Origin of the sequence: Bacteroides sp. AF32-8BH (assembly GCF_003435205.1) — a bacterium.
Classification (GTDB): domain Bacteria; phylum Bacteroidota; class Bacteroidia; order Bacteroidales; family Bacteroidaceae; genus Bacteroides; species Bacteroides ovatus.
In genome coordinates this window covers 1-57,671 of sequence record NZ_QVLZ01000041.1, presented here as the reverse complement: position 1 = coordinate 57,671, position 57,671 = coordinate 1, and the positions used below count along the sequence as shown (strand labels likewise).

Here is a 57,671-nt window from a genome sequence, read left to right as displayed (position 1 = left end):
AATGGAAAGCAGTAGCCAATTTAGGATTGCCTTCTCCACGCTCGATGGCCACCAGCGTATTGATGCCCACGCCCGCCAGTTCGGAGAAGTTCCAGCTGATTGACCTTCAAACTCTTCCTGCACTCTTTAATCATCTTTCCTAGCTCTTTCATATTCACAACACATTGTGATTTTAGTCAGTTTTCATCCTAGTTCAAAGAAAAAAACAGCCGATAAAGCAACTATAATCATTGTATTCATATAGATTAACATCATATATTCAAGTTAATCTATATATTTACATGGATTATTTGTATATTTGCAAAAAAGGAACAACCATGTGGAATGAAATGAGCAATCCAGCTGTGCTGATGAGAATCGGCCAGCGCATCAAAGAGACACGTATCAGGCAGCATATCACGCAGGAAGAACTGGCAACGGCTTCCGGTGTAAGCCCCTTGACCGTTGCGAACATCGAGAAGGGCAAATCGGTATCGCTGCTGTTGTTCATCAGCGTACTCCGCTCGCTCGGCCTGCTGGAGAACCTGGAGCAACTGGTACCGGAAATCCGGGTCAGCCCGATAGAGCTCAAAAAACTGCAAGGAAAGAAACGCTACCGTGTACGCCATTTAAAACAAGATAACCATGAATGATTTGATAGTAGATGTAAAGCTATGGGGAGAAAGCGTAGGCTCTCTCTATTGGGAAAAGGAAAGCAATGCCGCCTTGTTCGACTATGAACGGAAGTTCATCCGCTCCGGTCTTGACATTTCTCCCATCATCATGCCCATCAGCCAGTACAGGAACACCCCCTACCGGTTCCTTGAAAACCGTACCGACTGTTTCAAGGGGTTGCCCGGCCTGTTTGCCGATTCACTGCCGGACACTTTCGGAAACCAGATCATCAATGAATGGTTTGCCAGCAAGGGATTGTCCGGAGAAGAGATTACCCCTTTAGACAGGCTTTGCTATGTAGGCAAACGTGGCATGGGCGCACTGGAGTTTGAGCCGTCCTCGCCAATCAACGGCATGAACGAATCATCAGTGCTCCATATCGAGGAACTGACTGAGCTTGCCAAATCCGTATTCACGGACAGAATGGCTTTTCAGGTCCAACTGCGCCAGGAAGGAAGAAACATTCTGGATATACTGAAAGTGGGAACATCTGCCGGAGGTGCCAAGCCCAAGGCCATCATCGCCTACAACGATATTACCGGAGAGGTACGCTCCGGACAGGTAAAAGCTCCTGAAGGATTCGGGTATTGGCTGTTGAAATTTGATGGCGGCAAATACAGCGAACACACGCAGATAACGGACAATCCACAAGGAATAGGAAATATCGAATATGCCTATCACCGGATGGCAAAAGCCTGCGGTATCGATATGATGGAATGCCGGTTACTTCAGGAAAAAGAGTCATATCACTTTATGACACGACGTTTTGACCGTATGGAAGACGGAGAGAAGATCCATGTACAGACATTGGCCGGGCTTGCCCACTATGACCGTGACCAACGCCATTCATACGAAGAGATATTCCGTATCATGCGGCAGATGAACCTCCCTTATCCAGAGCAGGAGGAACTATACCGAAGAATGGTGTTCAACGTCATGAGCCGGAACCATGACGACCATAGCAAGAACTTATCTTTCCTGATGGATAGACAAGGGAAGTGGAAACTGGCCCCAGCATACGACCTCTGCTACTCATACACACCGGGCGGCAAATGGACGAACCGCCACCAGCTGTCACTCAACGGCAAACAAGACAATTTCACGATGGAAGATCTGCAAAAGGTAGGTGAGAACATGGGTATCCGGAAACACAAACAGATTATCGAAGAGATACAGGAAACCGTATCGCATTGGCATGAGACTGCCAAGGATTGCGGGGTCAAGCCGGAACACGCCGATTTTATCGGAGAAAACCTGCTCTTGTTCGGCAAGCAACTGCATACGATCCATATGCCGGACATTGCCAACGAACAAGAGCAGGCTTTCATGAAGGCTATGCGAAATGATGACTTCAATACCATTCTGAAACTGAAGATGAGAGGATATCAGCCATCGGAGAACACACTGAAAAGCCTCCAGCCGGATGTATCCGCCACCACCTTCATCGCTGCCGCCAAAATCTTCCAAATGGAAGGGATGCTAAAAAGCCTTCAGGACATAAAACCCGCGCAAAGCCCGATTACAGGCGGCAATAAACGTAGCATGGAATTGGGGGATTAGCACACAAACTACATCGCGCACAATTCAATATAACAGTAAATATATTAATTGTTATATATCATATTTTGATTTAACAATTAATATATTTACCTTTGTAAAATGACAACGAATCACATCACCCAAGCCATGGCCAATCCGGAAATCATAGTGGAACTGGGCAGACGATTTAAGGAATACAGGCTAACCTATAGGCTCACCCAAAAAGAGGCTGCCGAGAAAGCCGGTGTCAGCCTTATCACCTTACGCCAGTTTGAGAACGGGAAGGCCTATAACATCAATATGGGCAACTTTCTTGCCCTGTTACGAGTAGTGGACTGTCTGGAACAGATGGATGATCTGATGCCGGAAATACCTGTTTCAGCCTATACAATGGAACGAATAATGAATAAAAAGCCGAAAAGGATAAGACATGGAAAATAATGTTGTGAGTGTTATGTTATGGGGAGAAGAAGTCGGAAAGCTCTATTGGGACGAAAGAAACAAAAGAGCCGTCTTCAACTATCATCCGGATTTCATCAAGAAAGGAGTGGAAATCGCCCCACTGACCGCTTCTGTCAAAGGACCGGCGGCAAAGGGTATGCCCATACTCGGAAACAAAGAAAAGACTTATCAAGGTCTCCCACCGTTTTTGGCAGATTCATTGCCTGATCGGTGGGGTAACATGGTCTTCGACCAATGGGCGGCACAAAACCATATCCCCAAGCGCAAACTCACACCGGTAGATAAACTGTCTTTCATCGGGAAACGGGGAATGGGAGCCTTTGAGTTCATCCCGGCCACTCCTGGATTGGAATCCTCTTCCACTCTCCAGATAGAGAGTTTATACCAACTGGCACGCCGTATCTTTGAGGAACGGGAGGAAATATCCGTGCAAGATGACGAAGCACTGCAACTGCAAAGTATCTATGAGATAGGTACATCAGCCGGAGGGCAGCACCCGAAAGCCATCATCGCCATCAATGAAACGACACATGATATACGTTCCGGCCAAGTCCCTTTACCGGAGGGCTATACCTACTACATATTGAAGTTTGCAGAAGGGGACGATTTTCCGTTCACGCAAATGGAAATGGTATATTATGAGATGGCAAAGGAAGCCGGGATTACGATGATGCCTTCCCGACTCATTCAAATTGAGGGAAAACATCACTTCCTGACGGAGCGTTACGATAGGATAAACGGAGAGAAGATACATACACAGACACTTGCTGCCATGAATCCGGATGCAACGAGCTATGAGGATTTGTTTGAAGTCTGCCGAAAACTGAACATCCCGGCAAGCGAACAGTCCGAACTCTACCGTAGGACGGTATTCAATATCATGGGCGGCAATGTGGATGACCACATCAAGAATTTCTCTTTCCTGATGGAAAGAAACGGCACATGGCACATCACCCCAGCCTACGACATGACATTCACCACCAATTTGGACGGTGCGGCATACGAAAACGCACACTCCATGAGCATTGCAGGAAAAGATAACGACATCACGGAAGATGACCTGATGCAATTTGCCAAACAGAACGGAATAAAGAATGCGAAAAGGATAATCGAAGAAGTCAGCCTTGCCATCAGCCATTTTTACGATTATGCCACCAATCATCAAATCGATGACTATTGGAAAGACCGCATCGAAGAGCATCTTTCCGGTTTGGTATCTCCGATCATAGGGAAAACCATGAAACACTACCTGCCCACCATTGTCGAACCCTACGAGACAGAGGATGGCTTTTTGGTATCAGAAATCAACATCATCGAAAACACCCGGCATGATTTCCGTATCGAGGCCTTCATAAACGGAAAGCGACAGAAATACATTGCCGGGCGTAAAAGCGATTTGGCTGCTGAAGTCATTGCCAAAGGCAGAAACAAGATGCCCGTTGAGAACAAGAAAGAACTTGTGGAACGGTTGTTACTGCCTTTAGCTAGAAGATAAAAACAGACGAATAGCGACACTATTACATTAATAAAAAGTCTGTTCTTGTTCGGCAAGCAACTGCATACGATCCAAATCCGGACATTGCCAACGAACAAGAGGAGGCTTTCATGAAGGCTATGCGAAATGATGACTTCAATACCATTCTGGAACTGAAGATGAGAGGATATCAGCCATCGGAGAACACACTGAAAAGCCTCCAGCCGGATATATCCTCCACCACCTTCATCGCTGCTGTCAAAATCTTCCAAATGGAAGGGGTACTAAAAAGCCTTCAGGACATAAAGTCTGCGCAAAGCCCGATTACAAGCGGTAATAAACGTAACATGGAGCAAACAAATTTACTATTCAATTTTCAGTTTTTTTCTATTTCTATACTACTGTACGCCATAAAATAACGAAGAAACTTATTCCTATATCAATTCATAATCAATAACATACAATTCACCAAGAATATTAGGGAATGCTACAGTATCATATATCACCTGCCCTACTCCATTAAAATTACCCGGAGATATTACAGATGCTACAACACCATGATAAGCTGTGGGAGAAAAAGAAAGATCTGCTAATCCATTTATCCCAATAACATTTTTCTGTACACCAGCATTATTAACATTACAAAAAATTGCATAATGAATAGTTTGATGTAAATTTACAGCAGCATTAGGAAGATGCACAAAATATAATATATCTCCATTATTACATTTAGCTAAATCATGATAGGTATTTATTTTTTGTATCATACTTTCTAAAGAAGCTCCAAAAGGATTAACTGAAATTCTTTTTCCTGTTGCCTGTTCTATAATTCCTCTAACTAAATTAGCACACCCTCCACCATTTGTAGGTAAATTAACATTCAAATTCTGAGTATTAGTAATAAATTGTGTAATCAATTGTCTATCATTTATACTTATAGCCATATATTATAACTCATGTTCTCCTACTCTCTCAAAGGCTTTTCGGAACCTGCCTATAAAAACTGTCTCTGTAAGCTTACCCCACAAATCTACCCTATAATCCCCAAACCGCTATCATCCCTTTTCTGAATGCCATGGAATTTTTTCCGAATACATAAGTTAGAAGATGAAAAAAGATTGTATTCAAAGTTTTTGGTTCTTTTTTGAAAAAAGAACCGCTGGCCAAAAATCCAACGGTTACTTTACTTTCGGAAAAATATGCAATGAAGTTTATAGGCCGAATGAGGAACGCAGCTTCTTCATGGCATTCTCCACATCAAAGAAAGACACATCCATAAGATCTTCTCCCCATGCTTCCGGAAAGTCAAGAATGGAACGTCCGTTATTAAGAACCGCATCACGGATGGCTTTCATCACATTCTGCCGAGTCGGTTCCAGCTTGAAGAAAAGGCAATGCCTGACTGCCATTGTAAGGGTATCATCATCTATAAAGAAACGGATGGTGACGGTCATGTGTACCTGCGTCCGTTTCTCCAGTTTCTTCTTTTTAGTTTCCAGTTTGGCCAACCGGGAAACATAGAATGAAGGGATATGTTTCCCGGATTCAACGCAAGTCTTCATCGCTTCATGTATTTCAGCGATGCCGTCACGTATATCCGTCAAGTCGGTGCAGTTGGATGCAACCGTATAAGCCGATAACTTTTTCATCTCAAAAGCCGTTTTTATATGGCAAAAGCCCTGTTTGTGAAACTTATAATATATGAATCTCCTTATCACCTACCTTCTCGTCCGATACGACCAATACCTCGTACTTCATCCTCTTGTAATTATAGACTACGGCAAGCGTATTAAAGCCACCGTTATCATACCGCCTGTCATAAACGGTATGTACATACTCATACATCGCATTCCCCATCATGAACTTTACGGAAACATCCGTAAAGTAAAATGCCACCGCATAAGCCAGCGTTTTCTTTTTATCAACCTTTTTTGTTTTCATAACCATTTGTCCTTTATTGTTTTCTGATAAAATATTCAATGGCCGAATGAACCAATATATAATGTGTGGGTGTCTGCCTGCACTGTTCCGCATAAGGATTATAGAACTGGAGAGCCAGCGCATGGTATAATTCCGGCAATTCCCGCTTGATTCTCGCCGTAAGCAGCCGATAGGAGCATTTTCTACCGTACTTCATCAGCTCACGCCATTTGTCCTGTGTTATTTCCGTGCAATTCGTCTCGTAAACCATAACTTCCGTTTTTAAGTTCAATATTCCGGTTGGAAAGCGGAAAGGGGTTGTTCCCTCTCCGTTTATTCTCTAATCAATTCAGGCAAGCTTTTACCGTTATACCGGTTTTCAGTCCTTTATCCAGCTGCACGGTCAACCCACGAACATTCACCTCTTGAATTTGAGAAAGAAGCACATAACCCCATTCCCATTCTTGAATATGGCAATAACCGAAAAAAAGCCAGTCACCGTCTTCCTGCTGTTCGGCTTCCGTTACCAACCATACCACCGAAGAAAAAGGAAGGAAAAACCTTGCGATGACTTCCGCATTAAGCCCCTGCCCCTCTTTTGAGTACAAAGGGTTGGCTTCAAACACATTCTTTAGTTGTTCCGTCACTGTAATCATATGTCACATTTTTAAAGGGTTAAACTTCTAATTTTATGCTTCAGCTAGATTTAAAGACCTTTTTTTAAAACCCCTTTCCGGGGTGCCCTTTTCTTTCTGCCGACTTTTTTTTGAGCTTTCATGCCCCATCTGAGTTTATGATCCTTTTTTTTACGGCACACAACAATAAGGAAGGAGGGATTAAGAAAAGTTTTGGACGACAAAAAATGTTAGGGACAGCGAAGCCGTCCGGCGTTATTTTTTTGGGGACAAAGGGGCGAAGACCGGAACTCTTTCGTATCCATCCACCGAAATAAATTTGCCGTTCAAAAACAAAGGATCTCAGACGGGGCTATGAAAAAACGTACATTAGGGGAGGCAGAAAACAAGGAAAAGGGCAGTACGGAAATAAAAGAAGAATAAAATCCAACATTATTCACATTGATATATAATAGCCAAGTATTTCGCCATATCAATATAAATCCAACTATAATCAAAATCAAACAGTTATCTAATTTATTGGTTATTAAACATATAATACGCCAAAACATTTATTTTGGAGAATATAATATTAATTAAACAAAAAAATGGCATCATTAAAAATAAAGTATCGACATTCCTCTATAGAAGGAAAAGCGGGAACATTGTTCTATCAAGTAATTCATAATCGTGTAGCAAGGCAGATAAATTCAGGATACAAGATTTATCCTGACGAGTGGGATATTTTCAATTCCCAAATAATCATACCAGCAAAGACAGGAGAAAACCGGCATCGGTATTTGGTTTCTTTAAAAAAATGTATTGAGGAAGACACCTCACGTCTAAAAGATATTATGATAAGATTTGAGAATCTTGGATACAAATATACGGCAGACGAAATCATTGAATATTATTCCGCTCCTCCTGTGAACGAGTACTTTGTGTCATTTTGTGAGAATCTCATTGAAGAATTGAGACAAATAGGTAAAATACGCACCACAGAAACTTATACCACTACGCTCAATAGCTTCAAGCGATTCATGAATTTCAGAAAGAAAGGCAGAGACATCCCTTTCGACAATATAGACTCCAACCTGATGATGGAATATGAACAATATCTAAAATCTAATGACATTTGTCCGAACAGTACTTCCTATTACATGAGAAACCTCAGAGCCATGTATAATCGTGCCGTAGAAAAAGAATTGGTTATACAGCGATATCCGTTTAAACATGTATATACGGGCATAGATAAAACTGTAAAACGGGCAGTTCCGGCCAAAATTATCCGACAGATACGCGATATGGATTTAAGTCACGACTCCTCTTTGGAATATGCAAGAGACCTATTTATGTTCAGTTTTTATACCCGAGGGATGTCATTTATAGACATGGCTTATCTAAAGAAAAGTAATTTGCAAAACGGTTTTTTATCATATCGCAGAAAAAAGACCAACCAACAGCTAGTAATCAAATGGGAAAAGCCCATGCAAGAAATCATAGATAAATACGATACCATAGGTTCTTCTTATCTATTGCCGATCATTCTCGACGCAAAAACGGATGAACGGAAACAATACAAGAATGCAGCCCAGCTGGTGAATTCAAAACTAAAGAAATTGGGAAAACAAATCGGCCTTCCTATTCCGCTGACGAGTTATGTGGCACGTCACGCCTGGGCTTCTATCGCCAGAAGCAAAAACATTCCGTTGGCTACCATCAGCGAAGCTATGGGACATGATTCAGAAAGCACTACACGGATTTATCTTGCATCGTTAGACACCTCCGTAGTGGATAAAGCGAACAGTATTATTTTAAATACACTTTAATTCACATTATAAAACAGTTTACGCCATAGGTTTCAGCATACGTGCCCAATCGGCCCGCTGTTATTCTATGGCAATTATTATTTTTATTTATCTGACAAAAAATAAGTTGGAATTATGTTATACAAATTGAAGTTTTCTTTCTGAGAGAAAGATTTGTAAATGCAAAAGTACAAAAGATAACACAAAAAACACTAAAAATCAGAAGAAAAATATTAGTCATACCATAAAAAATAAGAGGTATGATTAGAAAAAACTGATTATTTGTTGAGCAAATTGATTATACCAATCTTATAAATATTTGATATACATCAAAATACCAATCACCCCATTTCTCTCAGAAAGAGAAACACCGAAAATAGGAGAAATTTCCTATACGAATGCCATAGGAATATAATGAACAAGTATATACCCTATACTTTCAGTTGTATGACAAGATGGATTCAGAAAGGAAAAAGCCCCGTGAAAGTACAAAATTCTTGCTTGAAAAAGATTGAATAAATGACGGTTTTCTCCATAAGAGAAATGTTTTGAATATGCAAAGATACATAAATTATTGAACATAATAGCATAAAACAAAGAAAAACCTTAATAGCCACCTCGTTAAATGTCGTGGTTACATAACAAATGTTGAGTAAACTAGATTGTATTTACAGCGAATAATTCCTGTAAATCAATTATATATGTTAAATATTTATGTCCTCTATTTCTCTTATGGAGAAAAATAGGAATGCGGCAAGATAAAAGACGGCATGAATGGTTGATATGACAGCCAAAAAAGACATAAATTACTATAATACAGACCAATACATAAGTTGGGATGAACTATGGGTATATCTTGACCTGCCGTAATAACTAAAAAACACACGACGAATGAGTACTCCCATAACCACAAGGGAAGATCTAACTAGAATCCAATGGTTCGCCATGAGCGCTTATAAAAACGAGAAAAAGGCGGAAGAGATGCTCAAAGGCAAGGATGGTCTAGAGTATTTCATACCGAAACACTATGCCGTAAGGGTCTATCACGGAGTGAAATCCAAAAGGCTTGTACCAGTCATCCCGAATCTCGTCTTCGTGCATGCTTCCCGAAAACAGATCACGGATTTCAAAAAAAAATATAATTTCTTACAATTCATGATGTGGGAGAAAAGCACGGGACTGAAATATATCGTGGTGCCGGATAAGCAAATGGAGAGCTTTATCAAGATTGCCTCGCAGTATGAAGAAAACACTATTTATTATAAACCGGAAGAGATTGACATACGGAAAGGTACCCACATATGTATTTACGGTGGCAAGTTCAATGGAGTAAAGGGCGTATTCATGCGGGTGAAAGGAAAACGTCGCCGCCGGGTGGTTGTGATGCTTGAAGGGATTATGGGTATATCGGTAGAAGTTCATCCCGATTTGATTGAAGTCATCAATGATTCCGATTGTGACAAATTTTGAGAGATGACACAAAAAGGAGATGATGAAGTTCCCCTTCCTCGTGGCCTTACACAAATAAAATAATATTTGAATATATGTATTTTTGGATTGTAAATTGTTCACTGGCATTTTTGCTTTGTGTTCTCTGTGCGGGTATCGTCATTCCCCAGATTCTGCTAATCGCTTTCCGTAAGAAATTGTTCGACTTTCCCGATGAGCGGAAGGTACATCATTGTGCGGTGCCCCGATTGGGTGGTATCGCATTCAAGCCGGTAGTGTTTTTCACCATAGCCCTGTTGCTAGGAATCAATATGGTGCTGGGACATTCGGAGATATTGTCCGAAATCGGGAACGACGTGTGCTCTTTGGCTTTTGCTTTCTGCTCCATCATGGTACTATATCTGGTTGGCATGGCCGATGACCTGATCGGTATCCGTTATCGTGCCAAGTTTGTCATCCAGATTCTGTGCGGCGTGATGCTTATTGCCGGTGGGGTATATATCAACAACCTATACGGTGTTCTGGGCATCCATGCGGTGCCGTTATGGTTAGGATATCCCCTGACCATCCTGATCGTGGTCTTCATCATCAATGCCATCAACCTGATTGACGGCATTGACGGGCTGGCTTCCGGGCTATGCAGTATCGCCTGCCTATTTTATGGACTGACTTTCTTTATGCTCCATCAGTATGTTTATGCCATGCTGGCGTTTGCCACATTGGGAGTGTTGGTACCATTCTTCTATTACAATGTTTTCGGGAACGCCAAACACGGAAGGAAGATCTTCATGGGCGACACAGGCAGTTTGACCATCGGCATGATGCTCTGTTTCCTCAGTCTCAAACTGACCATGTGCGGACTAGACGATAATACAGGAAATGTACATCCGATGGTGCTGGCCTTCTCACCCTTGCTGGTTCCATGCTGTGACGTGGTCAGGGTTTACCTGCATCGGGTACGCAACGGAAAGAACCCGTTCCTGCCGGACAAGAACCATATCCACCATAAGCTGCTTGCTCTCGGAATAAAGCAGCGCAATACCATGATCATCATTGTTTCCGTGTCAACTATATTCATACTGCTCAATATTCTTCTGTCCCTTTATCTCAATGTGAACTGGATCGTTTTGGGTGATATATTGATATGGACTCTCGCCAACATCAGGCTGACAAAATCTATCGCACAACTTCAATCGGAACAGAAAACCAACAAATAAAAATCAATAAATATGAAAATCAGATACATTTTATCCTTATTAACCGTGGCCTTTCTATTGGGATCATGTGCCACACCGAAAGTCGCTTATTTCACGGACCTGAAACGGGGTACCGCAGAGCAAGTCTTGAACCCGCTGGAAATCCGGATACGTCCAGAAGACAAGATTTCCATACAGGTCAACAGCAAAGACCCCTTATTAATGAACCTTTTCAACCTTCCGATCATATCCCGACAGATTGGTACGACATCAGGTACATCCAATAGTCAGGGAATATCAGGATATACAATAAATAAGGATGGGGATATTGATTTTCCTGTGCTGGGACATATCCATGTGGCAGGAATGACACGCGCGGAGATCGCCTCGTATATAAAAGAGGAATTGGTTTCAAAGAATCTCGTGAAAGACCCCGTTGTTACAGTGGAGTTTATGAACCTGACCGTTTCAGTGTTGGGCGAGGTTGCCACCCCCGGACGTTTCAATATCGAAAAGGACAAGCTGACACTTTTGGAGGCCTTAAGCATGGCCGGGGACCTTACCGTCTATGGGAAACGGGAAAACGTGCTGGTACAACGGGAGGAAAACGGGAAAAAAACCCTGTATCAGGTCAACCTGAATTCGGGATATGACCTTTATGCCTCTCCTGTGTATTATTTGCAGCAGAACGATATCGTTTATGTGGAACCCAACTCAATGAAAGCACGGCAGGCGACCGTCAACGGCAATAACGTCCGCTCAGCCTCTTTCTGGATGTCATTGGCCTCGTTGCTGACGACCATTACCGTGTTGATTGTAAAATAATATAGAATCAGATATGATGACCGTAAATCAAAAGAATATAAAACCGGGGCAGCAGGATGATTTCCTGCGAATACAGGACCTGTTATACCTGTGCCTCGCAAGATGGAAGTGGTTCGTCTTGTCTTTAGCGGTAACGATCGGTGCCGCTACTGCCTATCTGTTACGCACTCCTGCCGTATATACACGTACCGCTTCGGTATTGATCAAAGAGGATTCCAAAGGCAAGTCGGTCTCCTCGGATTTGGAATCCTTCTCGGAGTTCGGGCTGTTTCAATCCGGTACAAATGTGAATAACGAACTCATCACCTTTCGATCACCGTCTTTAATGACCGAAGTGGTTAAACGGTTGCGTCTGGATATGAATTACTTCGTTCGGGGAAAATTCCACCGTCAGGTAGCCTATGGACTGACATTACCGGTGGATGTAACGATAAATGACTTGCCTGAGAATGAATCAGCCGGTTTTACGTTGGAAATACAGCCGGACGGTACGTTATACCTATCCGACTTTATACGTAACGGGACAGATCTTGAAGAAAAGGACGTAAAGGGAAGCTTGCTCGACTCCATCACTACGCCATTGGGAAAAATCATTATCCATACAACACCCAATTACGTGAAAGGCGAGGCATATACATTATATGTAGGCAAATCCAGTCTGTATAACGCCGTCAACTCCTGCTCGTCCAATCTGTCCGTTTCATTGAACAGCGAGAAAGCGTCAGTCATAGACTTGTCATTCAAGGATAACTCCACACAGCGGGCAGAAGATGTATTGAGCATGTTGATTTCCGTTTATAACGAGAATTGGGTGAAGGACAAAAACCAGATCGCTGTCAGCACCTCAATGTTCATCAACGAGCGTCTGGGCGTAATCGAACGGGAACTGGGAAATGTGGACGAGGATATCTCCTCTTACAAGTCAGAACATCTGTTGCCCGACGTGCAGGCGGCATCGAGTATGTATATGGCTCAAAGCAGTGCGGCCAACGCGCAGATCCTGTCCCTGAACAACCAGCTTTATATGACCCGTTACATCCGGAACTATTTAGCCAACGATGCCAACCGTACCCAACTGCTTCCGGCCAACTCCGGCATTGAAAGCGCCAATATTGAATCGCAGATTGCCGAATACAACAAGCAACTGTTGCAGCGCAACAGTCTGGTTGCGAACAGCAGCACGGAAAATCCGCTGGTCGTGGATATGGATCAGGCTCTGGCATCCATGCGTGGGGCGATAATCAGATCTATCGACAATCAGATAGTGACCTTGAATTCGCAGATAAAAAGTTTGCGGCAGACGGAGCAACAGACGACATCACGTATAGCGGCCAACCCAACACAGGCCAAGTACCTGCTTTCGGTGGAGCGCCAACAGAAGGTAAAGGAAGCTCTTTACCTATTCCTGTTGCAAAAGCGTGAAGAGAACGAACTCTCACAGGCGTTCACGGCTTATAATACCCGCATTGTTACCCCGCCACACGGCAGCATGTTGCCGACATCCCCTGTGCATAAAAATATCTTTATGGTCGCATTCGCTCTGGGGCTGCTCATTCCGATAGTCATTATCTTCATGCGCGAGAATATGAATACCCGTGTACGGGGAAGGAAAGACCTGGAAAACCTGACTATACCGTTCATCGGTGAAATTCCGCTGTTCACAAGAAAGAAAAAAGGGATATTAGGAAAGAAACCGCAGGAAGTCAAGGCCGTTATCGTCAAGGAGGGCAACCGTGACATCATCAACGAGGCATTCCGCGTATTGCGTACCAACCTGGAATTTATGACCGGCAAGGACAAGACTTCGAATGTCATCATCATGACCTCATTCAATCCGGGCAGCGGCAAATCGTTTCTGACCATGAACATCGCCGTGAGCCTTGCCATCAAAGGAAAAAAAGTGCTGGTAATCGACGGAGACCTGCGCCACGCCTCTGCATCATCCTATATCGACTCTCCTGACAAGGGATTGAGCGACTATCTGGGAGGTCGTATCGATAATCTGGATGAGATCATCGTACCCGATCCGAAACATAAATCTATGGATATACTACCCGTGGGAACGATTCCTCCTAACCCAACGGAATTATTGTTCGACGAGCGGTTAAAGCAGACAATCGATACTGTAAGGGAGCAATATGACTATGTGCTGATCGACTGTCCGCCCGTTGAACTGGTGGCCGACACGCAAATTATTGAGAAACTGGCCGACCGTACCGTTTTCGTAGTTCGTGCAGGATTACTTGAACGGAGTATGCTTGCTGAATTGGAGAAAATCTACGAGGAGAAAAAATACAAGAACATGTCCCTGATCTTGAACGGGACCGAGGGAAGTGGCGGTCGCTATGGATACCGTTATGGCTATCGATATGGTTATCACTACGGTTACGGCTCAGGATACCACTAAGGTTCCGACGGAAAACAGGGTGGGGATAAATGGATGATTATTAATTAAAAAAAATAAAATGTTTTATATAAAAATACTCGTATCATTGTGTGGCCATTCAGGAAACGTATATCGCTGAAAGATAGCGGTATATTCAAGAATTTTACCGACTGTCACTCGCACATTCTGCCGGGTGTGGACGACGGTGTGCAGACGATGGAAGAAGCATTGGAAATACTGCGCCTGTATGAAGAGTTGGGCATAAAATCCGTATGGCTTACACCGCATATCATGGAAGATATGCCCAACACCACACTGCACCTCCGGGAGCGTTACGCTGAACTTCAAGCCACCTATAGCGGTCCGATAAAACTGCATCTGGCCTCAGAGAACATGCTTGACAACCTCTTCGAGGAACGGTTGGAAAAGAACGATCTGCTGCCCTTGGGTGAAAGCGGTGACCATCTACTGGTGGAAACCTCCTACTTTAACCCTCCGATGGGATTGAACAACATTCTGCTCCGCATCAAGGCTAAAGGCTATTATCCCATTCTTGCCCATCCGGAACGGTATGTTTATATGGGTGAGTCGGATTATCAACAATTAAAAGACATGGGAGTGAAGTTTCAGTTCAATCTTCCGTCAATAGCGGGTATGTATGGCAACCGGATTAAGAAAAAAGCCATGCTGCTATTAAAAGAAAAGGCTATTACTCATATAGGAACGGACATTCACAATTACAATATATTTCAAAAGTTCATTTGTACGAGTATTACAAAAAATATACAAAACTGTTTAATTGATAGTCAGACTGTTATAGTTTAAATAGATTATAATTATCGGTTATTAAGACCTGTAGATTCTGTTTAACTTTTTCTCTCTAGGTGGATTTGCATAAAATACATACAAAAAAATCCAACAGGCTGGAATTCAATGGAAATTGTAACAATCGACTTGGAGCAGATACACACAATCTCTCTTTTATCCAAACCAGTCTTAAAATAAATCATTACACCCCTATCAAGCAATAGGCTTGCAACTTCAACATAAAACAACAATCCATATGTCATTAACAAAAGTTTTAGTTACTGGTGGAGCGGGATTCATCGGCTCCAATTTATGTGAGTATTTATTGGCTCACGACTATGATGTAATCTGTTTGGATAATTTTTCCACAGGTAAACCTGAAAACATTTTTCCATTTCTACAACGATATCCGAATAAGTTTAAACTTATCGTAGGAGATATACGGAATCTGAACGATTGTAAGAAAGCTGTAGAAAATGTAGATTACGTTATGCATGAAGGAGCATTAGGCTCAGTTCCACGTTCTATCAAAGATCCTATAACTACAAATGAAACTAATATATCGGGATTCTTAAATATGCTGACAGCCGCTCGCGATGCCAATGTAAAGCGTTTTATATATGCAGCAAGTTCTTCTACATATGGAGACAGTCAGTCTCTTCCCAAAGTAGAAGATGTGATTGGTAAACCGCTTTCGCCTTATGCCATAACAAAGTATGTAAACGAGCTTTACGCCGATGTGTTTGCCAAAACCTATGGAATGGAATGTATCGGCTTACGATATTTCAATGTTTTCGGTCGTCGTCAAGATCCATTCGGGGCATATGCTGCGGTGATTCCTTTGTTCGTTAAGAAATTCATGGCTCATGAGAGTCCTGTCATTAACGGAGATGGTGAATATAGCCGCGATTTTACTTATATAGACAATGTGATTCAAATGAACATGCTGGCTATGACCACGACAAATCCGAATGCAACCAACCAAGTATACAATACTGCTTTCGGAGAACGCACCACATTAAACCAGTTGGTCGGTTACTTGAAAGAATTTTTGAGTGAATTTGACCCCGAAATTGCCAACGTGAAAATAATTCATGGTCCCAACCGCTTGGGGGATATTCCCCATTCCTTGGCATGTATTGATAAAGCAAAATCCCTTTTAGGTTACAATCCTCAATACAGTATGCGTGACGGTTTGAAAGAGGCTGTCAAATGGTATTGGAAGAATATTTAAAGTAATAATAACAGATGAAATTATGAATGAAACTAAAATTTGCGTAATTGGTCTTGGTTACGTAGGGCTCCCTTTGGCTCGTCTTTTCTCGACAAAGTATAAAACGATAGGTTTTGACATGAACCAAGCTCGTGTGACTGCTTTGATGGCAGGTCATGATGCGACACTCGAAGTGTCAGATGAACTACTCCAATCTGCCCTTGCCAATGGTTTTAAGTGTACTGCCAATATAGAGGAAATCCGTGATTACAATTTTTATGTAGTTGCCGTTCCCACTCCGGTAGACAAAAACAACAATCCGGATTTGACTCCGCTTTACGGTGCCAGCACAACTGTTGGTAAGGTAATCTCCAAAGGGGATATTGTGGTGTATGAATCTACTGTTTATCCAGGTGTTACAGAAGACGAATGTATCCCGGTTGTGGAAAAAGTGTCCGGATTGAAATTTAATGAAGATTTCTTTGCTGGCTATAGCCCTGAACGTATAAATCCGGGAGATAAACTTCATACAGTAGAAAAAATCAAAAAGGTTACTTCCGGTTCTACGCCTGAAATAGGTAAGAAAGTAAATGAGGTATATGCTTCTGTAATTACCGCCGGTACACATCTCGCTCCTACGATGAAAGTAGCGGAAGCAGCCAAAGTAATAGAAAACTCACAGCGTGATATCAATATCGCATTTGTGAATGAGCTATCCAAGATATTTACTAAAATGGGCATTGATACACAGGATGTACTGGAAGCAGCTTCTACCAAATGGAATTTCCTGCCATTTAAGCCTGGGCTGGTTGGAGGCCATTGCATTGGAGTTGATCCGTATTATTTGGCTCAATGTGCACAACGTCACGGTTATAATCCTGAGATAATCTTAGCCGGTCGCCGAATGAACGACGGTATGGGGGAATATGTGGCCAACCAAGTTGCGAAATTGATGCTGAAGAAAGGAATACAGGTGCTCAACTCTCATATCCTCATATTAGGGTTTACTTTTAAAGAAAACTGTCCTGATGTGCGGAACACAAAGGTTATAGATATTTACAATGCTTTGCGAGAGTATAACGTACATATCACCGTATATGATCCTTGGGCCAATCCTGATATAGTTATGCGAGAATATGGAATCTCGGTAACGAACCAACATCCTTTGGATAAGAAATTCGATGCGGCAATTATAGCTGTAGCACACGAACAGTTTATAGGCTTTGATGTAAAAACGTTACTAAATGCTCAACACGTCATATTCGATGTTAAAGCTATCTTTGAAAAAAACGTTGTAGATGGTAGACTCTAATCGGATTGTCTCCTTTGACATATTGAAAGGGGGAGGAATTTTATTGGTCATCCTTGGTCATATACAAATCCCTTACATGTTGAAAACCGTTATTTACAGTTTTCACATGCCCCTTTTTTTTTGTGTGTCAGGCTGTTTCTTTCGTCCAATCAGTTTGAGAGAGTTTTTTGCAAAAAAGACCAGACAATTACTGATTCCTTGGGCCTTTTTTGCCTTTTTGTTGTTCGCATATTTGTTCGTTTTGAAACTTAACGAAACTCATAATTGGGCAAAAGCGATCTCGCTCCCTGTAACGAGTATGTTTGATGGTTTTCTCGGTGATGAAAACTCTTTTATTTTATTTCATGTAATTTGGTTTTTAATTTGTTTGTTCGAGGTTTCATTCGTTTATTTATTGATACATAAAATCACCCCTACAATAAAGCATTAACAATCAGCGCATTATGTATATTATTATATGGAGTAGGATATTGGTTAAATGCTAATAACATTGATTTGCCATATTTTATTGACACAACAATGTCTACCTTGATTTATTACCATCTTGGTTTTTGCTTCATGCGGAACAAATGGTACGGCATGAAGGTTTCACCGATATACTCATTATTCTTGCTTATTATCGCCATTGTTTTCATCGTTCTATTTCCCTCTTACGTTGACTTAAAATCAAACAATTTTCCATTGCATCTATTGTTGCTTTCAATGGTTTTTATTATGAATTTTTATTGGTTTATCAATTCATATTTTAATTCGAGAAAGCTGAAACTTATTCCATTGGATAAAATATTGATTTGGTGTGGAATTAACAGTTTGGCATTATTGGGGCTACATATATTATTTGTAGATACATTCTGGATCGTGCGCAATAAGTTACATCTTGTAAACTACAGTTGGACCATATTGGAATTTGCACTCATTGTTGCAATATGCTATTTTGCGACAACCTTAATAAAAAGATACATTCCGTCTGTATTAGGAAGATCATAAGCTTGCTATGAATAAGACATCGTCCGTAAATAATAAAAAAATATTCAAGAATACAGTGGCACTTTATGCACGTATGTTGCTGTCCATGATTGTATCACTATATACATCACGGATCGTGTTAAATGCACTTGGTGTAGATGATTATGGCATTTATGGACTTGTCGGCGGTATTGTTGTCCTATTTAGCTTTTTGAATGTAACGATGAGTGGAGCGACTTCACGCTTTCTTACAGTCGAACTTGCCAAAAATGACCCTCGACAACTCCAACAAACATTCAATACAGCCTTTATATTACATATAGGAATTGCAATTATAGTCTTGTTTTTGGCTGAAACGGTCGGACTTTGGCTGTTATTCGAAAAATTGAACATTCCAGATGAGAGAATGAGTGCAGCTGTTTGGGTGTATCAATTTTCAATAATTTCCTCAATGGTCAGCATCACTCAAGTTCCATACAATGCGACTCTTATTTCGCACGAAAAAATGGACGTGTATGCTATTGTGGAAATTGTTGGATCACTGTTGAAGTTGCTGATCGCTACACTTCTACTTATTACAGTATGTGATAAGCTCATTTTATATGGAGGACTTATGCTCTTATCTTCATTCTTGATTGCAATGACATATCGCATTTATTGCATTAGGCATTATGACGAATGCCGGATTAATTGGGAATGGAATAAGGTTATCGGCCGTTCTCTGTTTAGCTTTTCAGGATGGAATCTTTATTCCAATATTTGCTTTACTACTCGTCAACAGGGAACAAATATGTTGCTTAATATATTTGGCAGTACAGCTGTTAATGCCGCAGCCGGATTGGCAACAACTGTGCAACTGATGATTGAACAAGTATCAACCAATTTGGTAATGGCTTCGAGGCCGCAAATTATAAAGCAATACGCATTGACCGATTTCAATGCCATGATACAATTACTAAAGCAAACTACTTGTTTGGCAAATGTGTTATATCTGTTGGTTGCTATTCCTTTTATCTCTGAAATACATTATGTAATGAATTTATGGCTCGTGGAAGTTCCTCCATATACAATTGAATTCTGTATTTTATTGATAGTCTCAAGCTTCATATCATTGAATAATAATATTATATATATTGGAATACAAGCTGTCGGACGTTTGAAATTTTATTCATTTATGGCGGGGACAGTATCATTATCAGTCATTCCGATACTTTGGTTATTGTTTAGTAAAGGTATCGGCTTGACTTGGGCTTTTGGATTGCCTATAGTGAGCACATTATTGATTTATATCGTTTGCTCATATACACTCCATCATTATGTTGAAGATTTCAAACCGATACGTTTTTTCTTCACAACGATGGTAGTGAATCTTTTCATAAGTATTCCTTCTTTTACCGCAATCCTACTCATACAACATATCTTGGTTGAGTCCTTTACAAGAGTGATTATCGTGGCTCTTAGTTCTTCAATAATATTGGTTGTTCTGTCCTATTATGTGCTATTAGACAAAGAAAATAAGAAAAAAGTAAAAGCATTGATTTTAAACAAATTAAAACGATGAATAAAAACATACTTATAATTACTCCTTTTTTTCCGCCACAGACTCATGCTGCGGTATTTAGGGCATTTAAACTTGTAAAATATCTTAAACGTACAGGTTGGAATCCGATAGTACTGACGGTTAATCGTAATTATCTATATTTAGAAGATCCTGATTTGTTGGACGAAGTCCAAGACGTGCCTATTTATCAAGCCAATTATATAGAACCGACATTGCGCGGCCTTAGAATGTTGCTTGGAGGAGAAGATACTTCACTCAAAGCCATTACAGCCAAAGCAAAAACTATTGGTGCACAGTCAAAAAGCACGGATACAGTCACCTCTAACAAGCAATCTTTATTCGGTAAGTTTTATAAATATATACTAGACCGATGGATTCAAGTTCCCGACCGCTTTAGATTCTGGGAAAGAAGTGCCGTGAGGATGGGACGAAAAATAATTAAAGAACATGATATATCTATCATATATACCACTTGCCTGCCTTTTACCTCAAATAGAATCGGTATGCGACTTAAACATCTAACCGGAGTAAAATGGGTTGCTGATTTCAGGGATCCTACCACATACGCTAAGCGAATGTATTCTGATTATTTTCCTGTTTTTGCCAAGCAAAAGAAAATTGAACAAGATACTTTTAAATACGCTGATGCTATTACTGGTCTGTCGGGAGCATACCTGAATATATTTAATGATTTATATGAGGGACGATACTCAAATAAATCATATTTTATTCCAACTGGAGTAGATGATGATTATTTGCCTTCTTTTCAAAATAGAGAAAAAGAGAATTATATAATATTCGTGGGTGAATACCTCCATGAATATAAAGATAATTTCTTGAAAATATTTGCCGAAGCTGTCAATTCTAAGGAATTAAAAGGCAAGGGTTGCACCCTTAAAATTGTGGGTAATAAGAATATCAATCAAAAACAAACGGAAGAATTTGTCAATGATTTGGGAATCTGTAACAACGTGGAATATATCAATCATGTACCGCAGCGTAAATTGTATGAATTGATAGTTAATGCAAAAGCAGCAGTACTTATTCCCGGACACACGGCTTTATGGTGGACTAATTTCGCAAAAATGGTCGATTATATCGCATTACAAGTGCCTGTATTAGCAATGGTGCCCATGACTAGCGAAGCACGAACCGAATTGATAAAAGCAGGCATAGGTATTTTTATAGATACTCCTCAGCAAGGTGTTACTGTCATCAAACAAGTATTTAGCGAAAAATTTCCAATGACGGCAAACAAAGAATATTGCCGCCGTTACTTGGCATCGCAACAAACAAAATCTTTCATTGATATTTTCCAAAAAATACAATAGAGATGCATATAGCGTTTTTAACTACAGAATATCCGATATTGGGTATGAAATGTGGCGGAATCGGAATTTTTATCAAACATTTGTCTCATCTTATCGTTAAGAGTGAGACTGGTGTGAAGGTATCAGTTGTGTATTGGGGCAATAAGTTTACAGAAACTGTGTGGGACGATGGTATATCTGTGATACCTATAAACCAGCCTCATAAGTCTCCATTTTCTTCTTTTATCAATAGAAGGTATCTAAATAAAAAGTTAAATCTATTAGTGGCAAAGATTGGCATCGACCTCGTTGAATCTATCGACTGGGAGGGACCTTTGGCTTTTTGTAGTTTATCTGTACCAGTAGTTACAAGATTACATGGTTCAAATGTGTATTTCGATCATTTGTCTGGAAACAAAACTCCATGGAACGTACGGCTTATGGAATATAATGCTTTGCGTAATTCTGATGCCTATATAGGAGTTAGCCGACAGGCTCTCGACCTGACGGATAAATTATTCAGTCTGTCTTCGAATAAGAGAAAATGTGTAATATATAATCCTGTGGATATAAACATGCCCCCTCTTTCATCTAGTGACATGAACAAAAATACAATAACGATACTTTATTGGGGGACAATTGTTGAGAAAAAGGGGGTACTTGATTTGCCTCTTATTTTCAACAGGATATGCGAGCAAAACGACAATGTCAAACTCATTCTCATCGGACAGGATGCAGTAGTGAATGGTTCTTCGACATGGGAAAAATGCAAATCTCTCTTTTCAAAGCAATCGATCGGTTGTGTATCGTATTTAGGTCGCTTACCTTATGACAAGACTATGTCATACGCTAACAGTGCCGATATTTGCATATTTCCAAGCCATGCAGAAACTTTCGGTTTGGTCTTACTGGAGGCAATGTTACTGCGGAAGGCAATTGTTTGTTCCGATATCGATTGTTTTCAAGAGATTATAGGAGACAGTAACTGTGTTTGCAAATGCAGGGTGAAACGTATCGATGAATTTGCAGAGGCTTTGCAACGGCTAATCTCGAATCCCATTTATAGGTGTGAACAAGCCGACAGGGCTTATCTAAATGCAACTGCTAGATTCAACACCAACGAGATAGTGGCACAAAACATCGAATTTTACAATCGAGTTATAAGAGATAGCTCCAAACATCATGTAGAAGAATCCTAACTCAACTGCTTTATTAGAAAATTTAAACGGACTTTTTATTTATAAAATCACATATTCATACGAAGGGGAGTTAAGGCTTTTTTTGTATTGCCATCTTGAAGAAAGTCAAACATTTCAGTACAACTACGTAAAATATAGAAATGCTTCATTATAGTGAAATTTCTGATAGAGTATAATTCCTAAACGAAGTGATTAATTTCTTAACTCTTGATTCATATTATTCATAAACGCCTTATGCAAAAAGGGATAAGCATTATTTTGCCCACACTTAATCGGGCTGATTATCTGGCAAGTACAGTTGATTGCTTAATAGAGCAAGATTTTGGGGAGCCGTATGAAATAATTATTGTAGACCAATCGGCAGCCATTGACAGTACTATGTATAGTCGTGCAAAAGATAGTGATACATTGATTAAGTACTATCATGTGACTGAATTTAGAGGGCTACCTGAAGCTCGTAATTTCGGTGTGCAACACACACAATACGCCTACATCCTATTTCTAGATGATGATATCGAGTGTGACTGCAACCTGCTCAAAGAGCATTACAAGTTCTTGTCACAACCTGATATCGCAGTAGTGGCAGGGGGAATTACAGAAAAATATAAGAATAATCCCAAATCGAAAAATGTAGGCAAGTTCCATTTCTATACGGCAACTCCAGAACGGGGATTCCACATTAATCATAAAGAATATGTAGATCATGGCGGAGGTGGAAATTATAGCATAAAAAAAGACATATTTTTAGAAGTTGGTGGTGTTGATGAATATTTGAATTATGGAGCTGCTCTATATGAAGAAACCGAAATATGTTTACGAGTAAAGGAACTTGGATACAAAGTTTTTTTTAATTATGATGCTCATGTATGGCACTTGGCTGCTGATACAGGCGGTTGCAGGGTTCTGGATATCAATCGCTATATTGCTTCATTAGTACATAACCGGGCTTTATTGATTAGCCGTCATCTCAAATGGTATCATAGGCCGACTGCTTACATCTATTTGTTGCGTCTTGTTGCATCATACGCTTTTACTTACCGCAATCCCGGACTGTTTAGACTTTTTGCAAAAACTTATAAAGAAGGTTATAAAAAAGGAAAACTAACTCCTAAATATACTCATTATGCAAACATCTAACAAACACATTTTTATTGTAACCTATGATTATCCACCAAGTAATGGTGGTATTGCAAGGCTTTGTTTTGAACTGAAAAAATATTTAGAGAAAAAAGGACTGAATGTTACAGTCATTTGTCCCCAAAGTACTTCTACCGATGCAGAGGAGGATAATAATGTGGTGAGATTGCATGGAAGAAGAGGAATATTGGAGTTGCGTACATTGAAGTATTTACGCAAAAAAACTGTTCCCGGTGATATTGTAATTACCGGGAATTATCATCCAGAGGGAATGCTGTCTCTATTGTCAAACAGAGAAACCTATATATTGGCACATGGAGCCGAATATCTTGCCGGAAAGAGTTTTTTCCGACGCTGTATTTGGCCTACTTATCGACGTTTTATACTAAGAAACGCCTCTTGCGTGATTGCTAACAGTCATTATACAGAGACATTAGTAAAACATTGTTCTCCAAATGCTAAAACAATCGCTATTCCGTTAGCGGTTGATGCAATTCATTTTCGCCCTACTTGTGAAAAATATAAGGATGGCTTGCTACACCTCTGTTCTATTTCTCGATTGGAAAAATTTAAAGGACATGATTTTATTATCCGGACGATAGCTTCTTTACCGGCAAAGTATAAGCAACAAGTGCGATTGCATCTCGGAGGTAAAGGAAAATATAAGAGTGCACTTGAGCGGATGGTTACCGATTTAGGATTGTCAGATATTGTATCATTTGAAGGTTTCATTGATGATAATAAACTTTGCGATTTCTATTCAGCCTCGCATATATTCATTCTCTGTACACGTGAAGAAGCGGATAATAGGAATGTAGAAGGATACGGGCTTGTTTTTGCCGAAGCGCAAGCTTGTGGAACCGCCGTTATAGGTACTCGTACAGGTGGCATTCCCGATGCTGTCGAGGAGAATAATGGCGGTTGGTTGATACATCAGGACGCCCACGAAGAATTGGAGAATTTACTCATTAAGTTAATCGACGATAAATCTCTTGCTATAAATGAAGGTCGTAATGCACGTCGGCGCATAGAAGCTAAAATTACGTGGGAACATTATGTGGACCAAATTTGTGATGTCATTTTATGAGTATTAGTCTATATATAGCCTTATATTACAACTTGTTGCTGCTATTAGTTGTTTACATCGCTATTCAACCGGTCAGGGCAGAAACAGTAAGACAGCCTTATATCAACAACCAGATATTTAGCCTTGCTTTACTCTTGATTGTATATGTTCATGTAACTTTCCGACCGACCGATTATCACTACTTTGGAGATACTTCAGCTTATGCCATGGCTTTCCAAAAGAAAGCCTTCTATGGTACGGTTGCTATAAGAGATAGAGATATTGGTTTTGAGTATCTTACCTATTGGCTTTCACAACTCGTCAATTTAAAAGGGTATTGGTTTGTTCTTTGCTCATTATATATATTGCCTGTTTTCTTTGCTTTAAAGAAACGATTCAAACAACAATATGCTGTAGCACTAGTGTTGTTCGTTTGTTCTTTGAGTTTTTGGGGATACGGAGTAAATGGACTGCGTAACGGAATAGCTACATCGTTAGTTATCTTCTCTTTTCTTGTTCCAAACAACGATATTAAACGAATTCCTGTTTGGATTATAGCATGTCTTTTCCATCAATCCGTCATGTTGTCAATTGGCTGTTTCTTGCTGACCCGACTTTCAAATAATCCCAAACACTACTTATACTTATGGGGAACGTTTTTCCTGCTTATGCTTGTTGCACGTGATTCTTTCTCCACTTTGTTGACAAACATTCCTTGGTTTGAACAGGATAAAAGGATGTCTGAATATTTGAATATGTCTTATAAAGGCATGGAGCAAATGTTCTCTAATATTGGATTTCGCTGGGACTTCATTATTTATAGTTTGATACCCATTATCGCAGGAGTGAAATATATCTATACATATTGCTACGAAGACAAATTGTTTATCCGTTTATTTAATACTTATATAGCAAGTAATGCGTTCTGGCTATTGACCATTCATGTACCGTATAATAACAGATTTGCTTATCTATCTTGGTTTCTTTATCCTATAGTATTGATATATCCCTTGCTAAAAGATAACTTAATAAATAACCAGGGAGAACGAATAAAATGGATTATTCTATGTTATTATATGTTCACTTATGTAATGTGGATAAAATAAAATACAAAACAATAGAAAAAGATTTTTATGAAAGATTTAGTTACTGTATTTACACCGGTATATAATAGGAAGAATTTAATTGGAAATCTATATCAGAGTTTGTTGTCTCAAACCTATAAAAATTTTGAATGGATTATTGTTGACGATGGGAGCACTGATGATATTGATGAAATTATAAAATCTTATCAAAATGAAGATCGTATATTAATTCGTTTCATCAAACAAGAGAATGGTGGAAAACATAGAGCAATCAACAATGGCGTATTACATGCAAAAGGAGAATTATTTTATATTGTAGATAGTGATGACTATTTAACAAAAGACTCTATAGAACGAATAGTTTTTCATTATCAATATATAAAGAATAATGATAAATTTGCTGGAGTTTGTGGTATGAAATGCTTTCCAGATGGTTCTCGTATAGGGAAAGAGGTTACATGGAAAATTTTAAAAGATTCTTGGATTAACTATTGGATTATAAAAAATATAAAAGGGGATGTTGCGTTTGTTTTTAAAACATCAGTCCTGAGAAATTATTTATTTGACGATATACCCGGAGAAAAATTTTGTGCAGAAAGTTTGGTTCTAAACCGTATTGGAAAAAATTACCTTATGTTATTTTTTAATGAAAAAATATACATCGCAGAGTATTTATCAGACGGTTTATCTGTTTCATCAATCAAAAACAGAATGAATTCACCTAATTATGCCATGAGAATTTATTCAGAAATGGCATCACTAGATATTCCATATTTAAAAAAAATAAAAGCTCATATAAATTACTGGCGTTTTGCTCCTTGCTCTAAATTGAAAATGAAAAATAAAATAAAACAAATAGGAATTTCTAGTTATATTATTTTTATGCCTATTGGCTATTTGTTTCATATGAAAGATAAAAAAAACAATTATATAGATATTAGACATGTCGGATCTAAGCGGTAGAACTTTATTTAAACGGATTAAACCATTAATTAAGGTATTCGTTATAGTAGATTCATATCTTCCTAGGAAACTTAATAATTTTTTATTTGTAAGTTTAAGAGGTATTGGAGGAAAAGTTGGTATTGTGATTAGATACATATTGGTGAAAAATCTAGCAAAAAAATGCGGTGATAATGTTGTAATTAAAGAAAATGTATATATATCTAACATAGAGAAACTAGAACTGGGAGATAATATCAGTATTCATCCGATGTGTTATTTTGAATGTAGCGGAGGATTGATGATCGGAAATAATGTGTCTATTGCCCATTCAAGTTCAATACTAACAAGTACTCACACTTATTCTGATTTTAATTTACCTATTAAATATAATGAAATCCTAAAAAAAACGGTAGTTATCCATGATGATGTATGGATTGGTTGTGGAGTGAGGATTTTATGTGGAGTTCACATTGATACAAGATGTATAATAGGCGCAAATAGTTTGGTTAATAAAAGTGTTGACTCATTCTCTATTTATGGGGGAGTTCCTGCAAAAAAAATAAAATCTTTTCAATGAAAAAAAAGAAATTATTCAAAATAACAAATTCAGCTTATTTTCAAGTCCGGCAACTTCAAGGTCAATTGAATTATTTTTCCGCATATTTCGATGTCATTGCCGTTGCCCCTAAAGGAGAAGGTTGGGAGGAATTACAGAAGCAACAGGCACGTTGTATTCCGGTAAAAATGTCAAGAGCCATAAATCCGATTTTCGATTTAATAACTCTTTTCCAATTGGTAAAACTTTTTATCAAAGAGAAGCCGACTATTGTTCACTCGCACACCCCCAAAGCTGGTCTTTTGGGTATGTTAGCAGCATGGATAGCACGTGTGCCGATCCGTATGCACACGGTAACAGGCTTCCCATTGACGACGGCTACGGGCATAAAAAAACAAATTCTTCGTTTTACGGAACGGTTAACTTACGCTTGTGCCACAAATGTATATCCCAATTCACAAAAGATGTGTGATATTATTTGTTCAATGGGGATCGGCAATCCTAAAAAAATGCTTGTTATCGGTAATGGTGGTTCAAATGGAATTGATACGGCATTCTATTCGCGAAATGCTACACAAGATATTAAGATTTCAACTTTCGATTTCACGTTTGGTTTTGTAGGTCGTATATTTTATGAGAAAGGAATCAATGAATTAGTAGCTTCTTTTATTCGATTACAGAAAGATTATCCTAACATAGGATTACGTTTAATCGGCTTTATGGAAGAAAACCTTTATCCGGTTGATGATTGGGTAAAACAAGAGATTAGCACAAATTCTCACATTGAGTTTGTCGGCTTTCAACAAGATGTTCGTCCCTATCTAATGGGGTGTGAGGCTTTTGTTTTTCCCTCCTATCGTGAAGGTTTCCCTAATGTTGTCATGCAAGCTGGGGCCTTGGAATTACCACAAATCGTTACAGATATCAATGGTTGTAATGAAATAATTGTTCAAAACAAAAATGGAATAATTGTTCCACCACAAGACGAACACGCATTGTATAAAGCCATGAAATATTTTTTGGATAATCCTAATGAGGTAAAAAGAATGGCAAAGAATGCAAGGGCAATGATTACATCACGTTACGAACGCAATAAATTTTGGAAATTGATGCTTGAAGAATACTATCGGCAAATTAAAAATCGAATTAAATAACATCTATGCAAATCATACTGTTATCCGGCGGTTCTGGTAAACGCCTATGGCCGCTTTCCAATAATACACGGTCAAAACAATTTATCAAACTGTTGACTGCGCCCGATGGCTCGAAAGAGTCGATGGTGCAGCGGGTGGTACGGCAATTACGAGAAACCGGCATCTGTGATTCGATTACTGTGGCAACAAGCCAGTCACAACGGGATATCATCATCAACCAGCTTGGAGAAGAGATTCCTGTAGTTACGGAACCGGAGCGTCGCGATACATTCCCGGCTATCGCTCTCGCAAGCTCGTATTTGGCCTACAAACGAAAATGTTCCACCGATGAGATTATAATCGTCATGCCTTGCGACCCTTATACCGAAACAGGTTATTTTGAAACGATTCGCAGGATAGCGGATGCAGTGAAAAACAATGTAGCCGAACTAGTATTGATGGGAATTAACCCCACATATCCGTCAGCAAAATACGGATATGTAGTGCCAGTCAATGATGTACAGAACAAAGGAATATTTCAAGTATCACGCTTTACGGAAAAGCCAGATATGATAACTGCCGAGAAACTTATTTCAGAGGGTGCTTTCTGGAACGGAGGCGTATTCGCTTTTCGGTTGGGGTATATGACAGATATTGTAACCCGACACATCAAAACCGACACTTTTTCAGAAATTCGTTCTCGCTATGGGGAATTTCCGAAAATCAGTTTTGACTACGAAGTCGCTGAAAAAGCGCAGTCGGTAGCCGTCGTACCTTTTGCCGGAGAGTGGAAAGACCTTGGTACATGGAATACGTTGACTGATGAACTATCGGAACACACCATGGGCAATGTTGTCATGGATGAAGAATCCGAAAATACCCACGTCATCAACGAACTTGGACTGCCAATCATGTGCATTGGCACACGGAATCTAGTTATCGCAGCATCAAATGATGGAATCCTAATTTCGGACAAAGATAAAAGCGAGAACATCAAAACTTACGCTGACTGCCTACAACATCGGCCAATGTTCGAAGAACGTCGCTGGGGTGAATACAAAGTTGTCGATACCGCCGAGTTTTCCGACGGTTACAAATCACTTACCAAGCAACTGAAAATCAAATCCGGTAAGAGTATCAGCTATCAGGTACACCGCCATCGCGATGAAGTCTGGACGTTTATCGACGGCGAGGGAGAACTGGTACTCGATGATATCAGGTCGGTTATCAGCAGAGGCGATACGATTACAATCAAGAAAGGTGTTAAACATGCAGTCAGGGCTATCTCTGAATTGACGTTCATCGAGGTGCAGTCCGGAAATCTACTTGCAGAAGAAGACATTGAACAATTTGACTATAAATGGTAAAATCCTTCGTTAAAACCTCTGACAAAAGAATGAAGTTGGTTTACAAGAAAGTTATCGAACCTCAATTAGGCAACCTGATATCCATATTGAAAAAGAAATGATAATCTATAGCATTGATTATTATCAACAAGATCAAGATTGTACTCAATGTGGAAAACATTCGGAATGTATTTGCCGGTAAAATGATAAAATATCACTATCCATATGTAAGTAAGTATATATACCGGACACAGGATCTTGCGAAAGTAGCTTCGTTTTCAGATTCTAAACCGCAGAAACAGCATTACGCAAAAATTAATGGGTTGGAAAAACTTATTATAAATACTGGTAATGAACCTTTTCATTGATTTTTCTAATGAAAAAGACCATCCTTCAATACATGACCGATATCTATCAGGAAGATATTCCCAAACATATCCTTCAAGAAAACAAGATACGCCTGAATTCTTTTTTCCTGGAACAGGAATCCGTACAGAAGAAAGGGACTCAGTTTATATTCAGATATGCATTCTACTCCGTTGAGAAACCCCGAAAGATCACGAAGCAGCATCTATTGAAAGAATATGCAGGGGTGCCTTTGGAAAAAAGGAGCGTACAACCGGAACAAATACCCGATATGAAGCAATATAGTGATATAATACTGTATGGAGATGCCAGCTCTCCTGAAGCACAGCAACAGCTGGCGGAATACCTCCAACAACATAATTCATTAAAAGTCCAGTTGTCTTTTTTTGACAAGAGAAATGATTCCACTAGCAAGGATGAACAAGCCATCGCATATGCGGAACTACAGAAGGCGCTATTTTTTTGCCAAAGAAAAAAGATACCTCTCCTGTTCGTTTCCTTAAAAGGGATGATAGACGACATCCGTTTTCTCAATCTGCTGGAGGAGAGCCATGTCGATTTCAGATGTATCGATTTTCCATGGTTCTGCAAGGAGAATCTGCCTCTGATAAAGGCAGTTGTGCTATATGAAAAGTTGGAAATAAGAATAAATGTATAAGATATCAAGCTTACAGATTGGACTTCAATGTTGCAGCATTGAGGTTTATGAGAAACAATTCTAAATATATTTCTGTTTGGCGAAATCTTATTCTAAAAGGAACTCTAAATAAAAGAATCCACCTTCAGATATCTTTCTTCACTTATCCTCAAAGTATATAATCCAAACATAAATATCAGACCTATTTTCCCTATAACTGAGTAATAAAAAGATTATTCCCCAACACCGTAAACAAAGAAATAACAGAAGCACTTTAAAATGGTGTATCTAACTCACTTTTTTAAGGATAATATCCCTGTTACAGTTATCTGTAGCAGGTGATCCTTTCAAATTGGGCATTAGATGCACCCTTTTCCTTATTCCAACAAATGCGCCTCTTGTAACCTCACCAATTCCCAATACATCTTCAAAAACATCTCCAGATACACCTTCAGACTCGGGAAATAGACGAAAGACTTCCAGCAAAAGAAAGGCACATGAATGGCCGTTCATTCGGAACCTCCATTTCTGGATAGCGTTTCTTTGTCCATCCAAAATAATCTCTATCGGGACAGAACAATAAACAAAAGCATAAATATCAGGCAAAATTGTCCCGATAAAAGAATTATAACATGACTATTGAAGATGAAATCCTCCAATACCTGCACTATCATCCTCTATCAAACAGGGTTGAGATAACGCTTGGGATAACCAATCCTCCCAGTGGCAGGATTGTAAAAAGACTACTGGCCGATGCCGTAACCAAAGGAATGATAGAAGTACTCTAACAATAGTAGTGCCACTATTTTATAAGCAGCACTGCAATTGTTCCTTACCCCAGCAAATGCACCTCCTGTAACCTCACCAACCCCAAATACATCTTCAAGAACACCTCCTGATACACCTTCAGATCCGGGAAATAGACGAAAGACTTCCGGGCAAAAGAGAGGCACGTGAATGGCCGTTCATTCGGAACCTCCATTTCCGGATAGCGTTTCTTCGCCTGGTCAACCGCCATCTTGTTCAGTGAAGCCACGAAGTTAGCCTGGCGTATCGGATTCCATTTCGGGGTTTCAAGAATCACCATCCCATCTTTCCGCTCAGGAATAACCAAATATTCATCCTGCACGTTACGGACGTAATAGCACACAAAAGACAAGGCCTCATAGACATTATCCCCTACATGAATACCGATAACCCGTTCTTCAACCGGTGTACCGGCAAAGCATTCCGCAATCTGTTTCATGGCATACCCATGCAACAAGGCAGCATCAGAAGCCAACAGATAAGCCGGTGCGGTACGCTCTCCTCCCTTATCGATGGCAGCAAAGACAGAAGGACTCCAACAGAGATGGATGAGCTTTCCTTTTTCTTTCTCACGAAGGGAAGCGACACATAAACGGTTATCAAAGACCAAACGGGCTTCTTTCGTTTCCGGATGGAACTGGAACACGTTCCGTACCCTGTCCGGCTTATGGATATCCATCATCAGATAGCCCTGCCAACCGGACACGTGCTTTGTCTTCAAGACGGTTTCGCTTTCCTCCACATCGAAAAGATAAGACAAGAGCTTTTCTCGCTTACAACATACGAAGAGAGAAAGCTCGTCCTGTTCTTTCATCTGCTGCATATCCAAGGAAAGAACAAAAGCCAATTGCCAAGGAGTAAGCTCGGAAAAGCCATGTAATTCAATACAAGACAACGCATCCTTCTCCGGTGAGTAAACGACATATCCCCGGCCACCTATCTCATATCTCAACATGAAATCCCCCTGTTCAGTGGGATGATAATTCTGTAAAACGGTCTGATAATTCATAAAGCAAATATATTAAGTTAGTATTCATCATAATGAGAAATCGGGACCACTCTTGCGTTTCCGTTTCTTTTTGGACGGTATGAGATCATCCTCTTGCGACTTCTTCCCGCTGCCGGTAATGTCAAGTTCCGGAATGGCCATAACTCCCCCACCCTGCATATAGAAAGCCTCACGATCCACCCGCTCACGGAACTCCCCTACCCTATCGATATGTGGCGAGAGACCGACAGCCACACCATCGAAATGCTTCTGGATATTCTGATAAGTGAGCTTACGGGAAAGATCCGCACCTTTAAAGACATGAGCATTTTCCACGTTTTCCATATAAAAGGAAATCCCGTATGCGCCTTTGCTGTTTACATGTTCCGTCACACGGATCGATTCTTCCGCCAACCTTTTCTTAAAATCCTCATAGCCTAAAGAAGCGTTCAATGCCTTAAACACATGGTCATAGAGATAATGCTTCTGTTCATCGGCGCTCATGCCCCGGCCATCAAAACGAATATTACCAAAACGATATTTCTGAGGAAGTGAAACGTCCTTCAGGTAAAAGCCTGAATCCTTGATGCCATAGACATAATAGGATTTGTCCTTCTTGGTGACCAGACGCATATACAATCCTTCTTGTTCCAGGTTCCTTCGGAAATCGGATGTACTTTCGGAAAAAGAGTAGATGCGGTCAAGCTGTTGTAACAGTTCATCCTTGAACAAGGGGTTGAAAAAACCTCCTTTTTCCAGCAATGCGAAAAGGTTGTCATAGCTTTCATCCCCCAATAGGACACGCCATTCTTCATTGGCCAATTTTATTTCTTGCAAGGGTTTATTCAAAGACCGGTATGTATCGGATTGTTCCAGGACAGCCGATACCTTATCCTTGTAATTATAACTACGCATGGCTTTCTTCAAGGCCGCATCGAAATAATAGTTACGGTATTGCGCCTCTCCCAACGTGGTTCTCTTGCCTCCTTCCCTTTCCAAAGGCAACAGACCGTACTTCTGCTCCAGTTCCCTTGAGATCTTTTCGGAACGGCTGTAATTATTTCCGGAAGGAATGCTTTTGCCTTCTTCATCAATTGTGGTCAGCAGCACATGCACATGGCTGTGTGCCTTGTCGGTATTTAGGACAACGGCATAACAGGACTTTCCGTACCCCATCCTCTCGATATATTCCCCGGCAAGAGAAAGCCACTGTTCATCGGAAAGGCTTTCTCCCGGATAGAGGCTCAGAATAAATTCCGCATAAGGTAGTTTCACCCGGTCATTCAACTGGGAGATAAGTTTCATGTAGGCTGGCATGGCGGCCAGTTCGTCACCAGTGGAGGTGTAAAGCACTTTTCCGTTTCCTTCCTTGACCTTGGAAAGCTGGTATTCAATTTTCCGGCTCATGGACAGGTGGGATGAGAAAGAAGGTTGTATCTCGGCTATCATAACAATTTCCGGTTAATGGTTTCTACATCCGAAAGGTATTGGTTAATCCGATCCAATGAATACAATATATTTTCATCGGACGGAAGCGTATTGATATGTTTGGCAAGCTGGTTGATATTGGCTCCTATTTTACGAAGTTCATATATCATTTGCACATCGGTTTTCGATATGCTTCTGCCTTTCAAGGCAGACTCTCTGATAAAGGAAGAAAGGGATTTTCCCTCTTCCTTTGAACGTTGAAGAAGCTGTTCTTTCTCGGCTTCCGTCAAGCGGATCTTTATACTTATATCTCGATTCTCTTTCATATATACAGAGTATGTGAGTGTAACGAACATTGGTCGGCAGCTCGGCTGTCGCAAGGTTTTTTGTACCCACAAAAACATACCTTGCATTAGCAAAGATATACAATAATACTCAGCTGTGAAACAAAACCAGACAAAAGTCTTGATTTCTTAATCCAGATTAACCGCTCACTTTGTTACAAAGTAACTACGCACATTGTAACAGGCGAACGGAAAGCCATTAGTTACAAAATACATAATTACTAATTATATTATTACAAAGTATGAACATACATACTTAATTATAAGATTAAGTATGTACATATTTATATTTATATTTATATATGTAATTACTTATACAATTAAGTAAAAAAGTGTATAATAAATTAATTATAAAAGTATGCAATTATTTAATTTATTATTTATATATTTGCGCACATACTTAAAAACGTACATTATGGGACAAATATTACCAGGAGTAGTCGTAGCTTTTGAGAATCCCAAGGGCGGGGTAGGGAAGTCTACGCTGACAGCTTTGTTTGCAGGTTATATTCATTCGCAGTCAAACGAAGAGGGGGGCTTATCCATTGCCGTGGTGGATATCGACGACATGCAGAACACTATCGGAAAATTACGTGAGGACGAAGCCGAGGACGGAATCATGAAAAAGGAAGAAGAATATGAGGTTATCAATATCTCTTCCTCAGAGTTCATCAACCAACTGGATTTCCTTCAGGACAATTACGACATTATACTTGTCGATTTTCCGGGTAACCTGAAACAAAACGGTGTAGTTGAAACGCTGCACTTCGTTGACGTGATCATCATTCCCTTCGAACCGAACCAGACCGATTTAAGACCTACATTGACCTTTTACTATAACATCTATGAAGGGATTATCGAAAGCCGTCGAAAGATTGGTAAAAAGACTACCGTGCGTGGTGTTATGAACCGTGTTCTTCCGAATGTGCTGGAGTTCAAAGAAATTTTGAAAAATAAAAAAACCTTGCCTTTCGAGTTGATGCAAAACTACATCAAGGATTCAAGGGTTGACTATCAACGCAATTTAAGTACGCTGAGTAAAGCGTACCATCATCCCTGTGATGCTTTCTGTGAAGAGGTATTGGAATTAATCTGTAACCATATAGGAGAATAAAGCTATGGCAACCAACAAAGAAAGGACATCATCAGCCGCCATGAGAAAACTCTTGCTGCAAAGCGCCAGTAAGAAAGAGCAGGAAATCCAGCAGATCGGAAGTGTTGCGGAAAGCACTATCCCCCAACCTGCGATTGAGCACCCCATCCATGAAGAGGTGAAAGAATCGGCTCCAGTCAAAGAAACCGTCCAAGAACCTCAGCCGGAACAAATGGAAAAGCCGGAATCCAAACCTTCCGTGCAGTCTTCTCCAAAAACAGAAGAAAGCAAAGTCTGCGGAAAAAAATTCTCGGAATATCTGGAAGAGCGAAAATTAAAGAACACCGAAGTAATCCGGATATCCAGCGAAACCCACAGAAAGCTGAAGCAGATTGCTATGGCCACTGGATTAGGAATGCACAACATCGCAAACAACATTCTTGAAGACATATTGACCAGCCATAACAAGGAGATTCAAGCGATACTGAAGAAGTATATGAGCATCTGATTCTACTTTCGGAAAAATATATACGCCTGTTCGACTGCATCCGTCGGGCAGGCGTTATTTTTGCACACCGTTTTAGTGAAGGCCGGCATTGAACCGGGACACTTTTACACAACTGCGGAAAAATCCCTTTGCCTATTATCCTGGACAATATGTTAAAGAATTCAAACCTCTACTTGTTTCCACCTCAAAATTTTTTCCGAAAGTAAGAATACGGTAACAAAATCATTTCTTCGTTTTATTTAGGTTTTTAGGGATTTAAGTATTTGTGGGACACTTTTACACAACTAATAAGGGAGGTTTTCCGTATAATCAACTATATTATTGCAAGTTAGCACTTACTGGCATCTTCTCGTAACCGGGACACTTCTGCACAACTAACCGACTATTCGGGACACTTCTGCACAACTGAACAGGAAAGTCGGGATACTTTTACACAACTAGAATCTGCATTCGGGACACTTTTACACAACTAAATCAGGAATCCGGGACACTTCTGCACAACTAAACCGGCCATTCGGGACACTTTTACACAACTGGGGGATCGGAAACAGCCGTAGTCGGGACACTTTTACACAACTAAATCAAGAAACAGCACGAAAAAAATGCTTTGGAATCTTCATTTATAGGGAGTTAGATTCACTATCTCCGTAAAAAAACGTATCTTTGCATCAGTAAACAACAAGTGTCCGCCTATGAAGGAAAGTAATACACAAAAAGAGTTGAGCAGAGTCCCCAGGACTCTCAGCGAGTCTTCCAACACGAAAGTATTGGAAGTTCTATTTGATGCAGGCGGCACTGTCATGTCTGACATTATCATTTACGTGGCATCTTCACAAATGAAAGATCTGTTCGGCGACTGCTGGTTCTCCATCAACGATTTTTGTGAGGTCATGGGGTATGAACGAACCAAGTTGCAACGAAAACTGACCGAGAAGCAGCTTGATTTCCTGTTCAGCAACCAACGTCCGGTATATATCACCGAACAGAACGGCCAAAAGATAGAGCATCCGATAGAGAACACCTTTGAAGCGGCGTTATACCGTTTAGGGACATCCAACCTCAGTGTAGCATACGCCATGAACGGCAAGACGCAATATAAGTTCATTCAAATACTGGACCGCTTTGAGATAAAGGATAACTTCGGCACGAAAAAGCGCACCAAGCGGAATTACAACGTGCATCTGAGCAAAGATCTGATGAATACTTTGCTTACCGAATACAATCTGCTGGAACTGAAAGACTACCGTAACCTGCCCAACCGCAAAGGCTACCGCAAGTTTTATCTGAACCTGGCGAAAATGATTTACCTGATCAAGTATAAGATTGACCAAGGACAAGCACCTTATTTCACCGTTACGGTTGACCAACTTGCCAAGGAATTTGATGTAACGGTAAAGGACAACCATGACCGGAAGAAGAAGGTGACCAGCATCTTAAACGGTATCAACAAAAAGCTGGAGAGAACCAAATTCCAATACCAGTACATCAAAGGAAAAGGGGAGAAGTGGCCCTACACCGTACAGTTTTTCTTTGACCAGGAAACATTGGAATATTTCGACGAAAAGATAAAGGCGATACTGACCTCGCAATATCACGATGCGCTTAAATCATGCTTCTTGTTAAACAAGAAAGGCATTCCCGTGAGCAGACATTATCAATATAAGGATTTCTTTAAATTGGGAACCGGCGAATATTATCATGAATTTACCGCATGGCTTTATTCTGAAGAGGACAAGGAGATTAAGGAGAACATCTACCGGGATATCTATATAAAGGTAGTAGGCATTCGTCCAGAAGACCTTGCCGTCAACTTAAATCCCTAAAAGTTGGAACAAAAACCATAAAATAGTATCTTTGCAGCGGATTGTCAGAAAATTGGCAGCCCGCTTTTTACATACGTCCGTCTGTCTAACAAAAGAGTGGCATCTATCGTTAAGGAATTAACAACAACAGGCGCATGCCTGTACCAGTATGAAACTGGTACGGGGCGTGCCTTTGTTGTTGGAACGCCACGTCCATGTTAGAGGGTACGTTTCCGTACCCTTATATAAACATAAAACAAATTCAATGGTTCAAACAATTGCCACCCTGATAGATGAGACGCTCATGGTAATGGGCGCCCATCTTCACGTGCGGATGACAGACGAAGAAAAGGCGTATCTTGATGCTCATTTCGAGCTTATCCATATCAAAAAGGGAGAACACCTCGTCACCAGGGGCGAGGAAGTATGCTACCTCTATTATCTGGAATCCGGCATCGTCCGGTTATGGTTTCCGGACAAAGAGAATAGAGAGATTTCAGCACGGTTTATCCAAGCCAAAGAGTTCATCAATTTTTTCCTTTCACATGAAGAACACCATGCCCACTACAATATCAAGGCATTGGAGCCATGCAAGATCTGGAGATTGCCCAAAAAAGATCTTCATCAGCTATATGAGTTATCCATCAATTTCAACAAGCTGGCCAGAATACATTTGGTAAGATCCATCAACCGCAAAATAATAAGGGAAGAGGAGTTTTACACACTGGATGCCGAAGCGCGTTACAAAGCGCTTTTGGCCAATGAAAAATGGCTGTTACGTTCAATACCCTTAAAAGACATAGCAAGTTATATCGGCATCACGCCACAAGCATTGAGCAACATCCGAAAGCGCATATAAACCAAACCCTATAAGCCGGGCAGGACAGTTTTACACAACTAATCCTATCCGGCTTTTTTCTGTAGAATTATTCCACACCTGCCGGTTTACGGCACATGTATTTTTTAATGCACATTAAATAAACACGAAAGGCCCTTTAAAAGCCCTTCATAAAATTTGTCCTCCCGTATATAATCTATATGTTTGGAGCGAAAACAACGCGATAAGCACCTTGATTCGGTTCTGCCGACAGGAATCCGCGTAAATTGGAAACACCGTATGAGACAAATAGAAAAATATATAACATTAATAACCTAAAGAGTAATTCCCATGGAACACATCAGACTGACTGCTATCAGCCTTAGCCTGCTGTTATGCACCGTAAGCGCTTTTGCGCAACGCCATTATGAGAACATCCCGGCACTTGAATTGAACTACGGCACTAACCTGTTCGGCAATGCAGGCAACTATTACAACCTGTCCTTTTCCAGATACATCAACCGGACAAGCTATTGGAAAGCCGGGTTTAGCTATTTTGAGAAACCTTACGAATATACAGCCAACCTACCGCAAGTCTCTACCTTGAACCCGGAAGAAACGATTCCCGAAACGATACATGACAAGGGTAAGGACTTTTTTGTGGACGGCGGTTATTACAGAACCCTGGCCTGCAACCTGAAATCCGTTTACTGGGGCATCGGCCTGGGAGGATTCATCGGTACAGAATACGTCCGCCACCCCGATAAGGAATACAACTTCATCATCGGCCCGAAACTGGAAACGGAACTGGAAGTATTCATCCTGCCCCGAACGGCATTGCTTGCCCGCATACAACAACATTGGAATCCCCTATCCATTGACAAGTGGAACACTGTCTGGAACGTAGGAATAAAGATACTGCTCTACTAACCGACAAATCATATCACCATGCTTATTATCATATTGTTAGCCGATACAAATGTATCCGGCCTGATCTCCTTATACCGTGAAATAGGCGCCATGCTGATAGGGGTAGGCTTTCTATGTGCCGGACTAGCGGTACTTAAAAAGCTGATAAGCAACCACGAGCGCACCAAAGAGGCCATCATCACCTATATCACGGCATTGGTCACTTGGCTCATTATCTGGCAACTCTTATGAACGTAGTGGATTTGATACTGGTTGCCATACTCGCCTGTGTCACGCTTCACTTTTACTTTCGGAAAAAGAAGAAAGCACTTTCTTCCGGAAAGGAGAAAGAGAAGCCGATAAGGGAGGCGGTGCGCAAGGAAGGGCAGGAGAGAGCCTGTCCGGTCATCTGCGTGGTATTTCAGCCTGAGCTGGAAGAAGAGGAATTGGCTGCCGAGATAGCCGATATGTACCTGCATGGAAGAGCCTACTACTACTCAGGCAAACCACTGCCGGAACAGCCGAAAGAAGAGCCCATATCCATCAAGTATAAGGATGTGCAATGGGAGAGACTGAAAACGATTCATGTTTAATTAAAAAATAGGAACAAAATGAAAGCAATCGAAAATGTAAGAGAAAAAGCGAACCAAGTCATTAACCGCTATGGAAAGGTTATCTTCACCTTTCTCATATTCTTCACGCTGTTGGGAACGGCACAAGTGGCGGAGGCACAAAGCGGCCTGAAGATTAACAGCCTATCCGAAGTGACAGACAAAGCCAAAGAGGGTGCGGACACCATTCTGGACGTAGCCAAATACATTTTGGCGGCGGTACTCGGCATCGCTCTGGTCTTTGTCATCTATTCGCTTGCCACGAACAATCCCCATGCCAAGGAATACCTGCTCGGCTGGATCATCGCCGTGGTAGTCATCATGGTAGCCTTCCTGATTATCTAAAAACGAAGAGCCATGAGAACCATGCGTAAAATCAACAAGCCGATCAAGTTCTTCGGTCTGTCATCGGGACAGTTCGCCATCTTCATGCTGCTGACGGCCATCATCATCATCGTGAGCATATTCAAGCAGCTGCACCCGATACTCATCATCGGAATCATTTCCGCCATTCTGTTTCTATCCGGTCTGCTGTTCCAAACCTTGAAAAAGGAACACAAGGCCGGTAACCCGGACTACCTGACCGGCCTCCGGATCAAGAACGCCACCCCCCGGCAGATAACGGACAAACGGCAGATTTTCAAATTCATCCTAAAACAGCAACCATGATAGGAATCATCATACTCATATCCCTGCTAATCTGTGCGCTGTGCCTGCTGATTGCTCTGCTGTATATCCGGCAGACAGAGATAGAGGTGAAGGACAAATCCGTGGATCTGGAAAGTGTCTTGCCTATCCAGACCATCACGGAGAACGCCGTCATCAACGGGAACGGTGACATCACCGTCGGCTACCGGCTGCTTCTGCCCGAAGTGTTCACCTTGTCGGAAAGCGAGGCGCAATACATCCATGAGCGGTTGGAGGCTCTTTTGAAGCTGCTTCCGGCAGGCACGGTCATCCATCAGCAGAATTTCTACTATACGGGGCGATACCATCATGCAGAATACTCTTCCAATGCCCTGATAGCGGAGAACAACCGTCATTTCAACGGCAAGGAGATACTGAACAGTTACACCAACCTGTATGTGACGTTCACGAACGGCAGCCGAAACGGTAAGATACGCAAAAGCGCATCGGGCACCTCGCTGATGCGAAAGCTGCACTACCCGTTCAAGCAACCTTATAAGGAATATCAGCAACGGCTGACAGAAATGGAAGCCTTTCTGATGAACTTTGAGAACGGTTTGTCGTCCATCCAGCAGTTTGAGATACGCAAGATGGATGATACGGAACTGAACAACGCCATCTACGACTACGTCAACCTCTCTTACGAGACACCGGAAAACGATGCCACGCAGAAGAGCGTCAACCCTATGGCTGTCAGTGAAAGCGGAAGCATGAAAATAGGGCAGCAGCACGTTTCCATCCTTTCGCTGACCAACGAAGGCGAGCATCTTCAGGAACTGGCCGTGCCGCACACCGGCAAGTCGAAGGCATACGGGGGAAACATAGAGATACCGGACAGCATACGGAGCAAATGCTCGATGCTGTACCCCGTAGGACTTGGCCTGCCGTTCAACCACATCGTAAACATCGTGATAGAGATAACCGATCCAGATGCCACCGTAACGGCCATCGGTGCGGAGAAAGACGCGCTGAACTACATCACCAACTTCTACCCTCCGGCGGCAGAGAAGCAACGCGAGCAGGCAGCCTTCTGCGATGAGATTACCCAGTTCGACTACCAGACCGCCTATACCGCCTTCAATGTCGTGCTGAACGATACAGACCGCACCTCGCTCATGCGGAAAACCGCACTGGTACAGCAAGGCTTCAGCTTTATGAACCAAAGTTCGTGCTATGTGGAGAACGCCGAGCTGTGCAACCTGTTCTTCTGCAACATACCCGGCAATGCCAGGGCCAATTACCGGGGCTTCGTCAACACGACCAAGCAGGCCATCTGCTATCTGCAAAAAGAGGGGATGTACCTTTCGGACGAGAAAGGGCATATCTACCATGACCGTTTCGGTACTCCCGCCAAGATAAACCTCTGGGATTATCCGGCGCTGAACAACAAGAACCGCATCGTTATCGGCCCGTCCGGTTCCGGTAAATCTTTCTGGCTGAACAATTACATCCTGCAAAGCTATGAGCTGGGCCGGGATGTGATGATCATTGACATCGGCGGCTCTTACCGCTCGATGATAGCCTTGAACCGGGGCAAATACTTCGACTCTACCGAGCAGAAGAAATTTGCGTTCAACCCCTTCTTGTGTGACCGTGACAAGAACGGCAAATACCTGTACATCGACACCACGGATGCCGAGTCTGCCGATGACCAGATAAAGACCATCGTCGCCATTATCAGCTACATTTGGAAGGTACGTGAACCCATGCTGCCTGCCGAAAACGCCATTCTCAGGAAATCCGTCATCGGATTTTACGACTATGTGAACAATTCTTCAATAGGAGAGAAGCATGAGCGTATCTTCCCGACGCTGATAACTTACCGGGCTTATCTGAAGGAAGTGTTCAGCAAACGGATGACCGAGTTTGAGAAACAGAAATTCGAGATAGAGGAGCTGTTGCTTTTACTGGAACCCTATACGGACGGAGAGCTGTCATTCCTGCTGAACGCTACCGAGAACGTGGATATCGTGCATGACCGGCTGATAGCCTTCGATATGGAAGATGCCTCTAAGAAAGAGTACTTTCCACTCGTTGCCATCATCACCCTGCAAATGATCGTGGATAAAATCAAGAAACGCCAGGGGTTTGCCAAAGAGCTAATCATCGACGAAGCACTCGACTTCCTGCAAGACGAGAAATTCGGAGACTTCATCGCCTACCTGTACCGAACCTTCCGTAAAAAGGAGGGAAGCATCACGCTGGCCGCACAGAACATCCTGTTTTTGAAAAACATGCCGTCCAGTATCAAGGACTCCATCATCATCAACTGCGCGACCAAGATTATCCTCGACCATTCAGAACACCGGCAGAACCTGCCGGAAGTGAAAGCCGTGCTTTCCATCACGGACGAAGAGGCCTATATGATCGAGTCGTTGCAGCGCACGGAACGCTGGAGAGAGTTTTTCATCAAGATGTCGAACGATGCCTTCATCTTCCGCAACGAGGTGTCCGACTTCGCCGCCGTAGCCTTCGATTCGCGCCAGGCGACAGTAGTACGACTGAAGCAGTTGTTCAACGAAAGCGGCTCGACCTATACGGCCATCAACCGCTATCTGGAGGAAAGGAGGAAAAAGTATGGATGACGCCACCCAAGGGCTGACCGCCCTTCTAGGCTGGTCAACCGACTTCAACGGCAGCGCATACAATCTTGCCGGAAGCATTGCCGCCGCACTTTTGGGCGTTGCGCTCATTTTCGTGGTATGGGCACTCGCCACGAAAAAGGAAAATGCCAAGAGCTATCTGACAGCCTGGCTGGTATGTGTCATATTCACCCTATTATTCATCACCAACAAATAACCGTCATGAAAAGAATCATTCTCATACTCGGACTTGCCGCCTCGATAGGGCTGATGGGAACCGGCAGTGTTCATGCCCAGTTCGTCGTGCATGATCCCGGCCACACCCTGCTGAACTCAACGGAATGGATCGCCAATGTCAAGAAATGGGTTACACAAATCAATGAAATGATCGATGCCCAGGAACTGCGGCTCGGCCTGCAAAAGATCGACCAGTTGAAGGAACTCAAATCATTGAAAGAGCTTGCCGACCTGCTGGACGACGTAGCCTGCCTGAGCAGCGACTACAGCTTTTACCTGAACGTAGGATCGAATTACCACTGCCTGAAATTTCTCAACTTTCAGCGTGTGACCGTCAATCTGAGCCTGAGTACCGACCTGCTGTTCAAGGTGGCCACCGTGACCAGTTACTTCTCGATGAACTCGGAAGGGCGCATGTCCTTTATCGAGCAGGTGAAGGAATCGGTGGAAAAAGCCGCCGAAGAGATGCGTGAGTTTAACGAATCCGTGCGTTCCACGGTCATTTACAAATCCATGAAGGGGCATAACCGGAAGACCTATTACCAGGGACGGTTGGCCGCTTTCACACGACACACCAATTAAAGCGTTATGAATCAAGATAATTTTCTCTGGGGACTTCAGATCACGGACGGTCTGACGATGGAACTCGTTTCGCAAATGACAGTCATCGCCTTCGGTGTTGGTGTCATCTGCTTTATCTGCAACCTAGCATACAACTATCTCTATCACGGAGCCAGCCAGCTGTTAAGCCCGAATGAGGACAAATTTCCCGACATGATGGAAATCGCCCGTTGCCTGGTACTGTTCTTCTGCCTAAGCATATACACCCCCATCGCCCAAACCATCGTAGGCACGATGGAAGTAATCAACGAAGCCACCTCGCTGACCTCCGAGCGTGCGCAGGAATTTGCCCAGTTCATGGCACAATCAGCCATCGAACAAGGAGAGATGATTGCCGAATACGACAAACACAGCCTCCAGTCGGAGGTAGCAGCCGGAGAAGACAGCACCGGCGCCATGCAGCACGAACTGGATAAAAAGATGGAAGAGGACGAAATGACCGGTGTACGCTCCAGCGTGGAGAAGATTGTGCAGCTGCTCAACCCCGCCAACCTCGCCACCCTTGTGCTTCATGGCATTTCCGCCCTATTGGTAGGAATCATACAAGTAGTCATCTTGGGTATCGGCGTGGTCATTGTCAAGCTACTGGTCATTCTCGGCCCGTTTGTCTTTGCCGTAAGCATGTTGCCGGTCTTTCAGAAACAGTTGAGTATCTGGTTCGGTACGCTCTGCTCCGCCTGTATGGTATTCACCGTCATCAATATTCTGAACCAAATCATATGGCAGACCTTCAAGGCCATCTATACGGAAAGTGCCGACATGGTGGACGCAGCTACGCAGCAGATACAATATTTAGGAATGGATCTCGCCCTGATTGGTGCTTATTGCAGCTGTTTCTGGCTATCCTCCAAAATCGTAGGACACAGCGATGCCGGGAAAATCATTTCGAAAACCGTGTCAATCGTCACCACGGCGGCCACCATCGCCCTGATGGGAGGCGCAGCGGCAGGCGGCAAGCTGACCAACGTAGGCGGTGCCGCCTCTATCGGGGCAAGTTTCATAAACGACAACAATAAAAAATAGAACTATGAATCTGATGAAATTCAAAGGAGCAGATGATGCGGTCAAGCTGACTATCCGGCTTTCAGCCGGGTACTGCATCATTCTGACTATCGCTTTTGCCAGCAGTATCATCTTCCTTATCAACAAAATAGAAAAAGCATACGGCCAGGCTCTCGTCATCGACAGGCAGGGAGAAGTCTATGAGGCAAGCAGCCTGTCTGCCAGCGATATGCGGCAATACGAATACATGAACCATGTAAAGACCTTCGTAACCCACTGGTATGCCTTTGACGAGAGCAGCTACGAGAAGAACATTTCGCTTGCGCTCAACCTCATAGGCAACAAGGGGAAGGAGCTGTTGAACGAGTACAACGATGTGAATATGCTGAACTCACTCATACAAAAGAATATCCGTTACGGGGTACGCATCAAGGATGTAGAGATTAACACACAAACGATACCCGTTTCCGGAAAGATAATCTTCACGCAGACCGGGTACCGGGCACGGGGAAGCATCTCACGTAATATCGAAGCGGAGTTCACCATCTATGATATGCTGTCCCGCAGCGAGGAAAATGCGCACGGAGCCAAGATAGAAGATTGGATTGTCCGCTATTCCGAACCCGTGGAAAGCAACGGCACCAACACATCGCAGGCAGCTTCTCCGGGCAAGAATGAAAACCAGTCAGAAACCTCTAAACCAACCGACCATGGAACCGAATAAACTTATCAAAGACAAGAACAAGCTGTTGATGGCCATCCCGGTAATCCTGGGCATCCTCTTCCTTTATGTATTCTTCATCCGTGAGGACGGGAACGTGCCGTCAGGGAGTGACAGACAGGCCGCCTCGCAAGCCTTTTTGGAACCACAGTCGGAAATGGCCGACAAGGTGAACGACAAGATGGAAGCCTATAAGCAGGACAAACTGGAAGAGCAGGAGAAGGCACGCATCCTGAAAGAGTCTCAGGTCAAAGGATCTGATTTTTACTTCGAGCTGCAAAACCAGCAGGAGCGGTATGACCGTGCCACACTGGAGCGCATCCGCCGTATGCAGAACGATCCGTACAGCGAAGTCATGGCAGAATACGGAGGTGGCCGGAACGGACGCTTCTCTCATCAGCTGGAAAGCCAACTGGACGGACTGGAGGACGAGCAGGCGCTCAACGAGATTATCCGGGAAGCCAAGAAGAACTCACGCATCCGCAAGGAACTGGAAGAATCCGACAAATACCGCAAGCGCATGTATGAACGGATTGTCAATTATGACCAAGAGGGAAAAACGGAGAAAGCCGCTGCCAACCCTTCCGGCCATCCATCCGCCGACAGCCTGATGCAAAAAGGCCCGATCTACCATGCCGAAAACGGCAAGCGGGTACGCCGCCAACCGACCTCCGCACCGGGAAACAGCAACCTCTTCAGGGCTTGCATCCACGGCGACCAGACCGTAGTCACGGGCAGTACGGTACGGATGCGGTTGCTTCAGGACGTAACCCTATCCGGCATGAAGATACCGGCCAACACGCTGTTTTACGGTATCGCCACTTTGGGAGCCAACCGCCTCGATGTGGTAGTCAGCAACCTGAAGGTAGGAGACAACCTCAATCCCGTATCGGTGGTTGTCTTCGACAATGATGCCATGGAAGGTTTGAACCTGCCCAATAACCTGAAAGCCAGTGCAGCCAAGCGTATGGAACAAGGTCTTGTACAGAACATTGACATGCCGCTCTCTTCCATCGGCACGATGGCCAGCGAAGTGACCAGCGTAGTCAACGCCACCACCCAGGTAGCCAAGCAAATCTTGAACATGAGCCTCTCACAAGTGAAGGTACATCTCAAGTCCAACTACGAAATGTATATCCAAGAAGAGAGTCAGGAATCGAAGTTGCGTAGGCAAGCCGTGCAAGCGGAGTTACAGAAGCTCTATGAGCAAATGGAACAAGAGAAAACGAACAAGAAAAATCATCCCCTTCAAACATTGATAGACAAATTATGATAGACATTCTCAATTACCTGCTTGCGCTGTCAGCGGTCTTTTTCGGCTATCGGATCTACGTATCACGCCGGAACGGACGAGCCTTTAAAGAAATCCGTCCGCTGACCGTTTCTTTCGGCATTACCCTGCTTCTTCTATGGGGCATTACCGTATTCACCGCCTTTTTTTCAAGAACCGTTTAACATATCGACAACATGAAGAAATATATTTATCTACTGTTTTACTGCTTTGTGTGCAGTCTGCCGCTCTTCGCTCAGGAAAACGGCACTCCCCGGAAACAAGCCATCAGCCAAAAAGACATCTTTATCTCTTTCGACTGTGTGAAACACCTGGTATTTCCTGTGCAAGTATCTGATATCGCCATCGGCGAACAGGAGCTTGTCATGGCCAGCCGGGTAGAAGAGGCGCCCCATATCGTCAGGCTCTCGGCGCAAGCGGAAGGATTCACCGAAGAGACCAACCTGACCGTAGTCTGCATCGACGGAAGCGTTTACACCTATCACATCCGCTACCTTCCCGAAGGCGGCACGGATTCGTACCCGAACATTTACGAGGACAACGGGAAATGGCAGCACCATGACTATCAGGCAGAAGTCAGCGACCTCCATCTGGCCGAGTTCTTCTTTCCGGAGGACATCGCTTACGGAACGCCCGGCAACGAGGTGTCCTTCACTCTGGCCGCCTACAACAACCAGTTGAAAGTATCAACCGCCAAAGATGCCGTGGCATATTCCAACCTGTTTGTGGTGGATAAGGCCATGAACACTTACCACATCACCATCAAACGGGGCAATACCTCCGTATTCACCTACAATTTTGATGACCAGCGCAAATATACCGCCCATGTGGATGTGAACAGCGAGGAAATGGAAAGATGCATCCAAGAGCTGCGCACCAAGAAGCGCAACATCTACAGCCTGGGGGTCATCGAGAACAAGTTTGAGTTGTCAATGGCCAATCTGTATGTGCATGAGGACTTCATGTTTTTCATCTTTGACCTGAAAAACAAATCATACATCGACTACGACATCGAGTTTGTCAAATGTTTCCAGCGTGACCAAAAGAAGAGCAAGAACGCCATCCAGCAAGAAACGACCATCGAACCTATCTATCAGAAAGATTTTGATACGAAAATCAAGGGCAAGAGCCGGAACCGGCTGATACTTGGTTTCGACAAATTCACGATACCCGATGATAAGGTATTCGAGATCGAGATTTACGAGCGAAACGGCGGGCGGCACATCAAGCTGGCCGTGTTGAACGAATACATCCTTTCCGCAGAACCCTTATACAAGCCACAGCCATGAAACTGAGAGAAGCATTAGACACCTATATGTTCGACAACGTGGGACAGTTCGGCGGCATCGCCGAATCACTGGGCTATCAGACCGAATACCGGGACGGATATTTCCGGTTCCGCAAAGACGGGGAAGAGCTGAGCATGAGCGTAAGCGAAATCAGGGAAAAAGCCGGAGCAAAGTACGATGAAAGCCTTCGTGACCAATCAAAAGAACGTGTATCCGCCCTTTTTGACAAGGAACGTGCCAATGATCCTAAATATGTCGCCGAGCTGGAGAAGGATGGCATCAGCATCAAGCGGTGGGAGAACCTGAAGGGACATGACAAGGACGGCTTTACCGTCATCGACCATCGCCTGAAGGTATGCTACACCGGACAGTCGCTCTATGAATACGCCTACAAGCAAGGGAACATCCTCGACGGGAAAGGCACCAAGCTGGAAAAGGGTGTCATGTCTGATTTGATGGAGATACACGGCAAACCGGGGAAGCTCCGTTTCAACGATGACGGAATCTCCGTATTCTACCGCAAAGAGGCGTTGGTTATCCCGGACAAGGTGCTGGGAAAGAAGTTGGGCAAGAAAGAGAAAGAACAGCTGCTTGCCGGTGACATCGTACCCATCACCGTAAATAAGAAGGACATCCTGCTGCAAGTTGACCGGGATCTGAACTCCGTCATCCTGCGCACCAACCAGGAAATCAAGATTCCCGACATCATCGGGCAGACCAGCGAATATGGCGGCTACAAGTTAACCAAAGCCGACAAATACCTGCTCGCCAACGGCCATGCACTGGAGAACAAGCTGCTGCACAGTCCGGAAGGCTACTTCATTGCCGACATCCAACTGACGGATGACAGGAAAGGAGTCATGATACAGAACATACAGAGTATCACTCCCGGCAAGGCACAAGAGCTGATCAAGGCCATGACCCCCAAACTGGAAGCCCATGCGGCCAACATAGAAGCTGCAAAAGAGCAAAAACACGAAGAGGGGCGCAATATGGAAGCCGAGTTTAAGGAAGCGGTGGGCAAACATGACTTTGAAAAAATCGGGAAGCTCAAAGAGGAAGGATATAAACCCAGTGAAGAGTTTATCAAAGGAATCGGTAAGGAACACGGTCTGGATGAAAGGCAAACCCATGAAGTCATCCAGCTGTTCGGCACCAAGCCGGAAGAACAGGGCGAACATGAAAGGCAGGCCGCACGTCTGTTGGATGCCGCACAGACCGACAACTTTCATGTCATCCAAGAGATACAGAAAGAAGGGTACCGGCTCACTCAAGAAGACCTTACCCGGATGCGTGAAACGGGTGTGCAAGCCAACACACTGATAGCCGTACAAAAGATTTTCGGGATGGAAGGCAGCACAAAGACACTGGGAGATGTCAAACTGGCCAGCACACCCAAACCCGACAACAGCAAGGAAATGGCCCGTCCGATAGCCAGCACCATCAACCGGGCTTTCAATGACTTATAACCTAAAAAATCAGGAATTATGGATTACGATGAATTAGTACAGAAAAACATTGCAGGAGAAATCAGTGACTTAGAGTTTCTACTTGCACAGGAAGAGCTTGCACAAGCCTATCAAGAAGAGATGGCTGCCAAGCAGCAAGAGACAAACAACCAAACGGCCAGAGAATGGCTGCTTGATTACGAGAACAGAAATCTATACCAATAAATCATGGATACAGCAAGTGATAAAGCATTACAGCGTTTCGCCGAACTGATGATCGAAAAGATAAAGCAGGTGGAAGACAACTGGCAAAAGCCTTGGTTCGGGATAAAGGGTGGGGGACTTCCGCAAAATATCGAGGGAAGAACCTACAACGGAGTAAATTCCTTCATGTTGTTTCTACTTTCGGAAAAAGAGCAGTACAGCCTGCCGGTCTATATGACCTTCATGCAAGCCAAAGACAACGGCCTTAACATACTGAAAGGAGAAAAGTCATTCCCAGTCATTTACTGGAATTTCTCAGTAAGAGACAAGAACGGAAAGAAAATACCTTTCGACGTATATAAGAACCTGGATAAAAACGAGCAGCAGGAATATAAGGTCACGCCGTTTCTGAAGACATACAATGTGTTCAACGTACAGCAGACCAATCTTCAGGAAACGAAACCGGAGAAATGGGAAGCATTGAAGGAGCAATTCAAGATACCGGCCATCAAGGACGAGCAAGGGATGCTCACCGTGCCTCTGATTGATGCGATGGTACGGGAACAGCAATGGATCTGCCCCATTTATTCCAAGGAAGGAAATAGTGCTTACCATGCAAGGGGAGAAGATAACCATATCGTCGTACCCCTGAAGGGGCAGTTTAAGGACGGAGAGAATTTCTACTCCACACTACTGCATGAGATGGCGCACTCGACTGGAGAACCTGAGCATCTGAACCGGGAAAAAGGCGTGATTTTCGGAGACAAGCAATATGCCAAAGAGGAACTGGTTGCCGAACTCACCTCCGCTACCGTCGGGCAAAGCCTGGGAATATCCACCCATATCCGGGAAGAAAATGCCATGTATCTAAAAAACTGGCTGGGAGCCTTGAAAGAAGATCCCAAATTCATCTACAACATCCTTGCCGATGTAGGAAAAGCCAGCAATATGATTCAGGAACATACCGCACGGATGGAACAGTACCTCACACCGGAGGAACGGTTCACGCAGGCCGTCCTGCAAGACAACCGTCCGGTATTGGAGCAGATGAAAAACGAAGGTTTTACCCCTTCATCACGGTTATTGGAAAGTGTTGCGGCAAACCATCCTACAGCCGACAACCTTGAAACGCTACACAGCACTTTCGGCATTTCGCTGCCTTCCATGGAAGCGGAGCCAGCCATGAAAAATATGAATGAGCCACAGCTCGGATTATAAACTTTTAAAAACCATCATTATGTTTACAGGACAAATTATCGGTTATGTCGGTGCGGATGCCCGGCAGAACAAGAACGGAAAAGGATTCAACTTCCATGTATCCACCAAGTACAAGAACGTGAACAACGAGGAACAGACCCTATGGGTATGCTGTTTCGTGAATTACGAGAGTAAAGTCTTTGAGTATCTGAAAAAAGGGACACAGGTATATGTCTGCGGCGATGTGTATGCCGATGTATTCCAGAAGGATGACGGTAGCCACATCCCATCCGTCAGCCTGACCGTCTCACGCATTGAGTTACTGGGAAAGGCAGAGAAAAAAGAGAGCGGTGACGGAACGGCATCCGGACAACCCCAATAACAGCAACGGCCATGGAAAGAGAGAAGAAAGACCTGTCATTCATCCTGATCCTGCTATCCACGCTCATCGGGACAGCCGTACTGTTTCAGTGGGCTATCGTTACGGGATTATACGCTCCACTACGTAATCCGGCCATGTGGGAAAGGCTGATGGAGAAGGATATCCTATTCCGGTTTCTCTACGTTATCCTGATCGGAGGCCTCGCTTTTCTCTTTCCGGTTGGCAAAGTGAAAGACGAAAACAAGAAATGGGTTTACACCAGTATGACACTGGTTACGGCATCCATGCTGGTTGTCGGATTCAGCCGGTTATCAGCGTGGTATAACCTATTTGTATTTCCCATTCTATTCGTAGCGTACACGCTGCTTGTCATCAAGACTCTGCCTTATTTCATCCGGCGTCATGCCCAATCCGATGATAGCATTTTCGGGTTAAGCCGGGAAGAATCGGCTTTCTACTTCCGCTTTGAAACCGCCTCCGGGCCGCTGGTCATCCATAAGCCGCAGCAGAATGTCTATATCGACGGCGGTCCGGGAAGCGGTAAATCAGAGAGCTGGATCAAGGGAATCATCTACCAGTGCGCCGAGCGCAACTATGCCGGATTCGTGTACGATTGGGAGGGTGATCCCACCAAGGACAAGTCACCCATCCTCTCACGTATCGCATACGGAAGCATCGAACATTTCCGGAACAAGGGGATGGAAACACCCCGTTTCGCCTATATCAACTTTGTGGATATGTCACGCACGGTCAGGGTGAACGTACTTTCTCCGCAATACATGTCAAAGGGAAACGAATCGCTATTCATCCGCAATATCATCATGACACTGATGAAGAATCTGGAAGCAAGCTGGAAGGAAAAGACCGACTTTTGGGCCAACAATGCCATCAACTACGTCTATTCAATCGCCTATAAATGTTTCAAGGAAAGGAAGCTTGGTATCTGTACGCTGCCCCATGTGATAGCCCTTGCTCTTTCTGACAGCAACCTAGTATTCCACTGGCTGTCGGAAGATCCTGAAATCGCATTGAACATGTCCTCCATGCTGACCGCCTGGAAACTGGGTGCACAACAGCAGACAGCCGGAGCCGTATCATCCGCACAGACTCCGTTGGTACTCCTGAACAACAAATACATCTTCTGGGTGTTGTCGCCACTTCCCGAAGAAGAGTTCTCTTTGGATATAACCAACAAGGAACACCCAACGCTGTTATGCGTAGGCAATGCGCCCACCATCAAGGAAGCCGTTTCCCCTGCTATTTCCTGCATCGGCAGCGTCTTGATGTCACAGATGAACAATCCCGGCAAAGCGACCAGCATATTCATGGTAGATGAATTTCCGACCATCCTGTTGCAAGGCATTGACACTTTCATCGGAACCGCCCGGAAGCACAATGTCGCTACCATTCTCGCCGTTCAGGACTTCAACCAAGCGGTCAGGGACTATGGAGAGAAAAGTGCCAACATCCTGAAAGCCTCCTGCGGAACGCAGGCTTACGGTATGACCGGAAATGAGAAGACCGCCAAAGACATCGAGAACTTGCTTGGGGAGAAGAAAGAAGCGCAAGAATCTTATTCACACCAAGCCGGTGGCAATAACAGTGTCACGGAGAGCCTGCAAAAAGAAAAAGTCTTAAAGGCAAGGGACATTGCCGGACAAGCAGCCGGACACTTCATTGGCAAGATTGCCGGAGGCAAGCCGCCATTCTTCAGCGTGCAGATGGATATGTGCCGTTTTGAAGAGAAGGAGATACCCCGTTTCTCCTTACCGGTCAAACTGGGCAACGGCAAAGAAGAGATGGAACTGGAAATCCTGGAAGAGATTATCCAGCAGAACTACATCAAAATCATTGAAGATGTCAACGCCATCCTCAAAAAGATAGAGGACAAATTAAAAGAAAAGTCAGCAGTTCCGCCAACCGGGACACACAAGACAGAACAAAAAATCATCCGATAACATTCAACAAAAGAATCCTACCATGAGAAAAATTCATTCATTATTAGCGGCAGCCTGCTTATTGGCCGCTTCATGCAACAAAGAGGAAATCCAATCGGAAACAGACAAAGCCGGCATGTATCACATCACCGTAGCCGTAACCGGTTCCTCACCCAAAGGCAGTGTGCATATATATAATCTTGACGGCGTGAGATTCAGGAACGAACGCACCGGTACCTCCGCAGCTTCCGTAGATGAGAGTTTCACCGATAAAGCGGAATACAGCACGGAAAAGCCTGTCAGCCAAATTACCGTGCAAGGCATTCTCTATTCAAAAGAGAGTGCTATCATCACCATGCAGATAAAAAAAGACGGGGAAAGCGTATTCAACCAGAGCAAACAGTTGGAGGCCGTTCCCGGTATAGACACTACTGTTGATTTGGTTTACAGTACCTTGAAATAAAAATGCAGACGAATCAAAAAACATATACTTTCTCTTCCATATTTAGATGATATTTCTTATCTTTATGAAAGATAATCTTTCTCATTTATAATCTAAGCTCAGATAAAATGAGATTCAACTAATCCAGTCAACGTTATGAAAGTCGATTTCAATCAGATAAAAACAACCATTTCTCTGCCCGATTTCCTGCTGGAACTAGGATGGAAAATCGTGGAAGGCTCTTCCAACTCCTGTCCCAAAATGAGCAACGGAACGCATACCATCGTCATCAAGCGGAACTCGCAGAACCAATACACCTATTGGGACGTGCATAGTGACAGCGTGCGTGGCCGCAGTATCATGGATCTGATGCAGGAACATCTATTTGAAACAACCGGAAAAATGCCGTCCTTGCGCGAGGTGGGGGAGATCCTTCAGAACTACATCAACACCAACCGCATCACGACACCTGAAAAAAGCCGGTATGAAGTAGGTAACACAAGCATGAGAGCGGACGAACTTCAATTCTACTTGAGCCAGCTACAACCCTACAAGGGCAATTATCTCCAGAAAAGAGGTATCCTGAAAGAAAGCATTGAAAGCCGGTTCTTCAAAGACACTTTCTTTATCCGTGAGGTAAAGAACAAAGGGAGTGTTTACCGCAACGTGTGCATCAAGATGTACAATGAAAACGGTGTGCAAGCCATTTCTCAACGAAATGAAACATTCAAAGGGATTATCGGTGGCAAGTTCGACTGTCTGGCGACCAGCAACCATGACAAAAGCCGCCCGATAGACATTCTCTACATTGGGGAGTCATTTATAGACTGTATCTCCCACTATCAATTACGCCATTCCGGAAACGACCTCAATCTTGTATATGTATCTACGGAAGGGACATTCACGGAAGGACAAATGAGGCTATTACGCCTGATTCTTGACAAGAACCAGGTAAAGGAGCTCCGGAGCATCTTTGACAACGACAAACAAGGGCACAAGTACACTCTATGGCTGCATCGTTACTTTCATGGCGATACGACTGATGTCGAGAGCCTGAGTAACGATGAACTCCGCAACAAGGTACGGAAACTGAAGAACGTCGAACTTTCGGAAAACAAGGATTGGAACGATGATCTGAAAATCTCGTGTGGCATCTGTTCCTCCACGGAGGACGGCCAGTAACCTCATAGATTTGCTCCATCACATAATACGACAACCTATAAAATCAGATCAATATGAATATCAAGCATTTATTTTTTTGTATGCTGCTCATTGCCTTTTCCTCATGCAGCAAACCCGGCTATGAGAAGGCCATTGCGGAATGGGTTCAGACAGATTCTCACGGCACCTGGACGGATTTAAAGTTCGAACTACTGGAAGTGTTGGAAACAGAAGACGTCACCGTATCGGACAGCCTGTGCTACCTGAACAACAAAAGCGCACAATTATCCGCTGTCATACAGAAAGCGGAAAGTCCCCGTGCCTTATTCAAACCGTCCTTTTCCGCCTATATGGAAGCCGAAAAAAGCCTGAAAGCAACGGATGCCATGAAAGCCATGTACCTGCACCGTGACAGTACGGAAGTTATCGGCAAGATATTAAAATGCAGGTATGCCATCGTCCAGCCACACTCAGGGGTGCAGCAGAAAAAGACGGCTTCTTTCCTATTGTCCCCCGACATGGAAAAATGTATCGGCAAACTAAAGCCGACAAGCAAATAATCCGAGCGTAACGATGTGTAGCGACAACGTTTTTTGGGGTTCTTTTTTGGGCGTCTTCCAAAAAAGAACTCCCACACATTTAGATGTGTGGGCTATTCATTACACTACCATCCTTTCCCTTATCAACGGTATATTATCCCGTACCAAATTCAGAATCCGGTCATGATAGGCTGATAATTGGTTAGACTTTCCACGACACTGGCACACCTCCATCCTGCTAAGTGAAAACTCCACCGTTTCCATGCGCCTTCCATCCACCGTTGCCGACATTATCAACGAATCTTCTCTCTTATAATAGGCGTTGCTGAATACACAATGATGCAGCAACTTTCCCTCTTTGTAAAAGTCCGAAAGGCTTTCCAATACCCGAACCATAATATTTCCATCCGCAAACGAAAGATTAAAGAAACGTGATTTGGCAGCAATATAGTCTTTTTCATCCTTTTCAGAATATTTTTTCTTACATTTCCCCATCACCCAATCATGCGCTTCTTCTACATTCAACGGACACAAATAATGAGGATTTCTCGCATCCAATTTATTTTCTATCAGCATATCCACATAGTCCAGCCACAAGTCCGCATCATGTATCACATAGTCATGTCTTAAACAGATTTTTACATACGTCCAATACTTATCTATACCGTATTTTCTCTCTAAAAATCTCAAGAACAAATTCATTTGCCCTGCCTTATATAATATCTCCATCCGATTATCAGTTAATAATGTCATAAAGAAGGAACTCGGACAAATATCATAAAAGGCACCCTTAAATCCATTCCTCGTAAGTTCGGGTATCACTTTCATTCTCGGATAGATAACTGCCGGGCAAATATCATAAATACGGTCATGATGCACATTCCGCTTACGCAATTCCAAAGAACTTCCATATATCCATGCATCGTAATAAAATATAGACATGCCCCGCAGCAAAGACAGCGTTTCTGTCTTGCCCTCTTTATTCATCCAACACTGTACCGCCTCAATTATAAAGTAATTAGCCGGAGACCCTTTTTTCAGCCGGCAGTCCACCATAAAAAAACGGATAACTTGATATTGCTTGTATGTAGTAATCACACAAAAATATTCTTTATATACAGCCGTCCTTTTCCTGCTATTCTCCAATTTCAGGTTCATACCGCAATGAGGACATTTACAGTTTTTCTTATCTTCCTTATCCCGCCATGTATGCCCACAATCCAAACAAAAGCAATTCCCCTTTGCATCACGCTTGAAATAATGCACAAAGCAATGTTTATAGGCATAACGCTTTTGAGCCTCTGAAACGGGAGCTAACTTCCTGCTCCCATTCACGATTTCCATTTGTAATTTTGTCTTGGGTTTCATATCAAAAAAGAGTTAACTGGGTTTGTACTTCGGTGTTGTTCTCACGTTTAGCTTGTTGACGCTTCTTCAACTTTGCCAATTCTTCCTCCTGCAATTTTTTGATAGCAGCCTCACGAGCCGCTTTCTTTTCTTCCTCTGACAATTCAACATGATGATTTACGACTACATTACATTTCAATGGGCTACCCACCTCAATATTATCTTCCTGATAATAGTGCTTATCACGACTCGCGATAAACACTATTATCCAAAGTAAAATATTATCAAGAGAAATGCTTTCGCATACTATG

61 protein-coding genes and 1 pseudogene (1 of these 62 running past the window's edge) are annotated in these 57,671 nt (G+C 42.8%); 51 read left to right on the top strand and 11 right to left on the bottom strand.

What is annotated here, in order from left to right; translation table 11 throughout:
* A pseudogene (locus tag DWZ47_RS31120) lies at positions 1-152 on the bottom strand (helix-turn-helix domain-containing protein); it reaches 8 nt to the left of the window's first position.
* A 129-nt stretch (positions 153-281) separates the two neighbouring features.
* Between DWZ47_RS31120 and DWZ47_RS23720 the strand changes: the two are divergent.
* The 5 genes from DWZ47_RS23720 to DWZ47_RS23700 all read left to right on the top strand — a co-directional run bounded on the left by DWZ47_RS23720 (position 282) and on the right by DWZ47_RS23700 (position 4,548).
* Positions 282-632, top strand: coding sequence for a helix-turn-helix transcriptional regulator (locus DWZ47_RS23720; protein WP_005868812.1), 351 nt, complete (start codon positions 282-284; stop codon positions 630-632).
* The gene (locus tag DWZ47_RS23715; protein ID WP_005868813.1) at positions 625-2,214 is read left to right on the top strand and encodes a type II toxin-antitoxin system HipA family toxin; all 1,590 of its coding nucleotides are present in this window, start codon (positions 625-627) and stop codon (positions 2,212-2,214) included. The genes DWZ47_RS23720 and DWZ47_RS23715 overlap by 8 nt, the downstream gene beginning before the upstream one ends.
* Positions 2,215-2,313: 99 nt before the next feature.
* Entirely contained in the window at positions 2,314-2,634 is a 321-nt protein-coding gene (locus tag DWZ47_RS23710) for a helix-turn-helix domain-containing protein (RefSeq protein ID WP_005868815.1), read from the top strand.
* Positions 2,624-4,150 (top strand): type II toxin-antitoxin system HipA family toxin, encoded by a 1,527-nt coding sequence (locus DWZ47_RS23705; protein WP_005868817.1) that lies wholly within the window; start codon positions 2,624-2,626, stop codon positions 4,148-4,150. Before DWZ47_RS23710 ends, DWZ47_RS23705 begins: the two co-directional genes overlap by 11 nt.
* A gap of 110 nt (positions 4,151-4,260) precedes the next feature.
* Positions 4,261-4,548, top strand: coding sequence for a hypothetical protein (locus DWZ47_RS23700; RefSeq protein WP_007569214.1), 288 nt, complete (start codon positions 4,261-4,263; stop codon positions 4,546-4,548).
* Between the two features lie 15 nt (positions 4,549-4,563).
* Here the strand turns inward: DWZ47_RS23700 and DWZ47_RS23695 are convergent, their stop codons facing one another.
* From DWZ47_RS23695 to DWZ47_RS23675, 5 genes are all read right to left on the bottom strand, one after another.
* On the bottom strand, positions 4,564-5,073 hold the full coding sequence (locus tag DWZ47_RS23695; protein ID WP_007569216.1) for a hypothetical protein: 510 nt from the start codon (positions 5,071-5,073) through the stop codon (positions 4,564-4,566).
* Positions 5,074-5,340: 267 nt separating this feature from the next.
* Positions 5,341-5,778, bottom strand: coding sequence for a hypothetical protein (locus tag DWZ47_RS23690; protein ID WP_005868821.1), 438 nt, complete (start codon positions 5,776-5,778; stop codon positions 5,341-5,343).
* A 43-nt stretch (positions 5,779-5,821) separates the two neighbouring features.
* Complete coding sequence (locus DWZ47_RS23685; protein WP_005868823.1) at positions 5,822-6,070, bottom strand: hypothetical protein; 249 nt, start codon at positions 6,068-6,070, stop codon at positions 5,822-5,824.
* Between the two features lie 13 nt (positions 6,071-6,083).
* Positions 6,084-6,320: a hypothetical protein gene (locus DWZ47_RS23680; RefSeq protein ID WP_005868824.1), complete on the bottom strand. Its 237-nt coding sequence runs from the start codon at positions 6,318-6,320 to the stop codon at positions 6,084-6,086.
* A gap of 73 nt (positions 6,321-6,393) precedes the next feature.
* Entirely contained in the window at positions 6,394-6,705 is a 312-nt protein-coding gene (locus DWZ47_RS23675; protein ID WP_005868826.1) for a DUF2958 domain-containing protein, read from the bottom strand.
* Between the two features lie 566 nt (positions 6,706-7,271).
* Between DWZ47_RS23675 and DWZ47_RS23665 the strand changes: the two genes are divergently transcribed.
* The 21 genes from DWZ47_RS23665 (at position 7,272) to DWZ47_RS30745 (ending at position 31,754) form a co-directional block, all read left to right on the top strand.
* Positions 7,272-8,492 (top strand): tyrosine-type recombinase/integrase, encoded by a 1,221-nt coding sequence (locus DWZ47_RS23665; protein ID WP_005868829.1) that lies wholly within the window; start codon positions 7,272-7,274, stop codon positions 8,490-8,492.
* A gap of 870 nt (positions 8,493-9,362) precedes the next feature.
* Positions 9,363-9,941, top strand: a complete 579-nt coding sequence (locus tag DWZ47_RS23660; protein WP_005868833.1) for a UpxY family transcription antiterminator — start codon at positions 9,363-9,365, stop codon at positions 9,939-9,941.
* Positions 9,942-10,015: 74 nt separating this feature from the next.
* A complete protein-coding gene (locus DWZ47_RS23655; protein ID WP_005868835.1) occupies positions 10,016-11,137 on the top strand; it encodes an MraY family glycosyltransferase in 1,122 nt (373 codons plus the stop codon).
* A gap of 12 nt (positions 11,138-11,149) precedes the next feature.
* Positions 11,150-11,941, top strand: a complete 792-nt coding sequence (locus tag DWZ47_RS23650) for a polysaccharide biosynthesis/export family protein (protein ID WP_005868837.1) — start codon at positions 11,150-11,152, stop codon at positions 11,939-11,941.
* A gap of 16 nt (positions 11,942-11,957) precedes the next feature.
* The gene (locus tag DWZ47_RS23645; RefSeq protein WP_008782414.1) at positions 11,958-14,348 is read left to right on the top strand and encodes a GumC family protein; all 2,391 of its coding nucleotides are present in this window, start codon (positions 11,958-11,960) and stop codon (positions 14,346-14,348) included.
* Positions 14,349-14,435: 87 nt separating this feature from the next.
* Positions 14,436-15,152 carry a tyrosine-protein phosphatase gene (locus tag DWZ47_RS23640; protein ID WP_005868841.1) on the top strand — a complete coding sequence of 239 codons (717 nt, stop codon included), beginning with the start codon at positions 14,436-14,438 and terminating at the stop codon, positions 15,150-15,152.
* A 238-nt stretch (positions 15,153-15,390) separates the two neighbouring features.
* The gene (locus DWZ47_RS23630) at positions 15,391-16,368 is read left to right on the top strand and encodes an SDR family oxidoreductase (RefSeq protein ID WP_005868843.1); all 978 of its coding nucleotides are present in this window, start codon (positions 15,391-15,393) and stop codon (positions 16,366-16,368) included.
* Between the two features lie 22 nt (positions 16,369-16,390).
* Positions 16,391-17,659 carry a nucleotide sugar dehydrogenase gene (locus tag DWZ47_RS23625; protein ID WP_005868845.1) on the top strand — a complete coding sequence of 423 codons (1,269 nt, stop codon included), beginning with the start codon at positions 16,391-16,393 and terminating at the stop codon, positions 17,657-17,659.
* Complete coding sequence (locus DWZ47_RS23620; RefSeq protein WP_117514864.1) at positions 17,646-18,089, top strand: acyltransferase family protein; 444 nt, start codon at positions 17,646-17,648, stop codon at positions 18,087-18,089. The genes DWZ47_RS23625 and DWZ47_RS23620 overlap by 14 nt, the downstream gene beginning before the upstream one ends.
* Positions 18,090-18,653: 564 nt before the next feature.
* Positions 18,654-20,186 carry a lipopolysaccharide biosynthesis protein gene (locus DWZ47_RS23610; protein ID WP_005868853.1) on the top strand — a complete coding sequence of 511 codons (1,533 nt, stop codon included), beginning with the start codon at positions 18,654-18,656 and terminating at the stop codon, positions 20,184-20,186.
* On the top strand, positions 20,183-21,517 hold the full coding sequence (locus tag DWZ47_RS23605; protein ID WP_005868855.1) for a glycosyltransferase: 1,335 nt from the start codon (positions 20,183-20,185) through the stop codon (positions 21,515-21,517). Before DWZ47_RS23610 ends, DWZ47_RS23605 begins: the two co-directional genes overlap by 4 nt.
* Positions 21,518-21,519: 2 nt before the next feature.
* A complete protein-coding gene (locus DWZ47_RS23600) occupies positions 21,520-22,695 on the top strand; it encodes a glycosyltransferase family 4 protein (RefSeq protein WP_005868857.1) in 1,176 nt (391 codons plus the stop codon).
* Positions 22,696-22,929: 234 nt separating this feature from the next.
* On the top strand, positions 22,930-23,832 hold the full coding sequence (locus DWZ47_RS23595) for a glycosyltransferase family 2 protein (RefSeq protein WP_005868858.1): 903 nt from the start codon (positions 22,930-22,932) through the stop codon (positions 23,830-23,832).
* On the top strand, positions 23,819-24,919 hold the full coding sequence (locus tag DWZ47_RS23590) for a glycosyltransferase family 4 protein (protein WP_005868860.1): 1,101 nt from the start codon (positions 23,819-23,821) through the stop codon (positions 24,917-24,919). The genes DWZ47_RS23595 and DWZ47_RS23590 overlap by 14 nt, the downstream gene beginning before the upstream one ends.
* Positions 24,916-26,004, top strand: coding sequence for an EpsG family protein (locus DWZ47_RS23585; RefSeq protein WP_117514862.1), 1,089 nt, complete (start codon positions 24,916-24,918; stop codon positions 26,002-26,004). Before DWZ47_RS23590 ends, DWZ47_RS23585 begins: the two co-directional genes overlap by 4 nt.
* 27 nt (positions 26,005-26,031) lie before the next feature.
* On the top strand, positions 26,032-26,946 hold the full coding sequence (locus tag DWZ47_RS23580; RefSeq protein WP_005868862.1) for a glycosyltransferase family 2 protein: 915 nt from the start codon (positions 26,032-26,034) through the stop codon (positions 26,944-26,946).
* Positions 26,927-27,505: an acyltransferase gene (locus tag DWZ47_RS23575; protein WP_005868863.1), complete on the top strand. Its 579-nt coding sequence runs from the start codon at positions 26,927-26,929 to the stop codon at positions 27,503-27,505. The genes DWZ47_RS23580 and DWZ47_RS23575 overlap by 20 nt, the downstream gene beginning before the upstream one ends.
* Positions 27,502-28,638 carry a glycosyltransferase family 4 protein gene (locus DWZ47_RS23570; RefSeq protein ID WP_005868864.1) on the top strand — a complete coding sequence of 379 codons (1,137 nt, stop codon included), beginning with the start codon at positions 27,502-27,504 and terminating at the stop codon, positions 28,636-28,638. Before DWZ47_RS23575 ends, DWZ47_RS23570 begins: the two co-directional genes overlap by 4 nt.
* 5 nt (positions 28,639-28,643) lie before the next feature.
* The gene (locus DWZ47_RS23565; protein ID WP_005868865.1) at positions 28,644-29,984 is read left to right on the top strand and encodes a sugar phosphate nucleotidyltransferase; all 1,341 of its coding nucleotides are present in this window, start codon (positions 28,644-28,646) and stop codon (positions 29,982-29,984) included.
* Positions 29,985-30,339: 355 nt separating this feature from the next.
* On the top strand, positions 30,340-30,987 hold the full coding sequence (locus DWZ47_RS23555) for a hypothetical protein (protein ID WP_005868866.1): 648 nt from the start codon (positions 30,340-30,342) through the stop codon (positions 30,985-30,987).
* 611 nt (positions 30,988-31,598) lie between these two features.
* The gene (locus DWZ47_RS30745; protein ID WP_005868867.1) at positions 31,599-31,754 is read left to right on the top strand and encodes a hypothetical protein; all 156 of its coding nucleotides are present in this window, start codon (positions 31,599-31,601) and stop codon (positions 31,752-31,754) included.
* A gap of 44 nt (positions 31,755-31,798) precedes the next feature.
* On the opposite strand, the gene DWZ47_RS23545 is transcribed toward DWZ47_RS30745, so the two are convergent.
* From DWZ47_RS23545 to DWZ47_RS23535, 3 genes are read right to left on the bottom strand one after another with little or no spacing between them, the layout of a single operon-like run.
* A complete protein-coding gene (locus DWZ47_RS23545; protein ID WP_005868869.1) occupies positions 31,799-32,782 on the bottom strand; it encodes a hypothetical protein in 984 nt (327 codons plus the stop codon).
* A gap of 27 nt (positions 32,783-32,809) precedes the next feature.
* Complete coding sequence (locus DWZ47_RS23540) at positions 32,810-34,210, bottom strand: relaxase/mobilization nuclease domain-containing protein (protein ID WP_005868870.1); 1,401 nt, start codon at positions 34,208-34,210, stop codon at positions 32,810-32,812.
* A complete protein-coding gene (locus DWZ47_RS23535; protein ID WP_008770294.1) occupies positions 34,207-34,545 on the bottom strand; it encodes a plasmid mobilization protein in 339 nt (112 codons plus the stop codon). Before DWZ47_RS23535 ends, DWZ47_RS23540 begins: the two co-directional genes overlap by 4 nt.
* A gap of 403 nt (positions 34,546-34,948) precedes the next feature.
* Here DWZ47_RS23535 and DWZ47_RS23530 point away from each other — a divergent pair, with 403 nt between their 5' ends.
* The 25 genes from DWZ47_RS23530 (at position 34,949) to DWZ47_RS23410 (ending at position 56,034) form a co-directional block, all read left to right on the top strand.
* On the top strand, positions 34,949-35,647 hold the full coding sequence (locus DWZ47_RS23530; RefSeq protein WP_005868872.1) for a ParA family protein: 699 nt from the start codon (positions 34,949-34,951) through the stop codon (positions 35,645-35,647).
* 4 nt (positions 35,648-35,651) lie between these two features.
* Positions 35,652-36,134: a DUF3408 domain-containing protein gene (locus DWZ47_RS23525; RefSeq protein ID WP_005868873.1), complete on the top strand. Its 483-nt coding sequence runs from the start codon at positions 35,652-35,654 to the stop codon at positions 36,132-36,134.
* A gap of 692 nt (positions 36,135-36,826) precedes the next feature.
* On the top strand, positions 36,827-37,957 hold the full coding sequence (locus DWZ47_RS23520) for a hypothetical protein (protein ID WP_005868874.1): 1,131 nt from the start codon (positions 36,827-36,829) through the stop codon (positions 37,955-37,957).
* A 244-nt stretch (positions 37,958-38,201) separates the two neighbouring features.
* Positions 38,202-38,795 (top strand): Crp/Fnr family transcriptional regulator, encoded by a 594-nt coding sequence (locus DWZ47_RS23515; RefSeq protein WP_005868875.1) that lies wholly within the window; start codon positions 38,202-38,204, stop codon positions 38,793-38,795.
* Positions 38,796-39,104: 309 nt separating this feature from the next.
* Complete coding sequence (locus DWZ47_RS23510) at positions 39,105-39,683, top strand: conjugal transfer protein TraO (RefSeq protein WP_005868877.1); 579 nt, start codon at positions 39,105-39,107, stop codon at positions 39,681-39,683.
* 18 nt (positions 39,684-39,701) lie between these two features.
* Positions 39,702-39,914, top strand: a complete 213-nt coding sequence (locus tag DWZ47_RS23505; RefSeq protein ID WP_005868879.1) for a hypothetical protein — start codon at positions 39,702-39,704, stop codon at positions 39,912-39,914.
* Positions 39,911-40,255 (top strand): hypothetical protein, encoded by a 345-nt coding sequence (locus DWZ47_RS23500; protein WP_005868881.1) that lies wholly within the window; start codon positions 39,911-39,913, stop codon positions 40,253-40,255. Before DWZ47_RS23505 ends, DWZ47_RS23500 begins: the two co-directional genes overlap by 4 nt.
* Before the next feature lie 18 nt (positions 40,256-40,273).
* On the top strand, positions 40,274-40,618 hold the full coding sequence (locus DWZ47_RS23495; protein WP_005868883.1) for a hypothetical protein: 345 nt from the start codon (positions 40,274-40,276) through the stop codon (positions 40,616-40,618).
* A 12-nt stretch (positions 40,619-40,630) separates the two neighbouring features.
* A complete protein-coding gene (locus DWZ47_RS23490) occupies positions 40,631-40,942 on the top strand; it encodes a hypothetical protein (protein WP_005868885.1) in 312 nt (103 codons plus the stop codon).
* Entirely contained in the window at positions 40,939-43,545 is a 2,607-nt protein-coding gene (locus DWZ47_RS23485; RefSeq protein ID WP_005868887.1) for a TraG family conjugative transposon ATPase, read from the top strand. The genes DWZ47_RS23490 and DWZ47_RS23485 overlap by 4 nt, the downstream gene beginning before the upstream one ends.
* Positions 43,538-43,759 carry a hypothetical protein gene (locus DWZ47_RS23480; protein ID WP_005868888.1) on the top strand — a complete coding sequence of 74 codons (222 nt, stop codon included), beginning with the start codon at positions 43,538-43,540 and terminating at the stop codon, positions 43,757-43,759. Before DWZ47_RS23485 ends, DWZ47_RS23480 begins: the two co-directional genes overlap by 8 nt.
* Positions 43,760-43,764: 5 nt before the next feature.
* The gene (locus DWZ47_RS23475) at positions 43,765-44,361 is read left to right on the top strand and encodes a hypothetical protein (protein ID WP_005868889.1); all 597 of its coding nucleotides are present in this window, start codon (positions 43,765-43,767) and stop codon (positions 44,359-44,361) included.
* A 6-nt stretch (positions 44,362-44,367) separates the two neighbouring features.
* On the top strand, positions 44,368-45,423 hold the full coding sequence (locus DWZ47_RS23470) for a hypothetical protein (protein WP_005868890.1): 1,056 nt from the start codon (positions 44,368-44,370) through the stop codon (positions 45,421-45,423).
* Between the two features lie 4 nt (positions 45,424-45,427).
* A complete protein-coding gene (locus DWZ47_RS23465; protein WP_005868891.1) occupies positions 45,428-46,126 on the top strand; it encodes a hypothetical protein in 699 nt (232 codons plus the stop codon).
* On the top strand, positions 46,113-47,396 hold the full coding sequence (traM, locus tag DWZ47_RS23460) for a conjugative transposon protein TraM (RefSeq protein ID WP_005868892.1): 1,284 nt from the start codon (positions 46,113-46,115) through the stop codon (positions 47,394-47,396). The genes DWZ47_RS23465 and traM overlap by 14 nt, the downstream gene beginning before the upstream one ends.
* Positions 47,393-47,578 carry a hypothetical protein gene (locus DWZ47_RS23455; protein WP_007564699.1) on the top strand — a complete coding sequence of 62 codons (186 nt, stop codon included), beginning with the start codon at positions 47,393-47,395 and terminating at the stop codon, positions 47,576-47,578. Before traM ends, DWZ47_RS23455 begins: the two co-directional genes overlap by 4 nt.
* A gap of 12 nt (positions 47,579-47,590) precedes the next feature.
* On the top strand, positions 47,591-48,703 hold the full coding sequence (locus DWZ47_RS23450; RefSeq protein ID WP_005868893.1) for a DUF4138 domain-containing protein: 1,113 nt from the start codon (positions 47,591-47,593) through the stop codon (positions 48,701-48,703).
* Positions 48,700-50,172, top strand: a complete 1,473-nt coding sequence (locus DWZ47_RS23445) for a DUF3945 domain-containing protein (RefSeq protein WP_005868895.1) — start codon at positions 48,700-48,702, stop codon at positions 50,170-50,172. Before DWZ47_RS23450 ends, DWZ47_RS23445 begins: the two co-directional genes overlap by 4 nt.
* An 18-nt stretch (positions 50,173-50,190) precedes the next feature.
* The gene (locus DWZ47_RS23440) at positions 50,191-50,376 is read left to right on the top strand and encodes a hypothetical protein (protein ID WP_005868897.1); all 186 of its coding nucleotides are present in this window, start codon (positions 50,191-50,193) and stop codon (positions 50,374-50,376) included.
* Positions 50,377-50,379: 3 nt separating this feature from the next.
* The gene (locus DWZ47_RS23435) at positions 50,380-51,573 is read left to right on the top strand and encodes an ArdC family protein (protein ID WP_005868899.1); all 1,194 of its coding nucleotides are present in this window, start codon (positions 50,380-50,382) and stop codon (positions 51,571-51,573) included.
* Positions 51,551-51,934 carry a single-stranded DNA-binding protein gene (locus DWZ47_RS23430; RefSeq protein ID WP_007564694.1) on the top strand — a complete coding sequence of 128 codons (384 nt, stop codon included), beginning with the start codon at positions 51,551-51,553 and terminating at the stop codon, positions 51,932-51,934. Before DWZ47_RS23435 ends, DWZ47_RS23430 begins: the two co-directional genes overlap by 23 nt.
* Positions 51,935-51,945: 11 nt before the next feature.
* A complete protein-coding gene (locus DWZ47_RS23425) occupies positions 51,946-53,892 on the top strand; it encodes a type IV secretory system conjugative DNA transfer family protein (protein WP_005868904.1) in 1,947 nt (648 codons plus the stop codon).
* Positions 53,893-53,914: 22 nt separating this feature from the next.
* Positions 53,915-54,334: a hypothetical protein gene (locus tag DWZ47_RS23420; RefSeq protein WP_005868906.1), complete on the top strand. Its 420-nt coding sequence runs from the start codon at positions 53,915-53,917 to the stop codon at positions 54,332-54,334.
* A gap of 135 nt (positions 54,335-54,469) precedes the next feature.
* On the top strand, positions 54,470-55,495 hold the full coding sequence (locus DWZ47_RS23415) for a toprim domain-containing protein (RefSeq protein ID WP_005868908.1): 1,026 nt from the start codon (positions 54,470-54,472) through the stop codon (positions 55,493-55,495).
* Positions 55,496-55,548: 53 nt separating this feature from the next.
* Positions 55,549-56,034 (top strand): hypothetical protein, encoded by a 486-nt coding sequence (locus tag DWZ47_RS23410; RefSeq protein ID WP_005868909.1) that lies wholly within the window; start codon positions 55,549-55,551, stop codon positions 56,032-56,034.
* Positions 56,035-56,133: 99 nt separating this feature from the next.
* Here the strand turns inward: DWZ47_RS23410 and DWZ47_RS23405 are convergent, their stop codons facing one another.
* Together DWZ47_RS23405 and DWZ47_RS23400 are read right to left on the bottom strand one after the other, a co-directional pair.
* Positions 56,134-57,381: a PcfJ domain-containing protein gene (locus tag DWZ47_RS23405; protein ID WP_005868910.1), complete on the bottom strand. Its 1,248-nt coding sequence runs from the start codon at positions 57,379-57,381 to the stop codon at positions 56,134-56,136.
* Position 57,382: 1 nt separating this feature from the next.
* Positions 57,383-57,671, bottom strand: a 289-nt coding sequence (locus DWZ47_RS23400) for a Cas9 inhibitor AcrIIA9 family protein (RefSeq protein WP_233525098.1), incomplete at its 5' end; no start/stop codon positions are given.

Excerpts from the sequence above, each read along its gene's own strand:
- DWZ47_RS23720 (WP_005868812.1), top strand. The coding sequence starts at position 282 with ATGGATTATTTGTATATTTGCAAAAAAGGAACAACCATGTGGAATGAA.
- DWZ47_RS23715 (WP_005868813.1), top strand. The coding sequence starts at position 625 with ATGAATGATTTGATAGTAGATGTAAAGCTATGGGGAGAAAGCGTAGGC.
- DWZ47_RS23710 (WP_005868815.1), top strand. The coding sequence starts at position 2,314 with ATGACAACGAATCACATCACCCAAGCCATGGCCAATCCGGAAATCATA.
- DWZ47_RS23705 (WP_005868817.1), top strand. The coding sequence starts at position 2,624 with ATGGAAAATAATGTTGTGAGTGTTATGTTATGGGGAGAAGAAGTCGGA.
- DWZ47_RS23700 (WP_007569214.1), top strand. The coding sequence starts at position 4,261 with ATGAAGGCTATGCGAAATGATGACTTCAATACCATTCTGGAACTGAAG.
- DWZ47_RS23695 (WP_007569216.1), bottom strand. The coding sequence starts at position 5,073 with ATGGCTATAAGTATAAATGATAGACAATTGATTACACAATTTATTACT.
- DWZ47_RS23690 (WP_005868821.1), bottom strand. The coding sequence starts at position 5,778 with ATGAAAAAGTTATCGGCTTATACGGTTGCATCCAACTGCACCGACTTG.
- DWZ47_RS23685 (WP_005868823.1), bottom strand. The coding sequence starts at position 6,070 with ATGAAAACAAAAAAGGTTGATAAAAAGAAAACGCTGGCTTATGCGGTG.
- DWZ47_RS23680 (WP_005868824.1), bottom strand. The coding sequence starts at position 6,320 with ATGGTTTACGAGACGAATTGCACGGAAATAACACAGGACAAATGGCGT.
- DWZ47_RS23675 (WP_005868826.1), bottom strand. The coding sequence starts at position 6,705 with ATGATTACAGTGACGGAACAACTAAAGAATGTGTTTGAAGCCAACCCT.
- DWZ47_RS23665 (WP_005868829.1), top strand. The coding sequence starts at position 7,272 with ATGGCATCATTAAAAATAAAGTATCGACATTCCTCTATAGAAGGAAAA.
- DWZ47_RS23660 (WP_005868833.1), top strand. The coding sequence starts at position 9,363 with ATGAGTACTCCCATAACCACAAGGGAAGATCTAACTAGAATCCAATGG.
- DWZ47_RS23655 (WP_005868835.1), top strand. The coding sequence starts at position 10,016 with ATGTATTTTTGGATTGTAAATTGTTCACTGGCATTTTTGCTTTGTGTT.
- DWZ47_RS23650 (WP_005868837.1), top strand. The coding sequence starts at position 11,150 with ATGAAAATCAGATACATTTTATCCTTATTAACCGTGGCCTTTCTATTG.
- DWZ47_RS23645 (WP_008782414.1), top strand. The coding sequence starts at position 11,958 with ATGACCGTAAATCAAAAGAATATAAAACCGGGGCAGCAGGATGATTTC.
- DWZ47_RS23630 (WP_005868843.1), top strand. The coding sequence starts at position 15,391 with ATGTCATTAACAAAAGTTTTAGTTACTGGTGGAGCGGGATTCATCGGC.
- DWZ47_RS23625 (WP_005868845.1), top strand. The coding sequence starts at position 16,391 with ATGAATGAAACTAAAATTTGCGTAATTGGTCTTGGTTACGTAGGGCTC.
- DWZ47_RS23620 (WP_117514864.1), top strand. The coding sequence starts at position 17,646 with ATGGTAGACTCTAATCGGATTGTCTCCTTTGACATATTGAAAGGGGGA.
- DWZ47_RS23610 (WP_005868853.1), top strand. The coding sequence starts at position 18,654 with ATGAATAAGACATCGTCCGTAAATAATAAAAAAATATTCAAGAATACA.
- DWZ47_RS23605 (WP_005868855.1), top strand. The coding sequence starts at position 20,183 with ATGAATAAAAACATACTTATAATTACTCCTTTTTTTCCGCCACAGACT.
- DWZ47_RS23600 (WP_005868857.1), top strand. The coding sequence starts at position 21,520 with ATGCATATAGCGTTTTTAACTACAGAATATCCGATATTGGGTATGAAA.
- DWZ47_RS23595 (WP_005868858.1), top strand. The coding sequence starts at position 22,930 with ATGCAAAAAGGGATAAGCATTATTTTGCCCACACTTAATCGGGCTGAT.
- DWZ47_RS23590 (WP_005868860.1), top strand. The coding sequence starts at position 23,819 with ATGCAAACATCTAACAAACACATTTTTATTGTAACCTATGATTATCCA.
- DWZ47_RS23585 (WP_117514862.1), top strand. The coding sequence starts at position 24,916 with ATGAGTATTAGTCTATATATAGCCTTATATTACAACTTGTTGCTGCTA.
- DWZ47_RS23580 (WP_005868862.1), top strand. The coding sequence starts at position 26,032 with ATGAAAGATTTAGTTACTGTATTTACACCGGTATATAATAGGAAGAAT.
- DWZ47_RS23575 (WP_005868863.1), top strand. The coding sequence starts at position 26,927 with ATGTCGGATCTAAGCGGTAGAACTTTATTTAAACGGATTAAACCATTA.
- DWZ47_RS23570 (WP_005868864.1), top strand. The coding sequence starts at position 27,502 with ATGAAAAAAAAGAAATTATTCAAAATAACAAATTCAGCTTATTTTCAA.
- DWZ47_RS23565 (WP_005868865.1), top strand. The coding sequence starts at position 28,644 with ATGCAAATCATACTGTTATCCGGCGGTTCTGGTAAACGCCTATGGCCG.
- DWZ47_RS23555 (WP_005868866.1), top strand. The coding sequence starts at position 30,340 with ATGAAAAAGACCATCCTTCAATACATGACCGATATCTATCAGGAAGAT.
- DWZ47_RS30745 (WP_005868867.1), top strand. The coding sequence starts at position 31,599 with ATGACTATTGAAGATGAAATCCTCCAATACCTGCACTATCATCCTCTA.
- DWZ47_RS23545 (WP_005868869.1), bottom strand. The coding sequence starts at position 32,782 with ATGAATTATCAGACCGTTTTACAGAATTATCATCCCACTGAACAGGGG.
- DWZ47_RS23540 (WP_005868870.1), bottom strand. The coding sequence starts at position 34,210 with ATGATAGCCGAGATACAACCTTCTTTCTCATCCCACCTGTCCATGAGC.
- DWZ47_RS23535 (WP_008770294.1), bottom strand. The coding sequence starts at position 34,545 with ATGTTCGTTACACTCACATACTCTGTATATATGAAAGAGAATCGAGAT.
- DWZ47_RS23530 (WP_005868872.1), top strand. The coding sequence starts at position 34,949 with ATGGGACAAATATTACCAGGAGTAGTCGTAGCTTTTGAGAATCCCAAG.
- DWZ47_RS23525 (WP_005868873.1), top strand. The coding sequence starts at position 35,652 with ATGGCAACCAACAAAGAAAGGACATCATCAGCCGCCATGAGAAAACTC.
- DWZ47_RS23520 (WP_005868874.1), top strand. The coding sequence starts at position 36,827 with ATGAAGGAAAGTAATACACAAAAAGAGTTGAGCAGAGTCCCCAGGACT.
- DWZ47_RS23515 (WP_005868875.1), top strand. The coding sequence starts at position 38,202 with ATGGTTCAAACAATTGCCACCCTGATAGATGAGACGCTCATGGTAATG.
- DWZ47_RS23510 (WP_005868877.1), top strand. The coding sequence starts at position 39,105 with ATGGAACACATCAGACTGACTGCTATCAGCCTTAGCCTGCTGTTATGC.
- DWZ47_RS23505 (WP_005868879.1), top strand. The coding sequence starts at position 39,702 with ATGCTTATTATCATATTGTTAGCCGATACAAATGTATCCGGCCTGATC.
- DWZ47_RS23500 (WP_005868881.1), top strand. The coding sequence starts at position 39,911 with ATGAACGTAGTGGATTTGATACTGGTTGCCATACTCGCCTGTGTCACG.
- DWZ47_RS23495 (WP_005868883.1), top strand. The coding sequence starts at position 40,274 with ATGAAAGCAATCGAAAATGTAAGAGAAAAAGCGAACCAAGTCATTAAC.
- DWZ47_RS23490 (WP_005868885.1), top strand. The coding sequence starts at position 40,631 with ATGAGAACCATGCGTAAAATCAACAAGCCGATCAAGTTCTTCGGTCTG.
- DWZ47_RS23485 (WP_005868887.1), top strand. The coding sequence starts at position 40,939 with ATGATAGGAATCATCATACTCATATCCCTGCTAATCTGTGCGCTGTGC.
- DWZ47_RS23480 (WP_005868888.1), top strand. The coding sequence starts at position 43,538 with ATGGATGACGCCACCCAAGGGCTGACCGCCCTTCTAGGCTGGTCAACC.
- DWZ47_RS23475 (WP_005868889.1), top strand. The coding sequence starts at position 43,765 with ATGAAAAGAATCATTCTCATACTCGGACTTGCCGCCTCGATAGGGCTG.
- DWZ47_RS23470 (WP_005868890.1), top strand. The coding sequence starts at position 44,368 with ATGAATCAAGATAATTTTCTCTGGGGACTTCAGATCACGGACGGTCTG.
- DWZ47_RS23465 (WP_005868891.1), top strand. The coding sequence starts at position 45,428 with ATGAATCTGATGAAATTCAAAGGAGCAGATGATGCGGTCAAGCTGACT.
- traM (WP_005868892.1), top strand. The coding sequence starts at position 46,113 with ATGGAACCGAATAAACTTATCAAAGACAAGAACAAGCTGTTGATGGCC.
- DWZ47_RS23455 (WP_007564699.1), top strand. The coding sequence starts at position 47,393 with ATGATAGACATTCTCAATTACCTGCTTGCGCTGTCAGCGGTCTTTTTC.
- DWZ47_RS23450 (WP_005868893.1), top strand. The coding sequence starts at position 47,591 with ATGAAGAAATATATTTATCTACTGTTTTACTGCTTTGTGTGCAGTCTG.
- DWZ47_RS23445 (WP_005868895.1), top strand. The coding sequence starts at position 48,700 with ATGAAACTGAGAGAAGCATTAGACACCTATATGTTCGACAACGTGGGA.
- DWZ47_RS23440 (WP_005868897.1), top strand. The coding sequence starts at position 50,191 with ATGGATTACGATGAATTAGTACAGAAAAACATTGCAGGAGAAATCAGT.
- DWZ47_RS23435 (WP_005868899.1), top strand. The coding sequence starts at position 50,380 with ATGGATACAGCAAGTGATAAAGCATTACAGCGTTTCGCCGAACTGATG.
- DWZ47_RS23430 (WP_007564694.1), top strand. The coding sequence starts at position 51,551 with ATGAGCCACAGCTCGGATTATAAACTTTTAAAAACCATCATTATGTTT.
- DWZ47_RS23425 (WP_005868904.1), top strand. The coding sequence starts at position 51,946 with ATGGAAAGAGAGAAGAAAGACCTGTCATTCATCCTGATCCTGCTATCC.
- DWZ47_RS23420 (WP_005868906.1), top strand. The coding sequence starts at position 53,915 with ATGAGAAAAATTCATTCATTATTAGCGGCAGCCTGCTTATTGGCCGCT.
- DWZ47_RS23415 (WP_005868908.1), top strand. The coding sequence starts at position 54,470 with ATGAAAGTCGATTTCAATCAGATAAAAACAACCATTTCTCTGCCCGAT.
- DWZ47_RS23410 (WP_005868909.1), top strand. The coding sequence starts at position 55,549 with ATGAATATCAAGCATTTATTTTTTTGTATGCTGCTCATTGCCTTTTCC.
- DWZ47_RS23405 (WP_005868910.1), bottom strand. The coding sequence starts at position 57,381 with ATGAAACCCAAGACAAAATTACAAATGGAAATCGTGAATGGGAGCAGG.